Below are 57,671 nucleotides of genomic sequence, written 5' to 3' on the forward strand. Positions count from 1 at the left end.
GGATGCGTGTTAGTTTCAAAAAGTTATTCCTTACTATTCACTAATTCTTTAACTTTTTCTTTGTATTTTCTTAATCCATAAAGTCGAGAAGAAAAACAATGAATAATCGCTAACAGGTCTTGAGTTACTTCTTCCGTTGGGGAAAGAGATTCTTGATTCATAATAATAATTTTACAACCATGTCTTTCAGCAAAAGATTCAAACCACTCAAAACCAAAACGCACCAAACGGTCTTTGTGAGCGATGACAAGCATTGAAACTTTACCCATTTCAATATCAAGAAAAAGCTGATTGAATTTCTTTCTTTTATAATTCAAACCACTTCCAATCTCTGACACCCAATCATCAACAGCATAGCCATTTACAGTACAAAAAGTTTCTAAAGCTGACACCTGATTAGCTAAATCGGGCTTTTGAGCAACACTAGATACCCTTGAATAAACAATTACTGACGATTTAGCTTCCGTTGCTTTTATACCGATATATTCAAGGTATTGATCGTGCGTGTAGTATCTGCGATTTTTAGGATTTCGACATGCAACCAAAATACCTTCGGCATCCCATCTTTGTAGAGTTTTAACCGACTTCCCAATCATTTCACCGAATTTAGCAGGAGAATACATTAATCAATCTCCGCTAACTTCTTGAAATCCTCAAGTGTATAGTCTTTAAATATGGATTCATCACAATATATGGCTAGATCATTGTCTTCATCCCATCCACAGATAGGGCATGTATAAGGGGATGATGCGACTCCTAGCTGATTATATTTTAATAAAATATCGTCACAAACCTCATAAAGTTCTGAATCCTCATGATGATCAACAACTTCAAGGAAAATTAGTTCACTAATATTTTCTGCAAATTTTTTGTATTTTTCAGGCACTTCTAGTTGATATAGCTCTACTAAATCATCTAGTTTTTTAGCGCAAGCATCACCAAAAATCTCTAATAATTTTTCCTCATATTCTTGACAGCGCATACCTTGTCCTGAAACGTGAGTACATTCAGAAAAGCCTGTATTTGCATTAATAAAATCAGCATAGGTGGGGCATTTATCGGAGAGTGATTGATTCGTTTTTTCAGGGTACGAAGAACAATCATAGCCTAAATCTACAATATCGGTTTCATAGAAATCATTCTTTGACCACTCACCATAGACCCATGATGCAAATTCCTTAATAAACCCATCTTTATTTTCAGGGGATACAAAATAAGCAAGGTCTTGCTCTACTTTCTTTAAGCTTTCAGTCAAGTATTTCATTGCAAGTTTTTTTAAAATTTAATACCTAAATTGTATATGTTTGACTATATTTGTCAATATAATTATTTGCTATCAATCACTCTTTGAATATTTTCATTGATTTTTATGCAATGCATCTTAGTGTTATTCCGCAGTTTTGTTATAGTAAGAGCAATTTTGGATCAACATCAGGACTATGTTATGTCAGCTACACCACGCATTGGGATCTTGGGTGCAGGCGGTCGTATGGGGCGTATCCTTATTCAGGCTGTGTATGAAGCAGGTTATCAATTGGCGGCTGCGGTAGAACGCCCTGAAAGTACACTATTAGGCGCAGATGCTGGTGAACTTGCCGGAATTGGCGCAACAGGTGTTAAGGTCGTGGGTAGCCTTACCGATGTAGTCAAAGACTGTGATGTCGTGATTGATTTCACTGCGCCAGCAGCGACCGTCAATCATCTGAAAATCTGCCGTGAAGCAGGTGTTGCCATCGTAATTGGTACCACGGGTATGAATGACGAGCAAAAAGCCTATCTGGATGAATCTGCGACGGAAACTCCTGTAGTGTATGCAGCGAATTATTCAGTAGGTGTGAACGTATCGATTAAACTGCTTGAACTGGCATCGAAAGTCTTTGGCGATACGGTGGATATCGAAGTGATTGAGGCACATCACCGTCATAAAGTGGATGCGCCATCGGGGACTGCACTTATGTGGGGTGAAGCGATTGCGGATGCTTTAGGTCGTGACCTGAAAGAAGACGCTGTGTACTGCCGCGAAGGTCATACCGGTCCGCGTGAGCGTCAAAGCATTGGTTTCCAGACCATTCGTGGTGGTGATATCGTCGGTGAACATACCGCCATGTTTATTGCTGATGGTGAACGTGTGGAAATTACCCATAAAGCCACCAACCGCATGAACTTTGCCAGCGGTGCAGTACGTGCTGCTGCCTGGGTGGTCGGCCGTGATGCACGTAAATATGACATGAAAGATGTGCTGGGTTTTAACGATATTCAGGTTTAAAACCCAGTCAAAATCATTTATAAAAAAGATCTAAAACTAAAATAAGACGAATAATAAAATGCAAAAAATGATCTTCCTGCTCTGTGCAGTGGTGCTTGGCACCATTGCGCAGGCAAAGCCGCTACATACGCCCAAACTGAGTATTGATAAAAATAATATCAAGGTCTGGACCTATCAGGATCAGCAGAATCCGGTCTTTCTATATAAGGCAGAAACTACCTACCATGCACCAATTGAAAATGCCGTGTCGCTGATTCTGGATATCGAGCATGCCGTGCAATGGGTGCCTTATATGGGCAGCATCAAGGTCTTATCACGTGATGATAAAAAAGGCGAATTTACCTTGTATATGGTGCTGGATTTTCCATTTCCGTTAAAAGACCGCGACCTGATTGTACAGGGCAAGATGATCAAGCAACCTAATGGACAGATTAGTATCAAGAATAAAGCCATTCAGACCGGTTATCCCTTAAATCCGAATTATGTGCGTTTGACCGATTATCAGGGGGATTGGACTTTTCAAAAGCTGGCCAATAATCAGGTCAAGGTTGCAACTTATGGTTATGCCAATCCGGAAGGCTCGATTCCCTTAACTTTTGTAAATATGTTCGTGCAGCAACAGCCTTATCAGATGCTACAAAAGATGAAAGCAGAGCTGGCCAAGCCTGCAGGCCTTGCAGTTTTGCCGGAAGTATTGCAATAAAAAAAAGACCCAATTGCTGTAATGCTGATCAGTTAAGGAGTTTATAAGTAAAATCTTTAATTTTTTAGTCATTCACGACGGAGTCTTAACGTTCTAAATCAAATACTTGTAAATCATTTGTTACTTTGGTTTCGCCCAAATGAGAAGCGAAGCTTCGCAAGGAAGGCATCTTGTGGAGCAACACTCCTCATCCGCAAAACTCGTCAGCCACCATCGACTAGTAAATTTGTCGCAGAAATAATCATTTTTTAATCTTGCGGTGCAATACACCTCATGTCTCAAACAGTTGCGGATGACTTTTCTACCTATCAAGTATAATCATGAATTTAAAAAATAAAATGCCAGTCAATTGCTTAATTGACTGGCATTACCCAATTGCTGGGTCTTTTTGCCAGATTGAAACAGTCAGAGTTTAAGCTTGGAAATCTGCCTTTAATACAATCCGGTAGCGGGCTTTACCGGAATGCAGATGTTCAATGGCCTGATTCAGCTGTGACATCGGGAAGACTTCAATTTGTGGCGCAATGTTTTTACGTGCGGCAAATTGGAGTAACTGACGCAGTGCCGCAGGTGAACCGGTCGGTGAGCCGGTGACCGATTTAGCGCCGCCAATCAGCATGCCCGCCGGAATTTGCATCGGTTCTAAAGGGAGACCGAGCATATGTACTGTACCGTTCGGTGCCAGAGTGGCCAGATAAGCCTGCCAGTTCAAGGTGACATTGACCGTACTCAGCAATAAATCGAACTTGCCACGCTGTGCCTTTAGGGCAGCAACATCACGACTATTCACCACATGATCTGCGCCCATGGCTTTCAGCTCATCGGTCTTGTCCAGATTTGATGTGAAAGCCGTAATCTCACAGCCCCAAGCTTTGAGCAGTTTAATTGCGATATGACCCAGACCCCCAATCCCGATCACGCCAACATGATGAATAGCCTGAATCTGGTGTTTCAGAATCGGATCGAATACGGTAATCCCGCCACAGAGCAGAGGGCCGGCACTTTCAGGATCCAGATCTTCAGGCAGGGGAATGACCCATTGCCAGCCAGCACGGACCTTGTCGGCAAAACCACCGGCATGTCCGACAATAGTCGCCACTTGGCCGCCAGTACAGAGTACCTGCTGACCTGAAATACACGGATCGCAATACTGGCAGCTTTCCGCAGTCCAGCCAATGCCAACCCGTTGTCCCACTTTCAGGCCTTTGGCTTCGCCACCCAGTTGCGTGATGATGCCGATAATCTCGTGTCCAGCCACGACCGGATAAACGGATGAACCCCAGTCATTATTGAGGACTGAAATATCAGAATGACACAGGCCACAGTATTCTACTTTGACTTCGACCTGATGTGGCTGTAGTTCACCAGCATCGAATTGATAGGGTTCGAGTGCAGCACCTGCTGACATTGCAGCATAAGCGTGGATAATATTATTCGACATAAATTCAGCTCTTCTTTGAATGGGAATATATTGTTTTAAAGTGACAATGATTTTCGTGATCATCGACCATACCGACGGCCTGCATAAAGGCATAGCAAATGGTGGGTCCAACAAATTTAAAACCGGCCTTTTTTAAGGCTTTTGACATGATCTGGCTCTCAATGGTTTGTGCGGGTGCCTGACGATAATCCGCAACATCATTATTCAGTCGTGGTTGCTGGGCAAAAGACCAGAGCCATTGCCCTAAATTGATGTCTTGCTGTTGCAGCCTGAGCCATGCTTGGGCATTCTCGCGAATGGCATGCAGCTTGCCACGATGACGGATCAGGCGAGCATCCTTAAGCTTGAGTTCGAGTTGTTGATCTGTAAGTGCTGCAATCGACTGAATGGAATATTGAAAAAAATGTTCACGATACGCTTCACGTTTTCTGAGTACGGTAATCCAGGCTAGACCGGCCTGCTGTCCTTCCAGACACAGCATTTCAAACAGGCGATTTTCATCCAGCAGGGCTTGTCCCCATTCCTGATCATGATAGGTGATATACAGCGGATCATTGGAGCACCAGCCACAGCGTTGCAGAGTCATGCCATGCTCCTTATTTTTATAGTTTTATAATTTAAACACAGCCCATTGATCTTGCTGATTATCCCAGTAAGACAGTTCAGCCTGATCCAGATCGCTAAATTGAATCCACATGTCTTTACCACTTTTGTCGGCATAACCGGTACTGATCAGCAGCGCATCTTCGGTAATTTCCATCACCCAGCCCTGATAGCTTTGACCATTCAGTACGATTTTTTGTTGATTGCCTGATTCAGCAAATTCTACCAGACGGTTGATCAACGTTTCTGACATGTAAATATCCTAAAATTAACGTAAATAGGGGTAGGGGTTGACCACACCGCGCCCCTTGCCCTGTAAATAAATACCATAATGCAGATGTGGTGCAGTATGTCGGGCATTACCGCTATTGCCGACATAGCCGATGAGTTGGCCTTTTTTGACAGCATCACCTACTTTCAGGCCGCGTTTATGTCCATCCAGATGCGCATAATAATGCCAGGAGCCGCCCGGACCCAGAATCCAGACTACTTTACCACCCAAATTGTTATTGCGTAAATCTGCAATCAGACCTTCTGTGGCACTAAAGACTTTGGTTCCACGTGGAGCCATGATATCAATGCCCTCATGCAAACGTCCGTGACTGCGCGAAGCACCCCAGGTATCCTGTAATTCACGTGCTTGTACACGTGCCACCGGGATGGGCAGTGAAGAAGGCATTCGCTTATTTTGCAGTTTTTGTACCAGTAGCGGATTTAACTGTGCAGAAGAAGGTTGTTTCGGCGTACTGCTACAGGCGGTCAGTAATATGGCAATCAAAGCCACCCAGGTCAAAGCAAGGTATTGGCGCACGTTATTCATCCTTAAATATTGGCAATGCTCATTCTGAGCTGATCGATATGATGCTTTGTCCAGACTATGTCATAGGTTAACGGCAGAGATCAATTTTTTCATTGCTGTCGGCAGACCGCAATCAATGGCTGTCTCTGGACGCATCCAGTTGCCTTGCAGTTCAATTGCCAGATGTTCCTGCTGATCCTGATCCACTGCGAAAACGGTTGCTTCAAGCTGCCAGGTGAAGTGGGTGAAACTGTGGCTGATCTGGACTTTTTTGAGGATATTTTTTAGGCCAAGCTGCTGACATTGCTGTTCGAATTCATGGGCATTTTCAATAATTGGCAAGCACCAGAGTCCGCCCCACAGGCCACTGTTCGGTCGTTGTTGCCAGAGCCATTCTTCACCGGACTGAATTAATAATACTTGTGCTGAGCACACTGGCACCGGTTTTTTGGCTTTCTTGAATGGTAATTCATTTTCCAGACCTTGCTGATGCGCTTTGCAATGTTGCTGCATCGGACAATATAGGCACAGTGGTTTTTTCGGGGTACAGACTGTAGCCCCGAGATCCATAATCGCCTGGGTATAATCATGATTACGTTCGACCGGACATAATTCTTCAGCCAGTTGCCATAAAGCACGTTCATGCACCGGTTTGGACAGATCATCTTCAATTGCGAAGAAACGCGACAACACCCGTTTGACATTGCCATCCATGATCACGCCGTATTGGCGTAAACCCAGTGACATTAAGGCACCAGCGGTGGAACGGCCGATCCCCGGCAAGGCAATCCATTGTTCCAGGGTTTGAGGAAACTGCTGCTGTGCTGTCACCATGCCGGCAGCTTTGTGCAGGTTACGGGCACGGGCATAATAACCCAGTCCTGCCCAGTAAGGTGCAACCTCATCCCAAGAGGCTTGACCTAAGTCCTGAACGGTCGGAAAACGCTGAATAAAGCGTTCATAATATTGCAGCACAGTTTTGACCTGGGTTTGTTGCAACATGATTTCAGAGACCCAGACTTTGTAGGGATCACCTGTCACCTGCCAGGGCAAGTCATGACGACCATGCACATCAAACCATTCTAACAGGGCATCTGAAAATACAAACATGGATAAATAGCAACTGAATAAGCAGCAGCCATTATAGCGGAATCGGCAGGCCTGAAATGTGAAAAGTAGATAAAAACTGCGGAGTAGTGTGTATGGATATCGGCTTAATAACACAAATAATAAATGCTCCGAAGAGCATTTATTTTAAAACAGCAAAGATTTAGTCGCTAATCCCCCAACGTTCATCCAGCTTCAATACTTTGTCTTTATAGCGCGGAATAATATGAATATGCAGATGTTCGACCTTTTCCTGAAACACTTCGCCATCAATAAAACCGACATGGAAACCGGTGGGCTGGTAACGTAAATTGAGCTCATTACGTGCCTGTTCCAGCAAAGACATCAGGCTTTTACGTTCTTTGTCCGTCACTTCAAAAAATGAAGCCACATGCCGGAGTGGAATCACTACACAGTGACCTTCGGATAATGAATTCGGTTCAGGCAGCACCACACCATAATCATTTTTAGCAATGACATCATATTCGTCATAGTTACAGTAAAGGCAGTTGGTTTCAGCCATAGTCAGCATTCTCCTCTGGTAGGATTTATCGTTCTTTTCTTCAATAATTCTTTAAAGTGCTCAACTTGATTTCAAGTCGAGCACTTATATCTATTTAAGCCAAATGACGTTCCAATAAGGCATACATCGCCGCCAAGCTTTTTTGTTCCGCTTCAGCATTGTAACCAAGATCCACGCCATTGGCTTTGGCCCGTTCGTCGGCGAGCGGGTTGCTAAAGCCATGTTTGGCATCTTCAAAGACAATCACCTCATGCTCGACGTTGGCCGCATGCATTTCTTCACGGAAACTGGCGACATCATCTAAGGTGACCATGCTGTCTAGCTCACCGTGCAAGACTAGAATTTCGGCCTGAACCTGACCTTCTTGAGCCGGTGCTTTGGCAGCAAGTGTCCCGTGGAAGGTGGTCACTGCTTTTAAAGGGGCATTGGCACGCGCCAGATCCAGCACCACTTTACCGCCGTAACAAAAACCGATGGCAGCAAGTTTCTCTGCATTGACTTCATCCTGTGCTGCCAAGGTATTTAAAGCTGCTGTCGCACGATCAACGATGGTGTCCGGATCTTCAAAGGTCTGCATCATCCACTGGTAGGCCTGATCAGAATGGGTGGTCACTTTTTTGTCACCATACATGTCAATCGCCAAGGCCGCATAGCCATGTTCTGCAAGTTCGCGAGCGCGCTGTTCGGTATATTCATTACGACCCCACCATTCTGGTGCGACCAGCACACCTGCAAGGGGTGCATCTGTTTCTGGAGCGGCAAAATAGCCAATCAATACGCTACCATCCGGCGCAGTATAATGAATTTCACGGGTCTTGATTGCTGCCATGCTGACGTCCTCTATTCTTGTTGAACCGTTTAATTAACATATAACATAGCAAAACTGATCTGAATGTGACATGAAAACATTCGATTAATTATGCTTCATCCATATAAAAAAGAGAGGCCGCTATCGCGCCTCTCTGATTGAGTATTTAAAAAAACAGTATTGATTACTTCATAATTTCCAGTAATTCCACATCAAAAATTAAGGTACTGTTTGGCTCAATCACATCACCTGAACCAATTTGTCCATAGGCCAGTTCTGCAGGAATGAAGAAGCGGTATTTGGCACCTTCTTTCATCAGTTGCAGGCCTTCAGTCCAACCGGTAATCACTTGGGTGGTACGGAAGACCACAGGCTGATTGCGGGCAATTGAACTATCAAAAACCGTACCATCAATCAAACGGCCTTCATAATGTACGCGGACATTGCTATCGGCTTTTGGCGATTTGCCTTTGCCTTGCTGAAGAATCTGATATTGCAGGCCAGATTTAGTCGTTTTTATCCCTGCTTTTTTGGCATTTTCTGTCAGAAAAGCCTGACCGATTTTGGTGTTTTCTTCAGCTTTTTGTTTTAATTCAATCAGCTCTTTGGCTTCACTTTGACGTTTAAACTGGGTCAGCACTCGAGCCATGTCTTCTTCAGTTAAAGTGGATTGCTTTCCGGCAGCAGCAGCTTTTAAACCGGCACTGAAAGCATCCAGATCAATCCCTTGCAAAGAGTCGGCATTACTTTTCCCCATCAGATAACCAAAGCTATAACCGACCTGTTCAGCTTCCGGGCTTTTATTGGTCACATCTTTGGCAAGCAGATTGCCAGAACTTAGCAGTAAAACCATCAAGCTTATTTGTATTTTCATATTTATTCTCAAAATAAAGGAGAGCGCATTGCTCTCCTTATTTATAGATTATTTGACTTCAATGAGTTCCACATCAAAAATCAAAGTACTGTGTGGAGGAATCGTCCCTGGCACGCCTTGTTCACCATAACCAAGTTGAGATGGGATATACAGGGTCGCTTTACCGCCTTCTTTCATCAGTTGCAGACCTTCAGTCCAGCCTGGAATCACTTGATTGAGTGGAAACTCAATCGGCTCGCCACGTTCAACCGAACTGTCAAATACAGTACCATCCACCAGTTTGCCGGTGTAATGGACTTTCACGATTGAAGAAGCAGCTGGCTGTTTGCCCGTGCCTTCTTTGGTCACTAGGTATTGCAAACCGGAAGCTGTGGTTTTTACACCCGCTTTTTTGGCATTTTCGGTCAGGAAACTGTCACTTGATGCTTGTGCTTGTTTAGTGCTATCGAGTTGCTTTTGCTGCATTTCTTTCTGGAACTGTTCGTAAGCTGCCTGTAATTCTTCTTCAGTATACGCCGGTTCAGTACGCGCATGTCCTTCACGTACGCCTGTCACAAAGCTATTAATATCCAGCTCAGGTGGGGTTTGATGAGCCACTTCATAACCGAGAGCATAGCTGATTTTAGAAACAGCAGAGGCATCTTTAGATGCTTTAGTCGTTTGAGCAGCTGGGTTTTGAGTTGCATAGTAAACAGGTACTAGCGCGGCACCGCCTAGAAGAACAGCGACAGCAATCGGTAAGGCCTTGCTCATGTATTATTCCAATCTAATGTTATCGTTGAGGTTCATTCCATCTTAGCAGAAAATTTTGAGAAATCTTGCAGAATGGGTGGTTTTTTAGCAAGCAAATATCGCAGTTTGGTAGAGCTTTAAAAAAATAAAAAAACCAGCAATGGCTGGTTTTTTAATTTTTCAGAATTTAATCATTATTAGAGAATGTCTAGGAACAATGCTTGCTCCAACCGACATTCTATTTTACAAAGAACTTAGTAGGAAAATAAGCCCTTTTCTAAGGGGAATTCGATACCAATTGATACACCGCCATCGTTACCGTGTACATCAGAGTCACCCACCCACCCATTCAGTTTAAGTGGAATATCTGGGCGTAGATAATGTGTCCAGGTTAGATCTAGCACTTTTAATTCATCCTGCGCTGGAAAAGCTAAATTAGTAATGCCTCTATCACGTCGATTAGCTGCTTGATCAAATTTCGCAAATAGGATGCGTGTATTAATACGATTGAGATGATCCAAACGAATATCGCCACCTACAGACAGCATTTGACCATCACCACCTATGGCATGCGCCAAGGGATAACCATGCTGGTAAAAACCATCGGTGTAGTTGGTGTGATTATAGGAAATGCCTTGTGCTTTACCATTGGTACGGGTATCTGCCCATTCGGTATACAGTTGGAAAGGCATATTGTTATAACTTGATGAATAATCGATTCCAGCCAAATACATTTTTTTGGCCGGCAAGCCGCCTGCTTCATCTTCACCGACATATTGCGCATAGATACCCATCGGGACTTGCACGAGGGGATGTAGATTTAAGCGTGCATCAAAACCGGCAATTTGATTTGATGGATCAGGTTCACCTGTACCACCATTGTCTTTATTGCCAACAAAAGCATCCCAAAGTGAGCTCAGGCTTTCAGGCCGACCTTCACCACCCCATTGCATAGCACGCGATGCACCCAGTTCTAAATAAGGCAAGGGTTGTGCAGTGACACGTAAGCCAATCAGTTTGGCATCAGGCACAGCATCATAATCCTGCAACTGCCCTGCAAAAGCTTGATATTGCCAAGGTCCAATCCAAGCCAACCATTTGTTTGCAAAAGCATTCTGTTCGGCACGCTGCATCGTCACGCCATAGACAGGGCGGCTGGCATCACCACGAATTAAACTGCCATCATGTGCAGGACCCCAGTAGGTCGGGATCTGTCCAGCAATCAACCATTGATTCCATAATTTTCCAGCGATATATGAGCCTTCAAGATTCAAATCTTGATCATTGTCAATCTGTAGATCTTTTTCTGCATTCACACGAATTCTGGCATCCCAGTTCTCGTTACCCGCATTTAGCTCGATACCTGCCTGATATTGCGTTTTTTGCTGATCGCCAAAGGCTTGAGGAATATTCTTTTGATCAGTTTCTGCAAATAAGGATGCTTTGAGCGACTGGTTATTGGCATTCAAATGTGCCCATACAGTATCAATGACTTTTTGCTGAGTATTATTGTTGATTTTAGCTTGAGCAAGAGCACGTTGGATTTCATCACCACTGATGGGCCAAGTCGACGTGCTTATTTGAATAACACCCTGCTGATTGAGCCAGTTTAAATCGGTACGTAAGTTTTGGTCATTTAAAACGATGCCTTGTGCAAAGGCGAGGGAAGAACTTAATGCCAAGGTAGCGAGCAGTGTTTTGGATAACATTCTTGTATATTCTCAGGACTTTTAAACTATAACCACGATAGGTTTTTTAGTTGATTTTTTCAACAACAATCATTTGCAATAAATGTAAGGAAGGATAATTTCACACCCTGCTCAGACAGAGTGTGAAAGTCGAGTTTAGAATAGATTAGTCATTATCTTTATGTGCAGTATAGGCATAGGCATAATTATAACCATAGCTACCCGCTGCACCTTTTTGTACATCATTCAGAATCACGCCATTGACTTTTACATTGGCCTGTTCAAAACGATTCACCGTAATTTCAAGCTCTTTGATTTGCGTCTGAGCATGACGGGCAATCAATAAATTGACCCCTGCATATTGCGCAATAATAATACCATCAGTCACAGCAAGTACTGGCGGAGTATCAATTAAGATGTGATCAAAATGAGCAGATGCCTGATCCAGGAAAGCCTTGAATTTATCGGTACTTAACAGTTCAGACGGATTGACTGGACTCTTGCCGCGAGTAACAAAGAACAGGTTTTCTACAGTCGAGTTTTGGACAATATCTTCATAGCTATTTTGAAGATTTAACAGTTCTGCTAAGCCAGGGCTTAGCTCTGCATTGAAATATTTATGCAAATAACCACGACGCATATCACCATCAATGACGAGTACCCGTTTTCCACCTTGCGCCAAAATGGTTGCAAGGTTAACAGTAATAAAAGATTTCCCAATCTCAGGGGCAGGGCCTGACAATGCAATCACATTATTGCTGACATTCATTAAGGCAAAGTGAATTGCGGTGCGCATACTGCGCAGGCTTTCAATCGCAATATCACCGCTGTCTTTAACCGCAAGAATAGGAATATTCTTTTTCTTTTTCAGCAGGTTGATATAACTTTCTTGAATTAAAGAACGCGGTACGGTGGCATACACTGGCAGATCCAGCTCATTTTCAATCTGAGCAGCATCTTTAATGCCTGAACGCATCATATTACGTAACAGTGCTAATAATGTACCGAGGAATCCTCCCAGAAAAATCGATAAAATCAGAATTTGTAATTTTTTGGGTGCAATCGGTTTAATCGGCTCAACTGCTGTATCGACGATACGAACATTGCCAATTTCACCGGCTTTGGCAATACGAAGTTGCTGGTATGAATTGAGTAAGCCTGTATACAGCTGCTGTTTTACTTCAACCTCACGGAACAATTGTAAGTACTGGCGCTGTAGTTCAGGTAAACGTTTTAATGTTCCATCTAGCTCTGCAATTTTTTTATTGATTGCAGCGAGTTGTGCATTCATTTGCTGCATCATCGGATGTTCATCCATATATTTGGATGAAGCTTCTACAACCTGCTGCTCTAGCTGGATTTTTTGTGTCTCTAAAGTAATGCTTTGGGTTAAATATAATTCCGATTCTTTGGTAACATCCACTGTATTTGCTTGTTGGCGGAAGCGGTTGAATTCACGCTCTGCAACATCAAGTTGTTGTTTTAATTCCGGTAATTGATTTTCAAGGAATTTAAGTGTCTGCGCAGTTTCTGCAGATCGACGTTCAATATTCTGTTGGCTATAAGCAGCTAGAATGGCATTCAGGACTTGAGTAATGTGCTGTTTATCTTCGCCTTGATAGTTAAGACCTAATACACCGGTCATCTTGCCTTTTTCAGCCACTGAGTAGTTACTGGTCAAAGACTGCATGGCAGCAGGCAAGCTTTGCTTTCGGATATTATACGTGGCATCGAAACTGTCTTGACTAAAGACACCTACTTTCCAAAGACCGTATTCAGATGAGGATTGACTGATCTGGTTTAAAGGCGCAGAAAAAACCACCTGTTCAGTTTTTTCATCCGTCAGGCTATATTTGCCTTCTTTAAAACTTAAAATTAAGTTTTTATCCTGGAAATATTGTGGGATATCAAACTGGCGAACATCAAAACTATTCTGATTATCTTTAAATAATACTGATTTTTTTGAGTATTCGGTGCTGTACTTATGTTTGGCCATTAACCGGTTCCAGAAACTGTCTTCTGTACCAGATATGCGAATATTTAAATTTAAATGATTGATGACTTCGCCGAGCACCAAACGTGATTTTAAAATCTCAATTTCAGCTTGAGCAGGGGATTTTTGCTCAATCATACTGGATAAATCACCCAATAGTGCAGCTGAAGTACCTTTACTATCTTCGACTTGTACCAAGGCATCTACTGTATATGTATCTGGTGTGGTTCTCAAGTAGAGTAAGGCACAGATCAAGCTTAAAATAATGCACAGGGCAATCAGTTTCCATTGCGCAATTAAGGAAAAAAACAATTCCTTGAGGTCAATGGTATCTTCGGTGTTGGCGGTTTGGCTCATAATTTAAATATCAAAAAGTGAAAATATTAAAAAAATTAAATATATTTTTTCCAGTCAGCAATACAGTCTTGAATTAATTGACAGGTGTCATCAAAAAATGTTTGATCATGCTGATAAGGATCGGCAATATTTTTACTTTGCCAATGCCCCAGTCTAAAGGTTTTACCTTTAGCAAATGGCCAGGTCTGTTCTATATGTTTTTGCTGATTCTGACTCATCACAAGAACTAGGTCAGCTTTTTTAATCAGCTCAGCATTGAGTTTTTTTGCAACATGTGGACTCATGTCGATCCCAAAACGTTGCATGCATAGACTAGCCTTTTCATCTGCTGCATGTCCGACGACGCCAGCAATACCTGCAGACTCAATCTTTAAGTGCGGATATTGCTGTTTTAAAAAGTATTCTGCCATGGGGCTACGGCAAATATTGCCAATGCAGACCACTAAAATATTATTAATTTTCATTAATTCCCCAAACGATCTAAATTATACAACGCATTTGAGAATGGAATAACCTGGTTTACGACACGCTGCCAGCGCGCTAGGCCGGATGCATCGACATAGACAATATCATTGCTGTGCATTTTAAACTGGTTGGCCAGACCAAAATCAGCAATGCTGGTCAAGTCCATCTGATAGACTTCAGTGTGGGCAGTATTTGGTTGGCTACGCACCACATACACCTTACTACGACTGGCAGAAAGTGGATTTAAGCCCAGACTTTCGCCTAATACATCACTGAGGCTCATGCCTTGGTCACGTAATGGTAAAGATTGGTTTTTACCTGACTCACCCATGACATAGATCTTCTGGTTTTCGCGGTTGTTTACATATAATGTGTCATTTGGCTGAATCAATAAGTTATGCAGCGAAAAACCTGCTTTTTCTAGTTCTACGGTATTTAGGCTATATGATCGTCCCTGACGTACTAGAGTAATAGAGGTGTTGTCACCTTGCTGTGCATTTACACCACCTGCCATGCTCAAAGCAGTATAAACACTGACAGGTTGGTCGCTTAAGTAAAACTGACCTCCATTCATCACATTACCTTGCACTGAATAACGCTGGCCTTGATACGATACTATTCGTGCGATTACATCTGGATTTTTTAGGTAACGTGATAGCTGATTACGTAATTCACGATTGACTTGCGCTAGTGATTTTCCTGCAGCTTTATAACGCCCAATAATCGGAAACTGGATATAGCCTTCCGAATCGATTTGGAAACCATTTGCTTGTGCAGACTGATCACTACTAATATTAGGTGGAGATGTGAGTTCTGGATAAGCCCATAAATAAATTGATAAAATATCACCTGGGCTCAGGCTGTAGTTACGGTGCTGTGTTTTGAACAGGTGAGCATATTGTTGTTGAATATTATATTCAGCAGGCCGGGCAGCCATAATGGAATCTTGAGTGATTTTTATGACATTTACTGTAGTACCCAGGTCAGTTTGAAAAACGCCTTCGCTAGGTAAGTCATATGTTTGTAAACCAGAGGTGACTGCACACCCTGTAGTAGCAATGCCACATGCCAATAAAGCAGCTAGTTGAAAGTGTCGCACATGTTTTCCCAAAGATTATTTTTAAATTTTAAAATTGAAGCTATTCTACCCATGTATATTGAACATATACATAGCAATTTGTAACTATCTTCTGGTTTATGATAAAGCTGAATGGTATTGAAAATGTAAATGATTTTAATAGTTATAAATAAAATAAGTAATTCTTACAAAAAATATACACTATGCTATTTTTTAATAGGATTTGAGCACAAATCATAATAGAAATTTCATGGTTTTCTGCTAGTATGCCTGCCGAAAGATTTAATCTTCATAAGTACAGTACATAAATAAGGCGTTGAAATGCTATCTATTGCAGATTTAAAAATTGCGGTGATTGGGTTAGGTTATGTAGGCTTACCACTTGCGGTTGAATTTGGGAAAAAAGTACCTGTAATTGGTTTTGATATCTATCAGAAAAGAATTGATGAGCTTAAAAGTGGCCAAGACCATACCTTAGAAGTTTCTCCAGAAGAACTCAAACAGGCAAATCAGCTGAGTTATTCAGCAAATTTAGAAGATTTAAAAAGCTGTAACTTTTTTATTGTCACTGTACCTACGCCAATTGATGAATTTAAACAGCCAGATTTAACTCCGCTTGTTAAGGCCTCGACCAGTATTGGTCAGGTGTTAAAAAAAGGCGATGTAGTGGTGTATGAATCTACTGTATACCCAGGCGCAACTGAAGAAGACTGTATTCCGGTATTAGAAAAGGTTTCAGGTTTGAAATTTAATCAGGACTTCTTCGCCGGTTATAGCCCAGAACGGATTAATCCGGGCGATAAGTTGCACCGTGTCACCAATATTCTAAAAATTACTTCAGGATCTACTCCAGAAGTTGCAGACTTTGTTGATCAGGTCTATAACCTGATTATTGAAGCCGGCACCCATAAAGCAACCAGTATTAAAGTCGCTGAAGCAGCAAAAGTCATTGAAAATACCCAACGTGATGTAAATATTGCCTTAATTAATGAACTCGCCGTTATTTTTAATAAGATGGGTATTGATACCGAAGCGGTTCTGAAAGCCGCGGGCACAAAGTGGAACTTTTTACCATTTCGCCCAGGTTTGGTCGGTGGTCATTGTATTGGGGTAGACCCGTATTATTTAACCCATAAAGCGCAGTCTATTGGTTACCATCCTGAAATTATTTTAGCCGGCCGTCGTTTAAATGATGGTATGGGGGCTTATGTGGTTACCCAGCTGGTAAAAGCAATGATTAAGAAAAAGATTCAGGTGGAAGGTGCCAAAGTTTTAGTGTTGGGTTTAAGCTTTAAAGAGAATTGCCCAGATATTCGCAACACCAAAATTATTGATATTGTGAATGAGCTACAGGAATATAATATTCAGGCAGATGTTTATGATCCTTGGGTTAATACCCAAGAAGCACAACATGAATACGGTATTAGCCCAATTGCAAGCCTAGAACAAGGCCAGTACGATGCCGTCATTTTAGCAGTTGCGCATGAGCAGTTTAAAGCAATGGGGGCTACAGATATTCGCGCTTTAGCCAAACCAGAACATATTTTATATGACTTAAAATATGTATTAGAACCATCTGAATCTGACCTCCGTTTATAATATTTAGGGACCTATATAAGAATGAGCCAATATCAGACTGTATATGAGCAATTAAAACAAAATCCTAAAACCTGGTTGGTAACAGGGGTGGCAGGTTTTATTGGCTCTAACCTTTTAGAAACTTTATTAAAATTGGATCAGACTGTGGTGGGGCTAGATAACTTTGCTACAGGTCATCAACATAATTTAGATGAAGTTCAAAGCTTGGTATCTGCTGAGCAGTGGGCAAAATTTAGCTTTATTGAAGGTGATATTCGTGACTTAGAAGACTGTCAAAAAGCCTGTTCTGGTGTGAACTATGTATTGCACCAAGCGGCTTTAGGCTCTGTACCACGTTCTATTGCTGACCCGATTACCACCAATGCTGCGAATATTACAGGCTTTTTAAATATGTTGGTGGCTGCTCGTGATGCTAAAGTAGCTAGTTTTACTTATGCCGCCAGTAGTTCTACCTATGGTGATCACCCGGCATTGCCAAAAGTGGAAGAAAATATTGGTAACCCACTTTCGCCTTATGCGGTGACTAAATATGTAAATGAACTGTATGCCGATGTGTTTGCACGAACTTATGGTTTTAAGTCAATTGGGTTGCGTTACTTTAATGTGTTTGGAAAACGCCAAGACCCGGACGGTGCTTATGCTGCAGTAATTCCTAAATGGACTGCTGCCATGATTGCAGGTGATGATGTGTTTATTAATGGTGATGGTGAAACCAGTCGAGATTTTTGTTTTATTGAAAATACGGTACAAGCCAATATTTTAGCTGCTACCACACAAAATGAAGAAGCGAAAAACCAAGTTTATAATGTGGCTGTAGGTGACCGTACCACACTCAATAATTTGTTTAATGCGATAAAAGCAGCGCTCAATGAAAATGGTGTGACTTATACTAAAGCGCCTATTTATAGAGAGTTTCGTGTGGGTGATGTAAGACACTCACAGGCAAGTATTGGGAAAATTAAAAAATTATTGGGTTATGAGCCACAATTTGTGATTTCACGAGGTATTGAAAGCGCTATGCCTTGGTATATAAAATTTTTAGGTAATAAATAAATGAAAATTTTAATTACAGGCGGTGCAGGATTTATTGGTTCAGCTGTCATCCGTCATATTATTCAAAATACCAATAATGAAGTTCTGAATATCGATAAACTAACTTATGCGGGAAATTTAGAATCATTAAAAGAAATTGATCAACACCCGAACTATCAGTTCGAACAAATTGATATTTGTGATACAGAACAAATTGCAGCTGCAATAGAAGCGTTTCGACCGAATGCAATTATGCATTTGGCAGCAGAGTCACATGTAGATCGCTCGATTGATGGTCCTGCAGCATTTATTCAAACCAATATTGTGGGAACTTATACTTTATTAGAAGTTGCTCGAAAGTATTGGATGGGGCTTGACGCCGAAGCTCAACAAAACTTTCGCTTTCATCATATTTCAACTGATGAAGTTTATGGTGACTTAGAGGGTACAACTGATCTGTTTACGGAAACAACTTCATACGCGCCAAGTTCTCCATATTCTGCCTCTAAAGCCAGTTCAGATCATTTGGTACGTGCATGGCACAGAACTTATGGTCTACCTGTCATTGTAACCAATTGCTCAAATAATTATGGACCTTATCATTTCCCAGAAAAACTAATTCCATTGGTGATTCTAAATGCATTGGATGCTAAACCTTTGCCTGTATATGGTAATGGTCAGCAAATTCGGGATTGGTTATTTGTAGAAGATCATGCGCGTGCTTTATATAAAGTGGTGACCGAAGGTGTAGTGGGTGAAACCTATAATATTGGTGGTCATAATGAAAAGCAGAATATAGAAGTGGTCAAAACCATTTGTAAAATTTTGGATGAGCTAAAACCACAAGCCAACGGTCAAGCGTATGAGTCATTGATTACGTTTGTAAAAGACCGCCCTGGGCATGACTTACGCTATGCAATTGATGCTACAAAAATTCAAGAAGAATTGGGCTGGACACCCACAGAAACTTTTGAAACTGGAATCCGTAAAACGGTGCAATGGTATTTAAATAATTTAGATTGGTGTCATCGAGTGCAAGATGGCAGTTACCAACGTGAAAGATTAGGTGTAAATTCATAATGTCAAATACAACAAAAGGTATTATTTTAGCAGGCGGTTCAGGTACACGTTTATATCCGATTACCAAAGGGGTATCAAAACAATTATTGCCTATTTATGACAAGCCAATGGTGTATTACCCGCTTTCAGTATTAATGCTTGCAGGTATTCGAGAAGTATTAATAATTAGCACGCCTGAAGATATTGATGGTTTTAAGCGTTTATTGGGTGATGGTGCTCAATTTGGTATTCAGCTTGAATATGCCGTCCAGCCTAGTCCAGACGGTTTAGCACAAGCATTTATTATTGGTGAAGACTTTATTGGAAACAGTAATGTTTGTTTAGTGCTTGGCGATAATATTTTTTACGGTCAAGGTTTTACCCCAATGTTGCGTCAGGCTGTGTCACGTCAAAAAGGTGCGACTGTATTTGGCTATCAGGTGAAAGACCCTGAGCGTTTTGGTGTAGTTGAGTTTGATGAGCAGAAACGCGCAATTTCTTTAGAAGAAAAGCCAAAACAACCTAAATCCCACTTTGCGGTCACAGGTCTATATTTTTATGACAATGATGTGATTCAAATTGCGAAACAAGTGAAGCCTTCTGAACGTGGAGAGTTGGAAATTACCACAGTTAATCAAATGTATTTAGAGCGTGGTGATCTAAATGTGGAATTGCTTGGACGTGGTTTTGCATGGTTGGATACAGGTACACATGCGAGCTTACTTGAGGCAGCGCAGTTTGTAGAAACCATTGAAAAACGTCAGGGTTATAAAGTGGCGTGTTTGGAAGAAATTGCCTTGAATAATGGCTGGCTCAGTAAAGAACAGGTTTTAGAAATTGGTCAGAGCATGAGTAAAAATGATTATGGGCAATATCTCATTTCCTTGGTGAATGAGATATGAGTCAAGAGCCAATTTATGTAACACAACCTGTTTTACCTGAGCTTGCAGAGTTTATTCCTTATTTAGAGGAAATTTGGAAAAATAAAATTTTAACTAACTGTGGACCTTTGCATCAGCAGTTGGAAAAAGAGCTTTGTGAGTATTTAGGGGTTGATTATATTTCATTATTTAATAATGGAACGATTGCATTAGTAACAGCATTGCAGGCACTTGGGCTTGAACAAGGTGAAGTAATTACGACACCATATACTTTTGTTGCTACGGCTCATTCGATAGTTTGGAATAAACTCACGCCAGTCTTTGTTGATATTGATCCACAAACATCCAATATTGACCCAGTAAAAATTGAGCAAGCGATAACGGATAAGACGGTTGCGATTTTACCTGTGCATTGTTATGGCATTCCTTGTGATGTGGAAGCGCTAAAAAATATTGCTACCAAGCATAATTTAAAATTAATCTATGATGCTGCACATGCCTTTGGTGTAAAGCATCATGGGAAAAGCTTACTCAATTATGGTGACTTAAGTGTAATGAGCTTTCATGCTACAAAAGTATTTAATACTTTTGAGGGTGGAGCTATTGTTTGTCATAGTGCTGAAATGAAGCAACGTATTGATCGTTTAAAGAATTTTGGGATTGTGAATGAAAGTACAATAGATGATATTTCTTTAAATGGTAAGTTGAGTGAAGTACATGCGGCACTTGGCTTATTGCAATTAAAATCTATTGACCACACCTTGTTAATGCGTAAAAAAATAGATGCTTATTATCGTAAATTATTAGATGGTGTTGAGGGAATTAGCTGTATTCAACGTACAGCAACGGATGTTGATAATTATTCATATTTCCCAATTATTGTTTCTGATTCATTTCGGCTAAGTCGTGATGAATTGTTTGAAGAACTTAAAAAGCAGCATATTTTTGCACGTAAATATTTTTATCCAATTATGACTGATCTAACAGTTTATCATTCGTATAAGGCGGAAACTCCTCAAGCTAAGTTTTTGTCTGAGCACGTTTTATGTTTGCCTATTTATCCTGAGATGAACATGAGAGTTGTTAGAGAAATTACTAAGTTAATTAAGGGGGTGAAAAAATGAAAGTAGCAATTATGCAGCCATATTTGTTCCCTTATATTGGCTATTTCCAATTAATAATGTCATCAGATATTTTTGTCATTTATGATGATGTTAACTATATAAAGAAAGGTTTTATTAATAGGAATAGTATCCTGCTAGATGGTACTCCTTATCGTTTTACTATTTCTGTACCATCAGCCTCACAAAATAAACTAATTAATGAACTTCAGTATTCTCAAGAAATAGAGAAATTATTAAAAACTATTGAGTCTGCTTATATTAAAGCTCCATTTTTTAAACAAGTTTTTCCTATCATCGAAGATATCTTAAATTATCAATCAAGAGGTATTGCTGAATTGTGCAAATTCTCTTATCAAAAAATATTTGACTATTTGGGGTTAGAAAAGAAAATTATACTATCTAGTATTCTAGATTATAATCGTATACAATCCGCTAGTAATAAATTGCTTGAGATTACAAAAAAACTAAATGGGCAGGTTTATATTAATAGTCCAGGAGGTAGGATGTTGTACGATAAAACAATGTTTGAACCATTTGGGGTGAAGCTTAAGTTTATTGAGCCCATTGTAAAGCCATATATACAGTTAAACACTGAAAACTTTATTCCTTATTTGTCGATAATAGATATCTTAATGAATAATGATAAAAAAACAGTTGTTGACTATATGTTTGATTTTTCATTATTGGATTGATTGTATGATTTTTGATCAAATTGAGCACATGATTAAAACAGAGTATTCCCTTAGTGGCAGAGATTTTATTGATGTTGATAATGTAGATAACTATGTTAATAAAATAAAAAATAAAGCAGAGTTGATCCCTCATATTATTGAAGGGGTATGTGTTGGATTTATTGCATTTTATGCAAATGATGAAACTCAAGAGAATGCTTTTATTACTATGGTGATGATAAGAAGTGATATGCGCGGGAGGAAAATAGCAGGTTCACTTTTAACTGCAGTTTTAGAAAACTTAAAGAGTCGAGGATTTAAATTTTGTAATCTTGAGGTTAGGACTAATAATACTAATGCAATTAAGCTTTATGAAAATTTAGGATTTAAAATAAAGAATATAAATTCTAATAGTATTTTTATGTTTAAAGAACTTTTTTAATGTCTCTAAAAAAAAATATTATTGCTAACTATGCCAGTCAACTTTATGTAACTGGTGTAGGTATTTTAATTTTGCCTTTATATATTAAATATATGGGGGCAGAAGCCTACGGTTTAGTTGGCTTTTTTACTATGCTACAAGCATGGTTTGCTGTTTTGGATTTGGGTTTAACTCCGACTATAGGGCGTGAAACGGCTCGATATTTTGGTGGTTCTATGTCTGCCCTTGCATATAGACAGCTATTTCGAGCGTTAAGTGTAATTTTTGTCTTTGTTGCTGTGCTGGGTGGTGGTGTATTATTTGTTTTTGCTGAGCAAATTGCATCACATTGGTTGCAGATAACAGCGCTTGATCTTGGAGAAGTACTGATTGCTGTACAAATCATGGCAATTAGTGTGGCATTGCGTTGGTTAGGTGGATTATACCGTGGCGTTATTACGGGGGCTGAGCAACTTGTTTGGCTGAGTAGTTTTAATGCCATTATTGCTACATTTCGGTTTATTGCTGTTTTTGCAACGATGAATATTTTTGGTTACACACCATTAGTATTTTTTCTGCATCAACTTATTGTGGTCTTGATTGAAATTATTGGGCTTTATTGGAAAGCTATTTCATTGCTGCCTAAAAAAAATGACCTAATCCAAGCTATAGGCTGGTCCATTAAGCCTATTACCCCAATTTTAAAGTTTGCATTAACTATTGCCTTCACTTCATCTGTATGGGTATTTGTAACACAAACGGATAAGTTAATCCTCTCTGGAATCTTACCTTTAGCAGAATATGGTTATTTTACCTTAGCTGTGTTGGTGGCTAGTGCTATTATGATCATTAGTGGGCCTGTAAGCAGTGCGATTATGCCACGTATGGCGAATTTACATGCCCAGGCAAAGCGAGAGGAGATGTTGCAGGTCTATCGTAATGGTACACAAATTGTTAGTGTATTGGCTGGAACAGCATCATTAGTTATTGCTTTTTATCCAAAACAATTACTTTTTGCTTGGACAGGTGATTTGCTCTTGGCGGAGGCAGTTGCTCCTATTTTACGTTTATATGCGCTTGGAAATGCCTTATTGGCTGTTGGTGCATTTCCATATTATTTACAATATGCATTGGGTAATTTACGTTTTCACCTAATTGGTAATGTCATTATGGTGGTGCTGTTGATACCATCTATTATTTGGGCGGCAACGCACTTTGGTGGTGTTGGAGCAGGCTATGCATGGTTTGGCATGAATCTGTTTTACTTTATAGTTTGGGTGGCTTATGTACATCATAACCTTGCTCCAGAACTACATACAAAATGGCTCTTTAAAGATTGTTTATCAATATATTTTCCTGTGATATTTTTCCTTTTATTTATAAGTCAATTTTCTTATGATACAGAAAATAGATGGGTGATTTTATCTTATCTTTTATTTATTAGTATGATTAGTTTAATTATAGCAGGATTCTCATCAAAGTTGGGAAGAAAAAAATTTATTCAAAAATTTAGGTATGGAACTAATAAATGATTAAAACTAATAGTAAGGTTAAACTTAATATTGATGATGGCCCTATTGTTTTTTTGGGGGGAATGAATGCTATGCCCATGATGTATGCATGGGAGTTAAAAAAAATGGGCTATGAAGTTATCTATTTTGTAGACAGACCTCAGAATGATACATTAAGTCGTCCCGAAAATCATTTTCCTAATATTATATATCCATACCCTGAATGGATTATTGAAGTAAATTTAAAAACTCAAATTCTATTACCATTTTTTGTGCAGATGTGGGGAAGTTTTTTTTTAAAAAAAACAGAAAAAAAATCTCAAAAAAAACCACAGTTATTTGTATTAAATGGTTTTTTTATTTCACTTAGTCCTTTTTTTGTTTCAAAAGGAAGTCAAGTAATAGCTTTGAGTCATGGTTCTGATCTGGATACTTGGGCTGATGTAGAAAGTATTGACATATTAAAAAAAACTTTTTCTAAAAAATCCTTCTTTAAGTATTTTCCAAGTTTCTTATCTAGTCATTTAATTTCTTATATTGTGAAAAAGCAATTTAATTCTCTTTTATGTGCTTGTGCTGTTATATATTTTCCAAAAGGCTTTAACTCTAATGGCGATAGAGTTATTCAAAAGTTGCAAGAGCAGAATGTAAGTGTTTTTGAACGGTATGATATATCATTTGAGCCTTTAGAAGGTCAGAATAGAGATTTCAAAAAAAGAAATGGAAAGTTAGTTATATTTTCTGGCGTCAGATTTTTGTATCAAACATTTCCTAATGGAAATGAAGAGTATTCAAAAGGAAATGATATAATTATAAAAGGCTTAGCAAAATTTTATAAACATTATCCTGAGATCGAGATACACTTTGTAGAAAAAGGTGAGGATGTTGAAGCAGCTAAACAGCTTTGCAAAGAGTTAGGCTTAAGCAGTGTTGTAGTATGGCATAAAGAAATGAAGTTTTATGAGTTATTAGAGTTATATCAACAGTCTGATATTTGTTTTGATCAAGTTGGAAAACATTGGGTTGGTGCCATTGGTGGGTATGCACTTTGGTTGGGGAAACCATTAATAGCAAATGATGAACGTCCAAAAAGAGTTGACTTTTGGCCTGATGAAACACCTATTTGTTCCGCAAAGAATGATGAAGAAGTATATCAATGGCTGTGCAAGTTAAGAGATGATAGTTTTAGAGAGTTAATATCTAATCAATCTAAGGACTTTGTAGAAAAATTTATGCAACCTAAAAAACTTTTAAATGATATTTTTGATTTGAAAATGTAAAACTATGGAAATATACTGAAAATTTAAGATATAAAATAGTGTTTTTTCTTCTTTGTATTACATATGCATTTCTATCTCATCTTAAAATTGATGTTTTTAAAGATAGGGAGAATTATTCTATCTATGCTTCAAGTTCATGGGATATTTTGAGTGTTAATCTTTTTCAAAGTATTATTGGTACTTTGACTAATGAACCCTTATGGTTGTTGAGTTTGCTTGGCAATTACCCTTGGATTTAAAGATAAAAAGTGGTGTTGGGAAAAGTATTCTGAGAGATGTGTTATATAAATATGTGCCACGTGAGATGATAGAGCGACCTAAAAGAGGATTTTCTATTCCACTTGCACAGTGGTTACGTGGGCCTTTAAGAGACTGGGCTGAAGATTTATTAAATGAACAACGGTTACAAACAGAAGGTTATTTTTATGTCAAACCAATTAGAAAAATATGGTATGAACATTTATCAGGTAAACGAGATCATGCCACACGCTTATGGAGTATTTTGATGTTTCAGGCTTGGATAGTTGAAAATATATAAATTGACTAATTAAAAATTAATTTATTAATAGTCGTGATAGTAAAAAATATTTTTGAGTAAAATTTGATGAAAATAGCAGTTGCAGGTACTGGCTACGTTGGTTTATCCAATGCAATGATCTTCTCACAACATCATGATGTGGTTGCCCTGGATATTATTGAATCTAAAGTCGAAATGTTAAATAACAAAATTTCACCAATTCAAGATACAGATATTTCAAACTTTTTAAAGAAGAAACAGCTAAATTTCCGTGCAACAACTGACAAATATGAAGCTTATCAGAATGCTGATTTTGTCATTATTGCGACACCGACGGATTATGATACCAAAACCAATTATTTTAACACCCAAAGCGTCGAAAGCGTCATTGGTGATGTGACCGAGATTAACCCTCAAGCGGTCATGATTATTAAATCTACGGTTCCGGTAGGCTTCACCAAAACGGTTAAAGAGAAATTTCATACAGACAATATTATGTTCTCTCCAGAATTCTTGCGTGAAGGTAAAGCTTTACATGACAACCTTTATCCATCACGTATTATTGTTGGAGAGAAGTCAGCGCGTGCTCAACAATTCGTAGATATGCTGATTGAAGGTGCAATCAAAAAAGACAGTCCTGTTCTGTTCACTGACTCAACCGAAGCAGAAGCAATCAAGTTATTTGCCAATACCTATCTGGCTATGCGCGTAGCTTTCTTCAATGAACTGGATACCTATGCACAAACGTTCGGTTTAGATACTCAGCAAATTATTGAAGGTGTCTGTCTGGACCAACGAATTGGCAATCACTATAACAACCCTTCCTTTGGTTACGGCGGTTATTGCCTGCCAAAAGATACCAAACAGTTATTGGCGAACTACAGTCAGGTACCTAGCAATCTGATTCAAGCTATTGTGGATTCTAACCGCACTCGTAAAGACTTTATTGCCGATTCTATTTTGGCAAGGAATCCGTCGGTGGTCGGTATTTATCGACTGGTTATGAAAAGTGGCTCAGATAATTTCCGTGCCTCTGCCATTCAGGGGGTAATGAAACGCCTTAAAGCCAAGGGAGTTGAAGTCATTGTTTATGAACCGGCATTAAAAGAAACCGAGTTCTTTAAATCTGAAGTGATTAGTGATTTAAAAGCCTTTAAACAGCGGGCAGATGTGATTATCACTAATCGTCAATCCAAAGATCTGAGTGACGTTGAAGATAAAGTGTATACCCGTGATATTTTTGGAGGCGATGAATGAAAATTCTGGTAACAGGTGCAGCAGGTTTTATTGGATTCCATGTTTCCAAAAAGCTTTTAGAACGTGGTGATGATGTGGTCGGTTTTGACAACATGAATGATTATTATGATCCGGCTCTAAAACAGGCTCGTGTAGATCTGTTGCTTAAAACTGCTGAACAGCATACAGGGCAATTTCACTTTATTCATGCCAATCTTGCAGATAAAGTTGCTGTAGATCGGTGTTTTCAAGAACATCAATTTGATCGCGTAATCCATCTAGCTGCGCAGGCCGGTGTACGTTATTCGCTTGAAAATCCGATGAGCTATGTGGAAAGTAATATTGTTGGTTTTACCAATATTATTGAAGCCTGCCGATATGCCAAGACACCACACCTGACTTATGCTAGCACGAGTAGTGTATATGGCGCTAATACTACTATGCCTTTTAGTGAAAAGCATGGTGTCGATCACCCAATTCAGTTTTATGCAGCGACTAAACGCGCCAATGAATTGATGGCACATAGCTATAGTCACTTATTTAAATTACCCACCACAGGCCTGCGCTTCTTTACTGTATATGGTCCTTGGGGTCGTCCGGATATGGCGCTGTTCAAGTTCACCAAAAATATTATTGAAGGTAAATCCATTCCGGTCTTTAACCATGGTAACCATACCCGTGACTTTACCTTTGTTGGCGATATTGCTGAAGGTGTGATTCGTTCTAGCGATCAGATTGCTGCACCGAATAAAGATTGGGATAGCAATAACCCGGATCCCTCTACTAGCAATGTACCATTTAGGATCTTTAATATTGGTAATAACTCGCCAGTAAAACTGATTGAATATATCCGTTCCATAGAAAAAGCTGTTGGTAAAGACGCGATTTTGGAGCTGCTACCACTGCAACCAGGTGATGTGCCTGATACTTTTGCCGATAGTTCTGCTTTAGAACAAAGTGTAGGTTATAAGCCTACAATTTCTGTTGAAGATGGCGTGAAGCAATTTGTAGATTGGTATCAAGAATTCTACAAATCTAATACATTTTAAGATAGTTTGAGTAATTTAAAAGTCTGAGGTGGTTGTGAAAATAGTTCATATAATAACTGGGTTAAATAATGGAGGAGCGGAAGGTGTACTTTATCGTTTAGTAACGAATGATAAGAAAAATGAGCATATTGTTATCTCTATGATGGATGCAGGAAAATATGGACCTCTTTTAATTAAAAATGGTATTCAAGTAATATGCTTAGAAATGGATGGAGGAAAATTTTCACTATCATCTATTATTCTACTTTATAAGAAACTAAAATCAATTAAGCCTGATTTGGTGCAAACTTGGATGTATCACGCAGACTTAATCGGTGGGATAGTTGCACGCTTAGCTGGAGTTAAGAGAGTTATTTGGAATATCAGACATAGTAACTTCGATGAAAAAAATACAAAAAAAATGACAATATTAATAGCAAGTTTATGTGGAAAGTTAAGTCCATTTATACCAGAAAAAATTATTTGCTGTGCTGAAAGTGCAGTTAAATATCATACAGATATAGGTTATACTAAAGAAAAAATAATAATCATAGGTAATGGATATGATTTAGATAAATTTTTATTCAATAGAGAATTAGGGGTGACTGTAAAGGATGAATGGGACTTAGACAATACTCCTGTAATTGGTATGATAGGAAGGTATGATCCACAAAAAGATCACAAGAATTTATTAGAATCTTTAAGTAAAGTAAAGCAAAAAGACTATAAATTTAAATTAATTTTGGTTGGCCGTGGTTTAAATATAAAAAATGATGCTCTTGTTTCATATATTAGAAAATATAATTTAAGTGAGAATACATATTTATTAGATCAAAGATCAGATATTCCGAATATTTTAAATGCAATAGACATCCATGTATTAAGTTCAGCATATGGTGAGGGTTTTCCTAATGTGGTTGCTGAAGCAATGGTATGTGGCGTTCCTTGTGTAGTGACAGATGTGGGTGACTCTAAATTTATAGTAGGTCAGTTTGGAGAGGTGGTGCCTCCAAGTGATAGCGGAATGTTAGCGGAAGCTATAATAAGAATGCTTCAATTGAGTGAAAATAAGGAAGAGTGGGAAAATTTAAAAGAAAGATCATCTTTTTATGCTAAAAATAATTTTGATTTAAAGCTAATGATAAGTAAATATAATACAGTATGGCATATTGGTTAAGTAGGTTTTGAATGAGTAGTCTGGTTGATTTTAGTGTCTATCAAAACTTAATATCTTTATTGATAATTTTATTAACATTTTTTATTTCACTCCTAGTTGGGTGTAGATATAAAAAAGATATAATAATTGTTAGTCTGATTTTTCTTTGGCATACTTTTTTCTCTTTACTATATTTTTATTATACGCTCGGTAACCCAGCTGATGCAAAAGGTTATTTTTTGAGATCTTTATTAAGTGATGGTGAATTTTATCCTGGTACTAAATTTGTAATATATTTAACAGAAATTTTTTCTATTAATTTGGGTTTTAATTATTTAAATGCTACGCTAATATTTAATATTTTGGGTGTGATAGGGCTCATTATTTTTTATCTTTTATTAAAGAGATATTTTGAAAAACTATCTTTTTATTGGTTTTTTATATTATTTTTACCTTCTATGAGTTTTTGGAGTTCAGGGTTAGGTAAAGATTCTATTTCATTTTTTGCTGTCTGTTTGTTTTTATACACAATCACAACTAATAAAAAGCTATGTATTTTCCTACCATTATCTTTTTTTACAATGTTTATGGTGCGCCCTCATATTGCGCTGATGATGATAGTCTCATTTGTAATTTATTTTATTATTCGTTCTAGGGTCCATTTATTAGTAAAGTTAATAACATTGCCAATTATTTTTTCTGTTCTTATATTTTCTTCTAGTTTTGTTCAGCAATATGTAGGTTTAGAAGAAGCTTCTGTTAATGCGGTTAGTGGTTATGTTGATCAGCGCCAAGGCTACAATCAAGGTGGTGGCTCTTCTATAGATCTACAGTCTATGAGTTACCCTATGCAAATGTTTACTTATATATTTAGACCTTTACCTTTCGATGCCCATAGTGCTTTGGCCTTATTTACCAGTATAGAGAATACAATATTATTAATACTATTTTTATACGTCTTATTTAAAAATAAATTTAAACTCTATGCATTTGTGGAGGGTAAACATGCTTGGTTATTAATATATGTATTCTTAACTTGTAGTATGTTAGCAATTACAACAGCAAATTTAGGCATTGCAACACGACAAAAATGGATGTTTATGCCAATTTTAATTTATTTACTGGTATATACTTTTTATCAATATAAGCAATCTCAATATATGGCGGGAGTTAAAAAATGAAATTTTTAATCATTTCCAGCTTCCTCCCCTCAGTGCTTAACTTTCGCGGAAAACTACTGGAAGCTATTCAGCGACAAGGTTTAGAAATACATATTATTGCCCCTGACTTGGCATTATTTAAAACTGAACAGCAAAAACTTGAAGCTTCGGGCTATTATGTACATGAAGTACCTATGCAACGTACAGGTACAAACCCGATTGCAGACCTGAAAACTCTTAGGACAACGTATGGTCTTATAAAAAAAATAAAACCAGACTATGTACTGTCTTATACCATTAAACCTGTGATTTATGGCACATTAGCCGCGTGGTTAGCCAAAGTACCATATCGTTTTGCACTTATTACTGGTTTAGGCTATGCCTTTCAAAATGTAGAATACGGCAGTAAGCGCAGTTTTTTTCAAAAAATAGTACATGGTTTATATCAACAAGCCCTTTCACATAGTCATAAGGCATTTTTCCAAAATCCGGATGACTTAAAACTTTTTCAGGATTTAAAGCTTTTAACCGTTCAAACGCCTACAGTGGTAGTGAACGGTTCTGGGGTTAATGTTGCCGACTTCAATGTATTGCCTTTGCCTGTAACTGCTGATCAAAAAATTAAAATATCCTTCTTGCTGATTGCACGTTTACTGGGAGATAAAGGTGTCCGTGAATATGCCGAAGCAGCAAAAATCATCAAACATAAATATCCGCATGTAGAATTTAATCTGGTGGGCTGGATTGATGACAATCCTTCGGCCATTCGCCAGCAAGAATTGGATCAATGGATGGCCAGTAACACATTAAACTACTGGGGGAAACTATCCGATGTTCGCCCTGCAATTGCAGAAAGCTCGGTTTATGTCTTGCCGTCGTATCGTGAAGGCACCCCCCGTACAGTTTTAGAAGCTATGGCAATGGGTCGGGCAATTATTACTACAGATGCACCTGGTTGTCGTGAAACTGTTACCGATGGCGATAATGGCTTTCTGGTTGAAGTAAAATCTGTAGAAAGTTTAGTAAAAGCAATGGAGAAACTGATTCTTCAGCCAGAGCTCATTACTCAAATGGGGCGTCGCTCCCGGGAAATCGCACTTCATAAATACGATGTACATCAGGTAAACGCACATATGATGCAAGAAATGGGTTTAATCTAAATGTTAAAACGCTTACTCGATATTATCATTGCCTCCATCGCCCTGATCCTGCTTTCACCACTTTATGCATTTGTTGCTTATAAAGTGAAAAAGAACTTAGGTTCACCAGTTTTGTTCCGTCAGGTTCGTCCAGGTTTGCATGGTAAACCTTTTGAAATGATTAAATTTCGCACCATGAAAGACGCACTGGATGAACAGGGCAATCCATTACCAGATAGTGAGCGTTTAACGCCATTTGGTAAAATGCTGCGTTCCAGTAGTCTGGATGAAATGCCAGAACTTTGGAATGTGCTCAAAGGAGATATGAGTTTGGTTGGTCCTAGACCTTTACTTATGGAGTATTTACCTTTATACAATGCCGAACAAGCTAAACGTCATAACGTGCGTCCAGGGGTGACAGGTTATGCGCAGGTTAACGGACGTAATTCCCTATCTTGGAAAGAAAGGTTTGAAATGGATGTGTGGTATGTTAATAATCACTCTTTATTGTTGGATATTAGAATATTACTTTCAACAATAAGCAAAGTTATTACTAAGGATAGTGTAGAACACTTGGACTCTGAGGAGAATTCTAGATTCAAAGGTGACGCATGAAATTTATTATTATTAATGATATCCATTCGAATAGTGTAGCATTATCTGCATTTACTAAATCTATATCATTTTTATCTTTTGATAAGATAATATTCTTAGGTGATGCTTTAACCTATGGAGTCAATGTTGCTGAAACAATTACTCTATTGAAGGACTTAGAAAAAAACTATGATTGTGAGTTTATAAAGGGTAATCATGAGCAAATATATTTTGATTTTCAAAATAATAAAAATTTCGAATACAAAAAGTTTCCAGAATTTCTGTTAGAATCTATTTATCAAACAGGCAATAATTTATCTTCTATATTTGAAAATGAGTTTAATTGGAAAGAAAGCTACCTCTATGGAGATATCATCTTTACCCATGCAAACTTACTAGGATACGGAAACTGGTCCTACTTAAATACTGAAGGTGATTTTTCCGTAAATTATGAAGTATTAAAACTTAATAATCTGAAAGGTGCTATTTTGGGGCATACTCATAGAGCTAAACACTGCATTTATTCCAAAAATCAAAGTGTTTCAAATATTTGTGATAGTTCATTCAATAAGCCTATCTATATTAATCAAGATGAAAAATTCTTAGTTACTAATGGTAGTTTAGGTCAACCAAGAGGTTCGTGTTCATCATATTTAATTTGCACTATTGAATCTAATTCTATTTGTTTGGAGAACATTCCGCTAATCTATGATGTTATTTTGCACTGTAAATCTATACTAGGGTCAAACCTTTCGTTACAAACCAAAAATAAACTACTTAATTTTTATAGATAAGGCAATATTATGATAAATGTTTTAGTAACTGGAGCTGGTGGTGGTGTAGGCCAAGGAATAATCAAGTCACTTAAGCTGATTAATGATTTAAAAATTTCAATAATTACAGCAGATATGAGCGAGTTAGCTGCAGGTCTTTATGGAGGTGATTATAGTTATATTGTTCCTGCGGCTAACCATCCAAATTATTTTGATAGAATTAAAGAAATATGTATAAATGAAAATATTAGTTTTTACTTTCCTGGAACTGATGTTGAACTAATACAGTGTGCGAATAATTATGAATCATTGAAAAACTCTTTAGGCGTAACGACCTTTGTTTCACCATTTAACGTTATTGAAATAGCAGACGATAAATATAAAACAATTAAATTTCTTGAAGAAAATGGTTTTAATTTTCCTAAAACATTTCTACCGCATCAAATTGATTTAGAAAGTTTAGAATTTCCTTTAATTATTAAGCCAAAAATTGGATATCGTTCAATTGGGGTACATTTAGTAAAAAATATTCAAGAAGCACTAAGTGCTATTAATTCATTAAAAGATCCAATTATTCAAGAGTATATAGATGGTCCAGAATACACATGCACAATTGCTATATTTGGTGATAATCAATCTGAGGTATTATGCTTACAAAGAGATTTAAGAGCTGGTGATACATTTAAAGCTTTCCCTTTTAAATCTGAAAAAATTGAAAACTATGTTAGAGATATTGCCTTGAAAATTGGAATCCAAGGATCTTGTAACTTTCAACTGAGAACTAATAGCGTAGGTGAGCCTTACCTCTTTGAAATAAATAGCCGATTTTCAGGGACGACACCATTTTGTTCATATTTAGGATTTAATCCAGTTGAGTTCTGTCTGAAATCAGCATTAAATTTACAATACTCATCTGAAATAGATTATGAAAAAATTATTTTACGCCATTGGACTGAAGTATTAGTTAGCAAACAAAATATTAATGATTTGAGAAATAACTTAAATGGCAAAATTATAGCAAAAAATGTGTCGAGTTTATTATGACTGTATTAGTTACTGGCTCTAATGGAAACCTTGGAAGAGCGATTATCAATTGCTTTGAAAAATATAATATAAGATACATTCCCTATAGCCATTCTATGTCTTTATCTGACATTGATTGGTCTTCTATCAAATGTATAGTTAACTGTGCAGGTGTTATTCCTAGCAGTAAGGCTAGCAATGATGATTACCTATCAGGGAATGTAATTTATTTACAAAAATTATTAGAGTATTCGAAAGACAAGCAGTTTATACATTTTTCAACCTTTAGTGAAATATACAAAGCGGATTTTTATCAAAAATCAAAAATGTTGGCTAATAGTCTATTATTAATAAATTCTAATATTTTTGAAAATTTACACATTTTACCTCTGCCAACCTTAGATGACATAAACATTATTAATTCAATTGTTAGCAAAGCTATGAAAGGAGAAAAACCTGTCGTTGATGAATTAATTTACAATTATATGAGCTTTAATGAAGTAGCAGAACTAACAAAGAATCTAGTCTCGAATACGTCTAGTTACATACCTATATCAAACTACTATACCAAAAAAAATCTCTATGATGAAGTTATCAAAATAGTAGAGCCAAATCTTATTATTAAAGGTAAATATATTGATAGGGCTTTATTTAACAATGGTATTTACTATGTGATGCCTTCTCTAATAAATAGTCTAGCTAAAGAAGATTAACGTTTGATATTCGAAATGTCATTAATATTAGGAAAAATTTTGAGGATTATTAGATGCTAAACACCCAATTTTCACCCTGGCCTAGCTTTACCCAAGAAGAAGCCGATGCCGTCTCGCAAGTCTTACTGTCCAATAAAGTCAACTACTGGACAGGACAAGAGTGCCGCGAGTTTGAAAAAGAATTTGCCCAATTTGCGCAAACCCAATATGCCGTAGCACTTACCAACGGTACTGTCGCTTTAGATGTTGCACTCAAAGCCTTGAACATTGGCACGGGTGATGACGTGATTGTCACTTCACGCACCTTTTTAGCTTCGGCTAGCTCGATTGTGACTGCTGGGGCAAATCCGATTTTCGCCGATGTTGAACTGGATTCACAGAATATTTCTGCTCAAACTATTGAAGCGGTACTGACCCCAAATACCAAAGCGATTATCTGTGTGCATCTGGCAGGCTGGATGTGCGACATGGACCCGATCATGCAGCTGGCTTCCGATAAAGGCCTGTATGTGATCGAAGACTGTGCACAGGCGCATGGCGCGAAATATAAAGGTAAATCGGCCGGCTCAATTGGTCATATCGCAGCCTGGTCCTTCTGTCAGGACAAAATCATGACCACAGGTGGTGAAGGCGGTATGGTCACCACCAATGATGAAGAGCTGTGGAAAAAAATGTGGTCCTATAAAGATCATGGCAAGAACTTTGACAGTATTTATAACAAGCAGCATCCACCGGGTTTCCGCTGGCTGCATGACTCCTTTGGCACCAACTGGCGCATGATGGAAATGCAGGGTGTGATCGGACGTCTCCAGCTGAAAAAAATGCCGGAATGGACTGCAAAACGCCTTGCCAATATGGAAAAGATTTATGCGGCATTTGCAGACAGTCCATATTTTAGCATCCATCGTCCATCCGATGATTATGTGCATGCTGCCTATAAATGTTATGTGCAGGTCAATATCGATGCTTTGCCTGAAGGCTGGTCACGTGACCGGATTATGCAGGAAATCGGTGCGCAGAATGTGCCTTGTTTCAGTGGCTCCTGTTCAGAAGTTTATCTCGAGCATGCTTTTGATGATACGCCCTGGCGTCCAGCACAGCGTTTGCAAAATGCGCAGCAATTGGGTGAAACCAGTCTGATGTTTTTAGTTCATCCTACATTAAGTGATGAAAGTATTCACAAAACAGTCACCGCAATTCAACAAGTTATTAATAGAATAGTTGCTTAAACTTTAAGAATATAAGTGCACCGTGTTCGGTGCATTTAACTTATATAGAATATGTTTTTAAGTTACTCATCGCATTGTGACTTATTAAAAATTTATTAGAATTGAGACAACGCATCCAGTGAAATCGATCATTACGCCTTTCGTAGAATCACCACGAGCCGCCAAACTTGCATTTTTAATTATTCTAGATTTTTGTGCTTTTCCTGTCTTGATCTGGCTATGTTATGCCATTCGCCGATTCGATTTAGGGGCAGAAGTGGTGCCGAATCTGGCCTTTGGTACGCTCTGGGTCAGCGTGATTGCAGTTGCATCACTGTTTATCTGTGGGGTCTATCGCTTTATTGTCCGTACGTATAATGAAGTGTTTATGATTAAAATGGGGCTGGCGACGGCATTGACTGTCGCTGGTCTTTATGCCCTGGCTTATTTTACCCCGGCATTTATTCCGACCTCTATTCCTCTGATGTTCGGCTTTATGATGTTTGCCTGGATCTGGTTTAGCCGGGGCATCATCCGTTTTATTATCCGTTCCTACTTGCAGGCCGGAGTGCCTAAAAAACGTATTGCGATTTATGGCGCGGGTAATGCAGGCCAACAGGTCGCTGCTGCACTATATCGTTCCAATGAGCATTTACCCGTTATGTTTATTGATGACAAGCGCTCCCTGACCGGACAGCAGTTGGGTCGACTCAAGGTTTATGATGCCCAGACTGCCTTAAAACTCATGCGCAAGCAAAAAATTGATGAAATCCTGATTGCCTTGCCTTCGGTAGGGCGGGTCCGTAAAAGTGAAATCATCAAGTTTTTAGAACCGGCACATTTAAAAATTACCGAGATTCCAGGGCTGACCAAACTGGTGGATGGTGAAATTCGAATTTCTGATATTCAGGAAGTGGATATTATCGACTTGCTGGGGCGTGATCCGGTGCCGCCGGTGCCGGAGCTGCTGGCCAGAAACATTAAAGATAAAGTGGTGATGGTTACAGGCGCGGGTGGTTCGATTGGTTCAGAACTCTGCCGCCAGATCATTAAAAACCAGCCGGCCAAACTGGTTATTTATGAACTGACTGAATTCGCACTGTATAGTATTGAAAAAGAGTTACGCCTTAGCGCTAGCTGTGAAATTATTCCGATTCTGGGCTCTGTACTGGATGAATCCAAGCTGGAGCGGGTGATTGAACAATATGGCGTACAGACTGTTTACCATGCTGCCGCCTATAAGCATGTCCCACTAGTGGAGTGTAATCCTCTGGCAGGTCTGAAAAACAATGCCGTCGGAACTGCCTTTAGTGTGAATGCTGCGGTGAAAAAAGGCGTCGAAACCTTTGTATTAATTTCAACCGATAAGGCGGTACGTCCAACCAACGTGATGGGGGCGACCAAACGTATGGCAGAGCTGTACTGTCAGGCCATGGCAGAGGCTCAGGATCAGACTCAGATCAGTATTGTGCGCTTTGGTAATGTGCTCGGTTCTTCGGGCTCGGTCGTGCCGCTGTTTAAACAGCAGATTGCCAAAGGCGGTCCGATTACTGTAACTGACCCGGAAGTGACCCGGTTCTTTATGACCATTCCGGAAGCCTCGCAGCTGGTGATTCAGGCCGGTGCCTTGGGTACAGGGGGCGATGTGTTCCTGCTGGATATGGGCGAGCCGGTACGGATTCAGGATCTGGCACGACAAATGATTGCGCTGAGCGGACTCAAAGTCACAGATAATAAAAACCCGAATGGTGATATTGAAATTCAATATACTGGGCTACGTCCAGGCGAAAAACTCTATGAAGAACTGCTGATTGACGAAGAAAATACAGAAATTACTGCACATACGCGTATTCTACGATCTGTCGAAAAACATTATCCATTGGCAGAAATTCTGGCAGTATTTAACCGTATGCATGAACTTACCGCGACTCAGGCCGATATTGAATGGGCACTGGCACAACTGGAACATTATGTGGACGGTTATGTACGCGGTAACGAAATTAAAGTGAACTAGGTTTTTATAGATATGATTAAGAAAGCAATTCTTCCTGTGGCCGGCCTTGGTACGCGTTTTTTACCTGCCAGCAAATCGATTCCCAAAGAAATGGTCACTGTGGTCGACCGTCCGGCGATTGAATATGTGGTCCGTGAAGCGGTAGCCGCCGGGATTGAACAAATTATTTTGGTGACTCATTCTTCAAAAGCATCGATTGAAAATTACTTCGATCGTAATTTTGAACTTGAAACCACGCTTGAGCAAAAAAACAAAACCGATTTACTCAAAGAAATTACTGAAATTCTGCCTAGCGGTGTAAGTATTATTAGTGTACGTCAACCGCAGCCTTTGGGCTTAGGTCATGCAGTACTGTGTGCCAAAGCCGTGATTGGCGATGAAGATTTTGCGGTATTATTACCAGATGTGCTGGTCAAGGATCAGGATCCGGAAAATGATTTGTCTCGCATGATTCAGCGTTATGACGCGTCTCAAGCAGCACAAATCATGGTTGAAGCGGTGCCTGAACATCTGGTGGACCAATATGGCATTGTTGATGTTGCAGCATCGCCTGAGGAAGGTGAAAGCATCGTCATGCAAGGCATTGTCGAGAAACCGGCCGTCGGTACTGCACCTTCAAATCTGTCTGTGGTCGGGCGTTATATCCTGCCGGCAAAAATCATGCAGCTTCTGGAACAGACACCACGCGGGGCAGGCAATGAAATTCAGCTCACCGATGCGATTGCCATGTTACAGCAGACTGAAGCAGTGGAAGCTTATCGCATGAAAGGTCAAACTTTTGACTGTGGCAACAAGCTCGGCTATCTTAAAGCTGTATTACATTATGGGGTTGATCATCCCAAGCTCGGTCGCGAGTTTAAAGCGTTGATCCAAGAACTCGCTTTATAATAAAAAATAATAACCAAGGAATACTATGAAAGTCGCAGTACTGGGAAAAACCTTATTTTCTGGGGTCATTTCGGCCCTTTTGTCTGAATGTGGTCATCAGGTGGTGTGGTGTAACAGCTTCAGTGCAGATGAGCCGGCCCGGACTTATTTTCAGGATGAATCCTTGCAGTCATTGCTGCAAAAACAGGAAAAATCCGGTTTTTTAAACTGTTGTGATTTTCAGCATCTGGATTTTAATCAGGATGTTTTTTTCTTTAGTTTTAACGCCACCGAAGAGCAGCAGGCATTTCAGATGCTGGATACCATTCGGCATGCCTGTTTTGCTCATCCGAAGCTGATGATTAATGCTTCGACCTTTGGCTTGCATGGCACCCAACGTTTTCAACAACTGCTGCCGAATGATGACTGGATTTATCTGCCCGATATTATTCAGGAAGGTAATGCCCTGCGTAGTTTTGTTCAGGCCAGCCAGCTGATCGTGGGCTGTGATCATGCAGATGCACAGGCTAAAATCAGAGAGCTGTTACGCCCCTTGTTTCCGCGTGCGCAGCAGTATCTGTTTATGCCGGTACTGGATGCCGAATTTACCAAACTCAGTATTTCCGGCATGCTGGCCACCCGGATCAGTTATATGAATGATCTGGCCAGCGTGGCAGAAAAACTCGGGATCGATATTGAACAGGTGCGCCAAGGCATGGCGGCGGATAACCGCATCGGTTCCGCCTACTTGTTCCCTGGGGTCGGTTTTGGTGGAGAGAACTTCTCGCATGATATCCGTACCTTAACGCATGCAGTAGCAGATTCAGGGGTGAAAAACCAGTTGCTGGAACAGGTCTGGGAGATTAACGAACAACAAAAAGAATTACTGTTCCGCAAACTATGGAATTATTTCCGTGGCGATTTACAGGGAAAAGTGGTGGCGATTTGGGGCGCAGCCTTTAAAGAAAATACCCCGAGCATCCAGCAATCTCCAGTGCATGCCATGCTCACTGCATTATGGGCGCAAGGGGTGACGGTCAAACTGCATGATCCGCAAGCATTGGCCAATATTAAAAAAGTCTATGGGACACGGCAGGATCTAATCCTGTGTGAAGATCAATATCAGGCCGTCGAAGGTGCGGATGCCTTATGTTTGATGACTGCCTGGAAGCAGTATGGTAGTCCAGATTATCCACACCTCATTAAACTGATGCAGCATCCCCTGATTTTGGATGGGCGTAATCTGTATGATCCGGCCTATATCAAGGCGCGTGGTTTTAATTATATTGGGGTGGGACGTTAATGTTAAGTCAGCTTAAACCAGATCTAAATACTGAAACTGTGTGTCAAAAACTCGCCTCGAGCAAAGAACAACTTGATGCGGTGCATCTACGAGAACTGTTTGCCGCAGACCCCCAGCGTTTTAACAAATATTCAATTCAGTTTGAACAGCTGGTCTTCGATTATAGTAAACACAGAATTGATAACACGGTGATGGAGGACCTGATTGAATGGGCAGATGCACAAAACCTAAGATCCTGTATTGGGTCTTTATTTTCAAATCAGGATATTAATTATACCGAGCAACGTGCTGCCATGCATTGGGCATTACGCTTGCCAGCACAGGATCAGCAGCATGCGGATCTGGCCGCTGATGTGCATGCTCAACTTGAGCGCATGTATGCCTTGGTCGAGCAAATCCATGCCGGGCAGCGTCGTGGTGCCACCGGGGAAGTGATTCAGGATGTGGTCAATATTGGCGTGGGCGGATCAGATCTTGGCCCTCTAATGGTCACCCATGCCTTATCGGATTTTAAATACCAGTCTGCCCAGCCACTCAATGTGCATTTCGTCTCGACCATGGATGGCAGTCAGCTGTCCGAGTTGTTGCATCAGCTGCGTCCGGAAACCACGCTATTTATCATTTCGTCCAAATCATTTGGTACGATTGATACCCTGACCAATGCCCAGACAGTACGCTTGTGGTTAGAAAAGGCCTTGGGTCAGCATCCCTATATTCTGAAGCATCATTTTATTGGAGTTTCTACCAAGCCGGAGAAAATGACGGCCTGGGGAATCGCTCCGGAAAACCAGCTACTGTTGTGGGACTGGGTCGGTGGTCGCTATTCACTGTGGTCCTGTATCGGATTGCCGATTGCACTGAGTATCGGGATTGAAGGTTTTAAGCAGCTGCTGGCCGGTGCCTATGCGGTCGATCAGCATTTTCAGTATCAGCCTTTTGAGCGCAATATTCCGGTGTTGATGGGGCTCTTGGGTGCATGGAATAACAATTTTCTGGATATTCAGACCCATGCCATCCTGCCTTATGATGGACGACTGAAATACTTTGCTTCTTATTTGCAACAGCTGGAAATGGAATCTAACGGTAAATCGATTCAACGTGATGGTGAAAAAGTCCAACTGGATACCTGTCCGATTATTTGGGGCGAAGTGGGACCGAATGCACAACATGCCTTTTATCAGCTCCTCCATCAAGGTACGCAGTCAGTGAGTTGTGACTTTATTGCGCCAGTCAAGCGCTATAACAGTCAACAATATACCTATGCAGACAGTGCCGAAGCGCTGGTGGAACAGCATCATTTGGCCCTGTCTAACTGCTTGGCGCAATCACGTTTACTGGCCTTTGGTAATGAGGCTTTGGACCAAAAAGAATTAGAGAGCTTGCCGGCCTATAAACAGTATGAAGGCAACCAACCGAGCACTACCTTGTTACTGCAAGAGCTGAATCCCTATAGTCTGGGGATGCTGATTGCATTGTATGAGCATAAGGTGTTTGTTCAGTCGGTGCTGTGGAACATCAACCCATTTGACCAGTGGGGCGTGGAAAAAGGCAAGGAAATTGCCAACCAGTTGCTGCCTATTTTGAATGGTGAACAGTCTGAGCTAGGTGGTCTGGATGGTTCAACTCAAGGTTTAATTAACATTTTATTAGGGAAGCAGCATGGCTAAAATTCTGGTAACGGGCGGGGCAGGCTATATTGGTTCGCATACTTGTGTTGAGTTATTAAATGCCGGCCATGAGGTGGTGGTTTTAGATAATCTGTGCAATAGCGCTGCTGAGTCTTTAAATCGGGTGCAACAGTTGACCCAAAAAAGCCTGACATTTATACAAGGTGATATCCGTGATGCTCAATTATTAGATCAGGTATTTCAGCAACACTCGATTGAGGCCGTGATTCATTTTGCCGGTCTGAAAGCGGTCGGAGAAAGCCAGCAAATACCATTGGCTTATTTTGACAATAATATTGCCGGTTCAATCAGCCTGGTTCAGGCCATGCAACGCGCACAGGTTTTTAAACTGGTGTTTAGTTCGTCGGCTACTGTGTATGGTGATAATAATCCTTCACCTTTAAACGAAGAAATGCCGACTGGCATGCCAACCAATAACTATGGTTATACCAAGCTGATTGTGGAGCAGCTCTTGGAAAAAATGGCTGTGGCAGATCAGCGCTGGTCGATTGCCTTATTACGTTATTTCAATCCGGTCGGTGCACATAAAAGCGGGCAGATCGGTGAAGATCCACAAGGTATTCCGAATAATTTAATGCCTTATGTAACTCAGGTGGCAGTAGGGCGACGTGAAAAACTGTCGATCTTTGGTCATGATTATGACACTGTCGATGGCACGGGTGTACGGGATTATATTCATGTGGTAGATCTGGCCAATGCACATTTATGTGCCCTCAATAATCGTTTAACTGCACAAGGGTGTCGGGCCTGGAATATTGGTACTGGCAATGGCATTTCAGTGCTACAAGTTAAAGATACTTTTGAACGGGTCAATGGTGTTGCAATTCCATTTGAATTAGCACCACGTCGTGAAGGTGATGTGGCGACCTGTTTTGCAAATAATAGCCGTGCAGTACAAGAGTTGGACTGGGCAGCACAATATGGTTTGGAGGATATGCTGGCAGATAGCTGGAACTGGCAGAAGCAGAATCCGAATGGCTATCGTTAAAATTTTTATAAGAATATAAATATAAAACGGGAGCAAAATTGCTCCCGTTTTATTGTACTTAATACAGCAGCCTTAACTCTGGATCAGCTGGGTCAACTCATCGACATAGTCCTGCATCGGTCGTGGATTGCGGTCACGACGGCTTTCAATATTCAGACGCAATAAAGGTTCAGTATTGGATGCACGCACATTAAAACGCCAGGTGCCAAAGTCCAGACTGACACCATCGGTCTGATCAATTGCAGGATTTTGATCGGCATAGTGATCAAAGAGTTTTTGAATCGTGGTTTGGGTATCGGCGACTTTAAAGTTGATCTCACCACTACACGGGAACTTGGCAATCATCTCTTCCACTAGCGAAGATAGAGATTGCTGTGTTTCAGACAGTACTGCAATCGCTAGTAACCATGGAATCATGCCACTATCACAGTAGGCAAAGTCACGGAAATAGTGATGGGCACTCATTTCTCCGCCATAAGCCGCATTATGTTCACGCATCACATCTTTAATAAAGGCATGCCCTGATTTCGACTGCACCGTAATCCCTTGGTATTGTTCCACGATATCCAGGGTATTCCAGACCAGACGCGGGTCATGCACAATTTTCTCACCCGATTGTTTTAGCAAGAAGGCTTGAGCCAAAAGACCAACAATATAATAGCCTTCAATAAACTGGCCTTTTTCATCGAACAGGAAGCATCGGTCAAAGTCACCATCCCAGGCAATGCCCATATCTGCGCCATGCTCAATCACAGCATCGCGAGTACTAGCACGGTTTTCAACCAGAATCGGGTTGGGAATCCCATTCGGGAAGTTGCCATCGGCTTCATGATGAATTTTGATAAATTCAACCGGAATATTGAGTTCTTTAAATTTTACTTCGATTGCATCAATGACATGACCTGCTGCACCATTACCCGCATTCACCACCAGTTTCATCGGGCGGATTTTTGCCGGATCAATATAGCTCATCAGATGATTTACAAATTCAGGCAGAATATTATATTTCTCAGTACGGCCTTTATTGCTGACGTCAATAAATTCATCTGATTCTGCTAAAGCCTGAATCTCTTTAAGACCAGTATCGGCACTGATTGGACGGGCATTTTCACGTACCAGTTTCATGCCATTATAGTCCATCGGATTATGGCTGGCTGTGACTTCAATCCCTCCTTGAACATCGAGATGAAATGCGCCGAAATAAACTTCTTCAGTGCCGGTCATCCCCAAATCCAGTACATTGACACCGGCATCATTCAAACCACGAATCGTGGCCTGTTTTAAGCCTTCACTGCTGAGTCGAATATCACAGCCAATCACCACTGTTTTTGGTTGGTGGATCTGTCCGTAAGCACGACCAATTTTATAGGCAATTTCTTCGTTCAGCTCGGTGCCGAGTTTGCCGCGAATATCATAGGCTTTAAAACAAGTTAGTTCTGTCATCTGAATTCTCTAAATAATTCCTGAGAAGTGAGGAAGTATCATTATAGGAGGAAAATAGTTCCTATATGCCAAGTTACTGTCTAACTTTTATATCTTCTTTAAAAATAGATGTTTAAGTGTATAAAGTCCTTATTCATCTAATTTTTAAAGTTTAGTACTTCAGCATGTTATTTTATATGTTAGCTCTTAGTGAAATTTATATCGATTTTACCTTTGCCAAGATCCGTTCCGCCCAGTCAGCGTAATAATTTACATCTTCTACCTCTTCCTTTTTTGAAGGATGATTAATTGTAGTTATTGCAGTAATACCTCTCATTTCAGATAGAAACTTTTTAGGCCAACTGAGTGATTGAAACAGTATTGAATTATTTAATATTTCTAAATCTGTCTCAATTAATCGTTGAGTTTTTTCTTCATATGGGAGTAATAAGGTAGAGATATTTTTTTTACCATCTGAAGTATCAATTTCACACAAGTAAAATTGATGATTATTTTCTATGTTTAAAATTTTATAGACATAAAAGTAGCGTAATTGATTGTTTGCAAACTTATGCCCTCTGAAACGTTTATATTTTTTAAAAGGTGAATTCTTTATTTCTTTGATTTTATATCCTTTTTTCTCAATTTGTTCCAGTAGTTTAATCAAGTCTTTATGAGTGACTCGCTCTAGTTGAATTTCTGATTCAGTTGTAAATCCAGGCACTGTACCCTCTATATCTCCTTCTCCACCAGCAAATCCTTCTTGATTTTGATCTTTATCCATTTGCTTTCGTTTTTTACGTATTACAGTTTTAGCAGGGGGTGTTTCTAAAGAAATTTTTAATTCTTCTGTTGTATAAATTTCTCCAGATAGGTTTCTTAGCTTGGCCAGTAGCTTATCGGGATTTGCCTCAGCATTTTTCTTCAATTTCTCTTTAGGTTGACTCGCTGGTTTTGGTTTATTTGAACCTTTCCCTTGAGCATTTTTGACCCGTTGTATTATTTTTTTTGAAGTGAAATGAAATTGAATTGGGCGGTTGATAGATGTATCCAGATTTTTGAAAGATGTGATGCGCTCAATTCTGTAAATACCTGTTTCTTTATCATAAATTCCATCTACTGTTAGATCAATATTTCTGATATTAGGAGCTTCCATGTCAAAATTAAAACTTTTAGCGTTTTTTTGATCAATAATTGTTTTCTGATAAATGCTAAGGAAGGCTTTATTTAAATCAGGTTGTAATAGAATTAAAGCCAGTTTTTTCAAAAAATGAGGATCGGAGAGATCTTGTTTTAAAATTTTTTTATTTTGTGCAATAAAAATGTGGATTGCATCAGGATCCTTCATGTCTACTAAAATATCTGTTGAATAGTTTTCTGCAAAAAGTGCTGCACGTAAAAGATAAGGGTGTGAAAAAAATAGATCTCTAGCAAGAATGAGCTTAGGTAAAAGAATCGTAATACTTTTATCTGATAGAGATGAATCGTAATTAAATTCAAAACATAACCGACCAGTATGAATTTTTTGATTATAGTTCCCTGATGAATCCAAAGCGTTGAACGCTGAAAAATCTACTGCTTTAAGTATATGGTCAAATAACTTCTTTGGATAGTGATCAGCAATTGGAGTATTATAGTAATAAAGAAGAATACTTTCTATCGGTAATTTAAGTTGAAGGGATTGGTTAATAATAGGATTAAACAAGCGCGTATCAATATCAAATCGAGTTTCACCACGTCGACTAATTTTTGTCGCAGTAGAGTAAATCATATCATTCGGTAAAAAGTCGGTTGAAAAATTACTCATATTTTATTTCTTCCCAAATATTATTAAAAAATCGACGGGCTTCTGGGGTTAATCGCTGCTCACTTAATCCGGATTGACGTAAAAAAACACTCGGTGGATAATATTTATCTTCAATGTTTTGGCGAATAAATGTTCGAGTCATGCGACGTATTTGATAGCAATCTATGGACTCAGCGTAGCGATCTAGAAATGCGGCAGTCAATGGGAAAAAATTCCAGTTTTTTTCAATCATACTCACTGAACCAAGTTGTCTAATAAAAAACTTTTTTGTCCATTGAGGTGATTCGAGATCTTCTAATAATTCATTCCGTATTTTGATGAGTTGTTTAACAAACTTTCGATCTCGAGCTGTCCAGTCAATACGTGGTTTAGGAACAGAAGGAGGGGGATTTAAAGCTGATTTATTGATAAATAATAGCCAATCTTTATGACTGCGATATAAGCGAGCATACAGTGAGCCATTTTGTTGCCGAGCTTGTTTTACTGGTCGTTCTAGGATTAATTTTGTCCATTGTTTTTGGTCCTCAGATAACGTTCGATCTACTTTATTATCAATACATATTGTTGCTGTTTCGGTGGCTTCTTCTAGATCCATTGATGCTAGGTGAATATATTGCTTATATGTTTCAATCGGATTTTTCTCTGGAACAAGAGCTTTTAATACGATGAGATGCTCAAGATAAGAAAATGCTTTACGATGTTTTCTTAATATATTTTTCAGCCAGCAGTTTTCACTATCTAAATCTGCTAATTGATAATATGCAAGAAAACTTTCGCCCCAATATTCAATGACTAATTGACGGACTTTTTCGTAATTGATATTTTTACGGCCTGATAGTAATTTGCTATCTTTTAAAATCAGAAAATAAGCATCTGATATAGTCGAAAAATCTGGAATACTAATGGATGTTGAATGAGCAAGTAGCTCTTCGATTAGTTCCGCAAGCTCGATATGGTGACGTGAGTCCTGAGGATTAAATGCAAGTTGTGAAGAGTCTTTCAGCGCATTCAAATGAGCAAAATAGAATTTTCGGTCTATCCCATTGCAAGGGATAGAACTCATAAAGAGCGGTTGCTTATGCTTTGTACAATACTCGTATCCAGTAATCTGCCAGCTACGTTTCCAGTAAACTTCTCCATATTGCTCCATCTGATCTTTCCAGCAACCTGGACAGAATCTGAAAAAACTCACAGCTTTGATCCGCGATGCATTTTTTCCTAATTTGGTATGCAGGGATTGATACTGCTCACCTCGCAATGCCTGCACAGCATAACGCATTACTGTATCAGGTTGAAATGGTTGGTAAATTGGTAACAGGGTGTGTTGGTTGATTAAAATAAGCGCATCATAGTGATCTGGTAAGTAACTGGCCACCCTGTCTAGATGAGAAGGTAAATCGTAAGTTGGTGTCAAGTTCCTATTATTGAATAATTCTTCAGTGAGATATTTTGGACTCAGAATCCCATTGTGAACAGCATAACGAGCAATCACACTGTAAATCAATTCATTTGGATATGGTGCTGGAAAATTTGAAATCATGATACCTTACCCTCCATTTTTTCTGCTTAATGCAAAATGGGACGGGTAGGATCAAACAAATAGTGAGATGATTTTAATAACTCATAAACATCTACTTCCTGTTCTTGTGCCTGACTGAAAAAAACTCGTAAGTCATTGGCTTCAGTACTTTTCCATTCCTCCGGCTTCATGACTTTACGAGATGTCCGTGGCTTCCTTGCCGGAGTCGTGGTTTGATGCTGTTTAAACTTATCTTCTGCTACAGGGCTGTCTAATACTTCCAGAATATGCTGGAGGAGTACCTGTAAGTTTTCGTTTGGATATTTTTTTAATGCAGAAGTGACATGCGGTTCTATTGTAGCGGCGGGATGACCTAATACTGTCAGCATACCTATTAAAGTAGAATAATGCGGTCCCAGATCTTTATGCTGTTTTTCTGTTTTTAATGCGGCTTTAAAACGGTGTTGTTCAACATACTCCTCAATTTGAACTTGAGGGATAGTGAGGTCAGAATACCGTGCAATACGTGCAGGATTGCCTGAACGCAGTGCATCTAGAATATCGTGGACTGGCTGCAATTGTTCTTCGTAGACTTTTTTAAATAATTCTGAGGTGATTTTTTCCAGACCGATGGTGATTGCATGAATTTGTACCAGACAGAACAACTTAACCACTAGATCCGGAATACCTTGCGTATAATAATACCAAGTGGCTCTTAATTCATCGGTCAGTTCAGCTGGTTGTTGAACCCACTGATACTGCCATAGCTTATTTGTAAAAGCATGCCATTCAGAAATAATCATTTGATCGGGAGTACTAGGATCGGGGGTAGGGGCTTCATTACGCATAGGTTCCCAGATTAAAGAGCCTAATCCTGCACTGCGTCTAGCTGATCTCAAGTCTTCTTGCAAAATTTCATTGGCTTTGGGTGTCCCAATCATCACGATCGGAATGGATGCGACATTCACCAAGGTTACAAAGAAATTAAGAATAATCTCGGCCCCACCAGATTTTTTTGTATTCAAATGCTGGATTTCATCAATGATTAAAAGTCCAATTGAATAGTTATTTGCGATGATTTTCATCTGCTGCAGCATGGCATTTACATTTAAGCGGCTTCTGGTAAAACGATGCTCGAAGTTAGTATCTCCTAATGCTAAATCTACTGCTCTAAAAAAGTTTGAGCATAAGTTTTTTAAAGAGCTGTCATGCGGGCAATCAATTTTAAGATAAACAATTTGCTTTAACCCCAGTTCTTTATGCTCAATCACTTGCGGATAATAACGCAAAATCTTGTTCATCGTGGTCGTTTTCCCACTCCCAGAACATCCTATAATAGACATACTAGTGGCTGTCGATTCTGGAGGAGCGTAGCGGTAAGAGCTTTCGTTTGAAGGTTCTAGTTGTTGAAAAGCCGCGTGCAAATGCCTGTGTCGATCACCATTATTGATGTTTCTACTCACATAACCTTGCCGGATCATGATAGAAATTTTTTGTTCAAGGGATAGATGTTTGGTGAGTGGTTGGAAAAAATCATGAGGCAGTTGAGCAATTAGATGAATTCTTTCTGGTTGAGGCAAAAAACGCTGCTCTGGAATAAATTTTAGTTTCCCTCGTAGGTGTTTAATAACCGACTTCGTGTCAAGAATGGGCGGTAATTGAGTAATGAGAGGATTATTCCCATAGATGTCTTCTATCGATGTGTTGACCGCGAGTTCATTATTATTCATTCTTCATCGTCCTCTTCAAATAATTGTCTCATTAAGTCTGGTTGACTGGTCAAATCCAGATTGCTGCTGTGAGATGGGGGTGTTGGAGGATTGTCTTGGTTGGGATGGATAGTCCGGATAGAATTGACGGACCTATTTTGGAGATGTTCCTCACGTTCCACCTGAATTGCTTCTTGTTTGTTCTGACGAATATCCCGAGTACGTTGTGCTTTAGAAAGTTGGTGAACTCCTGCTTGAGCCTGCCGGCTCTGTGCTGTGTGGATGATTTTGTCAGTAAAATCCTGCAATTCACTGATGGCTACGGACTTTAGTTGTGAATGTTGTTTTTCAACAGTTTTGATTGCTTTTTGAATTTGTTCAGCTTCCCACCAGGTCAGATGCTGATATTGACGTGAGGCATCACTTAAGTGCGCTTCCCAGTATTCCAACTTATTTTCATCAAAGAAAACATAAATGGTATTTACTGAGTATGGGTCAAAACCAATCCGCAACTTTTTCGGGCGGGATTTGGTCGTGTTACGAATAAACCAGCCTTGTTGATGCATTTCCAGACATTGATAGAGTAAGCCTTTGACTTTAAGTCCCTTGTCACTTAAGGAGGCGTCGGTCCTAGGTAACAAGCCAACATATAGTGATTTGTTATCCACTTGTCTTAACATCCCAGTACGGTGCTGTAGACCCCACTGCCAGAGCTTAAGGGGGATAGAAGGCAGGTCAGTCGGCATATCGGCACTACGATCATATTTCGTCAAAATATCAAAATTATTGCGTAAAAAGACGCAGCTTAAGATGATTTTTCTGAACTCTTCCAGAGTTAGACAAGCTTCTAGTCGATAATCATGTCCGCCTTTCTTTTTTTCCTTGAATCCAGAAACAACACCAATATTCTCGTAGGATTTAAAGCGTGACTGAATGATTCCAAAAGCCCTCTCCACAATACCTTTGGCATCGCTTCGATACGGTGGCGCATTTTCAATACGAACAGAAAAGTTTTTTTCAAGAAGTTCAATTTGATAGCCAATTAGTTCACCGCGGTCTGCAAGTATGGCACCAGGTAAACCATAAATAGGCCAGTCTTCTGGTTGTATTTGCAAGCCATAACTCTGACAGAATGTCACTTTATCTTGGATTGCAACGCTGAGGCATTGTATGGCTGTATTAAAGGAACTGTTTTCCATGCCGACATAAAGCCCAGTAATCATCCGGCTGAATACATCGATAACAATATATACGGTAGGTCGGCCAATAATCTGTGATGGATCCCGTGATGATACAAGGTAGATGTCAGCGATTGTTGAATCTATCTCATAACGTGCACCAGGACCATTTGCTTGCTTGGTCGCTGTTGAAGTCAGAGGTTTGTGATCTTTCAGAGTTTTCTGATTCTTCAGAATTTCCTTGGAATTGTTCTTATTTCTATATCGCTTATTATAAAAATAATAGAATTGGGCATAGGTTGGAATATCTGCGGCTTGCACTTGATGAAAGTGCTTAGAAAATAAATTTTTAAACCGAAGATAAGTTTCGTTAATGGATTGTTTTTTGACAGGAACTAAATACTCTTCGATGGCTTTCTTAAAATATAATTCAACCTGTTCAGTGATATTCTTACCTTCATTCGATTCATAGATGCGTGGTCTGCCAATTTTTTTATCACCTATAGCTCTTTTTTGGCCTTTTCCACCTGAGTTTTCATAGTCCGGTACCAAAGCATTTATCGTTTGACCACGCTGCCAGTAGCGTCTTAGGAGTCGTAGAATTTTATTAATTGATACCTCTTTCTCTAGATGTATAGTTTTAATTTTTGCAGTCCTGATTTTTGTATTGATAAGAACTTGTTCATCATTAATTAAATCTTGAATAATTAAAAAGTTTTCATCTCTTTTTTTGAGTTGAATAGAATCTTCACTCAAGTTTAATCGTTTTAAGTATTCATAAGGATCTTGCGCTGGTATCAGGCTTTGATCATCTGAGAGAGTTTGAAGTTCCTTAGACAAAATGAGTTCAGGAAAAGCATTTTTATTATCAATCGCAATCCATACCGTATACTGCGGTAAGAATTTGAGTATTCGGTATTGTGTTGAATTCAAGATGTAAACTGAATTAATTAGTTGCATGGACTGTATTCTCATTCTGGAGCAAATTACTTGCATGAATATCAGAGAGTTTAAGCTCCAAATACGAAATTTCTAGATTAAATTGAAGTATTCGCAGTGCAAATAATTTTCTAAACAATGCGAGCGTCGCTCCGATACCCATTTTTTGAGTCTGGTCAGAATGCTTACAAAATTGGATTAATGAGCTTTGAGGGTACTGGCTAATTTCTTCCATAAAATAAACTGCTTGATCAATCATGTGATTTGTTATTTCAAGGTCATTTTTTTCTACATACAGCCATTTAATGTTCTCTAGTACCGTAGCAGGAATGTCTTTTTCAGTAATCAGTTTGAACGGCGTATTGTGCTCTTCTTCCCAGTAACGACGTTTAATTTCTAATGACTCAATAATATGAGCTTTATTCAGATCCTTGCTGTAAAGAGTGTCAAGGGCTATAGAAAACTTACCAAAATCAACTAAAAAATCTGAAGATAGGGTAAAAGGTATATAGTCAACCGATACTTTTTTCATTCGGAAACGAGAACAGATGGAGTTAAGATCATAGATATCCAAAGGATAATGTTCGCGAATATCTGTAACGTTCTGATTCCAGTCAAGCAGTAAAAAGGTAGATAGCTCTAGATCAGAAAATAAGTGATGAAGACGTTTACTCACGCGGCCTTGTACTCTGTGAGAGCGACCAATTGAACTGAAGTTTTGAACAGTTTTACAAGGTTTATAATCGCGTCCATGGCCCTGGCCATACCCTTCTGTTACTAATTCCTCATAGTTTTTTATAATTTTTGCCATACAGAAGACCTGTGGATTTTGGTGGATAATTAATCATATCTGAAGGAGGTTAATTTTGTATTTGGCAAAAAAATACAAACTTAAATATATTTACATACAAACAAAATTTTATAATTTTTATTTAATTATTTATTTAATTCAGTAACTTAATAATTAATATGGTATTTTAATACTCAATTGATGAGTTTAAAAAACGTTGATGATAGGCAAAAGTATTCAAATTACATCTTAGTAAACATCGTTGCATATTCTTATGTAAACCAACTGCATATTCAGACTCAAACCCGACCATTCATTCTGGTTCATAGTAAAATGCTTATTTTCTATTCCAAATATTTTAGAACAAAATATGTAAATTTGGATCTTAAAGTACTACCTTAATCTGCTATAATTTGTACATCATTATGATGTACAAATTGGTGGAAAATATGGCTAACTTAGCAACAGAACGAATCAATGTTCGTTCAACCGTAGATGCAAAGAATGTAATTGAGCAAGCTGCGAATTTATTGGGTCTTAGTGTGAGTTCCTTTATGATCCAATCCTCATTTGAACGAGCAAAAGAATTACTTAAATCTAATCACGAGTTAAAAGTAAATAATGCTGATCGTGATATGTTAATGAATTTGCTTGAAAATCCGCGCCCTGCAAATGATGAGATGAAAAATTTAATGAGTTTATTGGATGAAAATTGAGGTTTTACAAGCCCATCATCAGAAAAAATCATTTAATTGTGGGCAAGATGATTTAAATAAGTTCATAAAACAATACGCATCCCAACATCAGAAATCAGGAACAAGTAAAACCTATGTTGCTATTGATGATGATGCACAGGTGAGGGGGTTTTATTGTCTATCAAGTACCTCTATAGGATTTGAGGGGGTTGATGCTGTTCTCATTAAACGATTACCTCGTTATCCCTTACCTTGTGTGGTTGTGGGGCGCTTTGCCGTTGATCAAGCTGCACAGGGGCAAGGAGTTGGAAAAGTACTTTTGGCACATGCTCTTAAACAAGTTTCAAAAGTTGCTCAAATTATTGGTGTTAATTTTGTTGTAATACATGCTAAGGATCAAAAAGCTATGGAGTTTTATCAGCGGTTTGGCTTTATCTCATTAACATCAAATCCATTAACATTAATATATCCAGTGAATGAAATACCTCATTTTAAATAAGGTGGGTTGCTAGTAACAGGAATAGCTAATAGACTTATTCAGAGTTTGCACATAGTTCCTTATCCCTTATTTTGCTTTATGACCAAATACTGCGTCTAATTATGGTAATTTAATTAAGTTTGTTTTATTTTTGATCATAAGTTGTTGATATATATTATTCATTGTTTTCCAATTTTAAAATTAAGTTTGTATTAGAGTTTGGTATCCTGAATTTTAGATGAAATTAAGTTTGTATTAAGTATTGGATTCTTCCACTTTAAAATACGAATTCTTGCTCAGAAAGGCGAAGCATACTTTAAATAAAAATGAAATGTTTTCAAGATGAGGTCAAAAAGGGATGCTTTTTGAATCTAGGGTGAGATTTTTATATATCTATATCATTGAATATATTAGTAATAATTTTATATTTCTGGTGTGATTCTAATTTGAATTTATTTATATTAAAAACCCTGTAGACTTGGTGAAGAATCACTGGGTCTACAGGGTAGGGTTTTGTTCGTTTACTTCATTAATATCCAAACTTAAATAATTAAATCTAAACTTAATTATTTGGTACAAACTTAATTATACGAACACAGTTCCCCAGCCCTGATTCAATTTTAATTATTCTACCGTAACCGATTTTGCCAGATTACGTGGCTGATCGACATCTGTACCACGCAGCACTGCCACATGATAAGACAGTAACTGCACCGGGATGCTATATACAATCGGTGCCAGCACTGCATTAACTGCCGGAATATGTACCACATGCTGGCGTTCTTTGGCTTTAATGCCGCTGTTTTCATCAGCAAACACAAATAGCTCGCCACCACGTGCCTGAACTTCTTCCATATTGGATTTCAGTTTATCCAGCATGTCATCTTGCGGTGCCAGAATCACCACTGGCATGTCATTGTCGACCAGTGCCAATGGGCCATGTTTCAACTCACCTGCAGCATAGCCTTCAGCATGAATATAGGAAATTTCTTTCAGCTTGAGTGCACCTTCCAGTGCGATCGGGAAGTGCGTACCACGGCCCAGGAACAGGCAATGCTGCTTTTCAACAAACAGCTCAGACAGACCTAAAATTTCATTATCATGACGTAAAGTGTCCAGAATCACTTTAGGCAAATGCCAGAGTTCTGTGCTGATCTTCGTCATCTGTTCTGTAGAAATGCTATTTTTGACCGAACCAATTTTTAATACCAACAGCATTACAGCAGCAAGCTGGGTGGTAAAGGCTTTGGTAGACGCCACACCAATTTCAGGGCCTGCCAATGTCAACAGACTATGCTGGGTCTCACGTACCATCGATGATGTAGCGACATTACAGATGGTCATCGTAGTGATGTCTAGCCCTTTGGCCGCCGCACGTTTCTGTGTATCACGTAATGCAGCCAAGGTATCGGCAGTTTCACCGGATTGGGAAATACACACATAGAGTGTGTGATTCACAATGACTGGCGTACGATAACGGAATTCGCTGGCAATCTCGACCTGACACGGCAGATCAATCAGCTGTTCAAACCAGTATTTCGCAATCATGCCGGCATGATAGCTGGTACCACAGGCAATAATCTGGATTTGCTGGATTTTTGCGAAGTCCTGTTCCGCACTGGCAAGAAAGTCTTTGCGCAGGTCATTGCCATTTAAAGCCTGGGAAATGGTCTGTTTGATCGCTTCAGGCTGCTCATAAATTTCTTTGAGCATGTAGTGCTTATATTCACCTTTAGAGGCATTGCTGACCGCAGCATCCAGTTCCTTGACCGGACGATCGACCAGTTGACCATCGACAAAAACTTCAATCGTGGTGCGGGTCAAACGGGCAATATCACCTTCTTCCAGGTAGATAAAACGGTTGGTAATCGGGAGCAGCGCCAGCTGGTCAGAACTGATAAAGTTCTCGCCAATCCCCACACCAATGACGAGTGGCGAACCTTCACGTACGGTAATCAGTTCATCCGGATGATCTGTATGCACGATACCTAGGGCATAAGCACCTTTGAGTTGTGGTACCACCTGGCGCACAGCTTCCATTAAGCTGGGGGTGGATTTCAGGGCGTCATTGATCAGATGTGCAACCACTTCTGTATCGGTCTGTGAAGTAAAGACATAACCCAAAGCTTCAAGATCATCTTTGAGTTCTTGATAGTTCTCAATGATCCCGTTATGAACCACTGCCACATTTTCAGAAATATGCGGATGGGCATTTTCTTCAGTCGGTTTGCCATGGGTTGCCCAGCGTGTATGTGCAATGCCAAGTGAGCCGCTGATCTGTGATTCATTTACGGCCTGTTCAAGGTTCGCGACCTTGCCGACACGACGTTCACGCAGGACCTGGCTATTGTTGATGAGTGCCAAACCTGCTGAATCATAACCCCGGTATTCCAGGCGTTTTAAGCCTTCAATCAAAATATTGGTAATGCTACGTTCTGCAATGCCACCGACGATACCACACATATTTATTCCCCCTTATTTCTTGATTTTTTGCGGACGTGGATAGTTTTCTTTGGCAAATTGCTTAGAACGTTCTACCGCCAAACTGTTGTCTTCCACATCACGAGTAATCGTCGAGCCTGCACCCACTGTAGCCCCATTGCCAATTTTCACAGGTGCAACCAATGAACTGTTCGAACCAATGAAAGCCTGATCACCAATGATGGTTTTAAATTTATTCGCACCATCATAATTGCAGGTAATGGTACCTGCACCAATATTAGAACCGGCACCGATTTCAGCATCACCGAGATAGGTGAAGTGGTTGGCTTTAGAGCCTACGCCAATCGTGGTATTTTTCACTTCTACAAAGTTACCGATATGCACCTCGGCAGCAAGCTTCGCACCCGGACGCAGTCGTGCAAAAGGGCCAATCTGGGTATCTTCACCAACGATAGCATTGTCAAAAATGCTATAAGGTTGTACTTTAGTCCCAGCTGCAATTTTGGTATTTTTGATGATACAGCCGGCGCCAATTTCAACATGGTCGCCCAGCTCGCAATCACCTTCGATGATGACATTGATATCAATCTGTACATCTTGACCGACAGTTAAATTACCACGCAAATCAAAACGGCTCGGATCAATCAGATGTACACCTTGTTGCATCAGCTGTTTGGCCTGACATGCCTGAAACTGACGTTCTAATGCTGCCAGTTGCACACGGTCATTTACGCCTTCAACCTCAAAGGCCATTTCCGGTTCTACTGAAGCAACCTGCATACCATCGGCCAGAGCCATCGCCACAATATCGGTCAGATAGTATTCACCCTGAACATTCTCATTGCTTAAATTTGGCAGCCATTGATGCAACTTGGCATTGCTGACCGCATAAATGCCAGTATTAATTTCTTGGATCTGACGTTGCTCGTTCGTTGCATCTTTATGTTCAACAATGGCCTGAATCTGACCATTTTTACGCACGATGCGACCATAACCATTGGCATCTGGCAAGGTGAGCGTGACCAGACCAATGCCAGTTTCTGCAGTGGCATCGAGTAATTTTTGCAAGGTGAACGGGTTAATACAGGGTACATCACCAGAAAGAATCAACGATACGCCGTCTTGGGGCAGGACAGGTAAAGTCATTTGTACGGCATGACCGGTCCCCAGCTGTTCGCTCTGTTCAACCCATTTAATTTTTTGCGCTGTAAAAGCAGCTTGAACCTGCTCGCCACCGTGCCCGTAAATGGTAATAATATTATCTGCGTTTAATTTTTTTGCTGTGTCAATGACATGACCCAGTAAAGGACGTCCTGCAAGCGGTTGTAATACTTTCGGTAAGCTTGAACGCATGCGCGTGCCTTTACCTGCAGCAAGAATAATAACAGTCGTTGACATGTTCTAATCCTAAATATGGCTTATGCCACGGTGAAGTAAAAATAAATCAAAATACAAAGAGCCGCCCACAGGCCAGCAATGATGTCATCCAGCATGATGCCAAAACCGCCGTCGACCTGACGGTCAATGACCCGAATCGGCCACGGTTTCCAGATATCAAATAATCTGAATAGCGCAAAACCGACCAACAGCCAGAGCCAGTTCATCTGGCCGAGATAGATCAGGGGTAAAAATGTGATGGATTGTCCGGCGAATTCATCCCAGACAATACGGCCATCATCATGAACGCCCATGACCTTGGCAGTATGCCCGCAGATATATATGCCAATCAGGGACATGATGGCAATGGCAAAAAGACTGTTTAGAAAATCAAGATGCAGCCAAATCGGGATAAATAAAAGTGCAAAAGCCGAACCAAAGGTCCCTGGTGCTTTAGGCATCAGTCCTGAGCCGAAGCCAACGCCACTAAACACAATCAGTCGGTCGGTCCATGACATGGCTTTAAAATTGATCGCAGGTTTATGCAAAATGTTGATACCCATTAAATTGAAGCAAATGATCTACGCCATCTTTTTCAAAAGTTAAGCCGTGCTGCTGCTGAATTGTGCCGACTATACTAATCGAAACATCAAGTTGTTTTTGCAATAATTTTTCGTAATTTTGCGGGCTTATTGTAAAACATAATTCATAATCGTCGCCACCGGCCAGTGCATATTGCCATTTTTGTGCTTCACTTAAAGCTTGCAGGGCAGGATTGATCGGTAAGTGTTCCAGTTGTAGCTTGGCACCGACTTGCGAGGCTTTGAGAATATGTCCAAGATCTTGGGCCAAACCATCCGAGACATCAATCATGCTATGTGCCAGACCTTTTA

The 57,671-nt window shown here is 39.6% G+C and carries 54 protein-coding genes (1 of these 54 running past the window's edge); 29 read left to right on the forward strand and 25 right to left on the reverse strand.

Features of this window, described 5'->3' with window-relative positions; all coding sequences use genetic code 11:
- Positions 1 to 23 precede the first annotated feature (23 nt).
- A complete protein-coding gene (locus FTU82_RS04925; protein ID WP_004280831.1) occupies positions 24 to 623 on the reverse strand; it encodes an IS607 family transposase in 600 nt (199 codons plus the stop codon).
- Entirely contained in the window at positions 623 to 1,264 is a 642-nt protein-coding gene (locus FTU82_RS04930; RefSeq protein ID WP_160242677.1) for a hypothetical protein, read from the reverse strand. Before FTU82_RS04930 ends, FTU82_RS04925 begins: the two co-directional genes overlap by 1 nt.
- Before the next feature lie 180 nt (positions 1,265 to 1,444).
- Between FTU82_RS04930 and dapB the strand changes: the two genes are divergently transcribed.
- Positions 1,445 to 2,266, forward strand: a complete 822-nt coding sequence (dapB, locus tag FTU82_RS04935) for a 4-hydroxy-tetrahydrodipicolinate reductase (protein ID WP_180101071.1) — start codon at positions 1,445 to 1,447, stop codon at positions 2,264 to 2,266.
- Between the two features lie 58 nt (positions 2,267 to 2,324).
- Entirely contained in the window at positions 2,325 to 2,969 is a 645-nt protein-coding gene (locus FTU82_RS04940) for an START domain-containing protein (protein ID WP_180101072.1), read from the forward strand.
- A 412-nt stretch (positions 2,970 to 3,381) separates the two neighbouring features.
- Here FTU82_RS04940 and FTU82_RS04945 read toward each other — a convergent pair whose 3' ends face one another.
- The 13 genes from FTU82_RS04945 to FTU82_RS05005 form a co-directional block, all read right to left on the reverse strand.
- On the reverse strand, positions 3,382 to 4,410 hold the full coding sequence (locus FTU82_RS04945; RefSeq protein WP_100535477.1) for an NAD(P)-dependent alcohol dehydrogenase: 1,029 nt from the start codon (positions 4,408 to 4,410) through the stop codon (positions 3,382 to 3,384).
- 4 nt (positions 4,411 to 4,414) lie between these two features.
- Positions 4,415 to 4,996 (reverse strand): DNA-3-methyladenine glycosylase I, encoded by a 582-nt coding sequence (locus FTU82_RS04950; RefSeq protein WP_148334908.1) that lies wholly within the window; start codon positions 4,994 to 4,996, stop codon positions 4,415 to 4,417.
- Positions 4,997 to 5,020: 24 nt separating this feature from the next.
- Positions 5,021 to 5,266 carry a hypothetical protein gene (locus FTU82_RS04955; protein WP_074383759.1) on the reverse strand — a complete coding sequence of 82 codons (246 nt, stop codon included), beginning with the start codon at positions 5,264 to 5,266 and terminating at the stop codon, positions 5,021 to 5,023.
- A gap of 15 nt (positions 5,267 to 5,281) precedes the next feature.
- A complete protein-coding gene (locus FTU82_RS04960) occupies positions 5,282 to 5,824 on the reverse strand; it encodes a M23 family metallopeptidase (RefSeq protein ID WP_005094765.1) in 543 nt (180 codons plus the stop codon).
- Positions 5,825 to 5,893: 69 nt separating this feature from the next.
- Positions 5,894 to 6,922 (reverse strand): A/G-specific adenine glycosylase, encoded by a 1,029-nt coding sequence (gene mutY, locus FTU82_RS04965; protein WP_180101073.1) that lies wholly within the window; start codon positions 6,920 to 6,922, stop codon positions 5,894 to 5,896.
- 160 nt (positions 6,923 to 7,082) lie between these two features.
- Positions 7,083 to 7,442, reverse strand: a complete 360-nt coding sequence (locus FTU82_RS04970) for an HIT family protein (RefSeq protein ID WP_148334906.1) — start codon at positions 7,440 to 7,442, stop codon at positions 7,083 to 7,085.
- A gap of 94 nt (positions 7,443 to 7,536) precedes the next feature.
- Entirely contained in the window at positions 7,537 to 8,271 is a 735-nt protein-coding gene (locus tag FTU82_RS04975) for a dienelactone hydrolase family protein (protein ID WP_180001679.1), read from the reverse strand.
- Between the two features lie 163 nt (positions 8,272 to 8,434).
- On the reverse strand, positions 8,435 to 9,124 hold the full coding sequence (locus FTU82_RS04980) for an FKBP-type peptidyl-prolyl cis-trans isomerase (protein WP_005268184.1): 690 nt from the start codon (positions 9,122 to 9,124) through the stop codon (positions 8,435 to 8,437).
- A gap of 48 nt (positions 9,125 to 9,172) precedes the next feature.
- The gene (locus tag FTU82_RS04985) at positions 9,173 to 9,877 is read right to left on the reverse strand and encodes an FKBP-type peptidyl-prolyl cis-trans isomerase (protein WP_005094756.1); all 705 of its coding nucleotides are present in this window, start codon (positions 9,875 to 9,877) and stop codon (positions 9,173 to 9,175) included.
- 233 nt (positions 9,878 to 10,110) lie between these two features.
- The gene (locus tag FTU82_RS04990; RefSeq protein ID WP_180101074.1) at positions 10,111 to 11,565 is read right to left on the reverse strand and encodes a capsule assembly Wzi family protein; all 1,455 of its coding nucleotides are present in this window, start codon (positions 11,563 to 11,565) and stop codon (positions 10,111 to 10,113) included.
- Between the two features lie 145 nt (positions 11,566 to 11,710).
- Positions 11,711 to 13,894 (reverse strand): polysaccharide biosynthesis tyrosine autokinase, encoded by a 2,184-nt coding sequence (locus tag FTU82_RS04995; protein WP_180101075.1) that lies wholly within the window; start codon positions 13,892 to 13,894, stop codon positions 11,711 to 11,713.
- Positions 13,895 to 13,929: 35 nt separating this feature from the next.
- Positions 13,930 to 14,358: a low molecular weight protein-tyrosine-phosphatase gene (locus FTU82_RS05000; protein WP_129717794.1), complete on the reverse strand. Its 429-nt coding sequence runs from the start codon at positions 14,356 to 14,358 to the stop codon at positions 13,930 to 13,932.
- Positions 14,358 to 15,458, reverse strand: a complete 1,101-nt coding sequence (locus FTU82_RS05005; protein ID WP_180101076.1) for a polysaccharide biosynthesis/export family protein — start codon at positions 15,456 to 15,458, stop codon at positions 14,358 to 14,360. The genes FTU82_RS05000 and FTU82_RS05005 overlap by 1 nt, the downstream gene beginning before the upstream one ends.
- Before the next feature lie 300 nt (positions 15,459 to 15,758).
- On the opposite strand from FTU82_RS05005, the gene tviB reads away from it, so the two are divergent.
- The 25 genes from tviB to galE all read left to right on the forward strand — a co-directional run bounded on the left by tviB (position 15,759) and on the right by galE (position 42,422).
- Positions 15,759 to 17,036 (forward strand): Vi polysaccharide biosynthesis UDP-N-acetylglucosamine C-6 dehydrogenase TviB, encoded by a 1,278-nt coding sequence (tviB, locus tag FTU82_RS05010; protein WP_180101077.1) that lies wholly within the window; start codon positions 15,759 to 15,761, stop codon positions 17,034 to 17,036.
- A gap of 21 nt (positions 17,037 to 17,057) precedes the next feature.
- Positions 17,058 to 18,089 (forward strand): NAD-dependent epimerase/dehydratase family protein, encoded by a 1,032-nt coding sequence (locus FTU82_RS05015; protein WP_180101078.1) that lies wholly within the window; start codon positions 17,058 to 17,060, stop codon positions 18,087 to 18,089.
- On the forward strand, positions 18,090 to 19,148 hold the full coding sequence (rfbB, locus tag FTU82_RS05020) for a dTDP-glucose 4,6-dehydratase (RefSeq protein ID WP_180101079.1): 1,059 nt from the start codon (positions 18,090 to 18,092) through the stop codon (positions 19,146 to 19,148).
- Positions 19,148 to 20,029, forward strand: a complete 882-nt coding sequence (rfbA, locus tag FTU82_RS05025) for a glucose-1-phosphate thymidylyltransferase RfbA (RefSeq protein WP_180101080.1) — start codon at positions 19,148 to 19,150, stop codon at positions 20,027 to 20,029. The genes rfbB and rfbA overlap by 1 nt, the downstream gene beginning before the upstream one ends.
- The gene (locus FTU82_RS05030; protein ID WP_180101081.1) at positions 20,026 to 21,132 is read left to right on the forward strand and encodes a DegT/DnrJ/EryC1/StrS aminotransferase family protein; all 1,107 of its coding nucleotides are present in this window, start codon (positions 20,026 to 20,028) and stop codon (positions 21,130 to 21,132) included. The genes rfbA and FTU82_RS05030 overlap by 4 nt, the downstream gene beginning before the upstream one ends.
- Entirely contained in the window at positions 21,129 to 21,824 is a 696-nt protein-coding gene (locus tag FTU82_RS05035) for a WbqC family protein (RefSeq protein ID WP_180101082.1), read from the forward strand. Before FTU82_RS05030 ends, FTU82_RS05035 begins: the two co-directional genes overlap by 4 nt.
- A gap of 4 nt (positions 21,825 to 21,828) precedes the next feature.
- Positions 21,829 to 22,245 (forward strand): N-acetyltransferase, encoded by a 417-nt coding sequence (locus tag FTU82_RS05040; RefSeq protein ID WP_180101083.1) that lies wholly within the window; start codon positions 21,829 to 21,831, stop codon positions 22,243 to 22,245.
- Positions 22,245 to 23,756: an oligosaccharide flippase family protein gene (locus FTU82_RS05045; RefSeq protein ID WP_180101084.1), complete on the forward strand. Its 1,512-nt coding sequence runs from the start codon at positions 22,245 to 22,247 to the stop codon at positions 23,754 to 23,756. Before FTU82_RS05040 ends, FTU82_RS05045 begins: the two co-directional genes overlap by 1 nt.
- Positions 23,753 to 25,015, forward strand: a complete 1,263-nt coding sequence (locus FTU82_RS05050) for a glycosyltransferase (protein WP_180101085.1) — start codon at positions 23,753 to 23,755, stop codon at positions 25,013 to 25,015. The genes FTU82_RS05045 and FTU82_RS05050 overlap by 4 nt, the downstream gene beginning before the upstream one ends.
- Positions 25,016 to 25,214: 199 nt before the next feature.
- Positions 25,215 to 25,553, forward strand: coding sequence for an asparagine synthase-related protein (locus FTU82_RS05055; protein WP_180101086.1), 339 nt, complete (start codon positions 25,215 to 25,217; stop codon positions 25,551 to 25,553).
- Between the two features lie 66 nt (positions 25,554 to 25,619).
- Complete coding sequence (locus FTU82_RS05060) at positions 25,620 to 26,789, forward strand: nucleotide sugar dehydrogenase (protein ID WP_180101087.1); 1,170 nt, start codon at positions 25,620 to 25,622, stop codon at positions 26,787 to 26,789.
- Complete coding sequence (locus FTU82_RS05065; protein WP_180101088.1) at positions 26,786 to 27,817, forward strand: NAD-dependent epimerase; 1,032 nt, start codon at positions 26,786 to 26,788, stop codon at positions 27,815 to 27,817. The genes FTU82_RS05060 and FTU82_RS05065 overlap by 4 nt, the downstream gene beginning before the upstream one ends.
- Positions 27,818 to 27,851: 34 nt before the next feature.
- Entirely contained in the window at positions 27,852 to 28,973 is a 1,122-nt protein-coding gene (locus FTU82_RS05070) for a glycosyltransferase (RefSeq protein WP_180101089.1), read from the forward strand.
- 11 nt (positions 28,974 to 28,984) lie between these two features.
- Complete coding sequence (locus FTU82_RS05075) at positions 28,985 to 30,133, forward strand: hypothetical protein (protein ID WP_257221910.1); 1,149 nt, start codon at positions 28,985 to 28,987, stop codon at positions 30,131 to 30,133.
- Positions 30,130 to 31,272, forward strand: a complete 1,143-nt coding sequence (locus tag FTU82_RS05080; RefSeq protein WP_180101090.1) for a glycosyltransferase family 4 protein — start codon at positions 30,130 to 30,132, stop codon at positions 31,270 to 31,272. The genes FTU82_RS05075 and FTU82_RS05080 overlap by 4 nt, the downstream gene beginning before the upstream one ends.
- Positions 31,273 to 31,866 (forward strand): sugar transferase, encoded by a 594-nt coding sequence (locus FTU82_RS05085; protein ID WP_180101091.1) that lies wholly within the window; start codon positions 31,273 to 31,275, stop codon positions 31,864 to 31,866.
- Positions 31,863 to 32,639 carry a metallophosphoesterase gene (locus FTU82_RS05090; RefSeq protein WP_180101092.1) on the forward strand — a complete coding sequence of 259 codons (777 nt, stop codon included), beginning with the start codon at positions 31,863 to 31,865 and terminating at the stop codon, positions 32,637 to 32,639. The genes FTU82_RS05085 and FTU82_RS05090 overlap by 4 nt, the downstream gene beginning before the upstream one ends.
- 9 nt (positions 32,640 to 32,648) lie before the next feature.
- The gene (locus FTU82_RS05095) at positions 32,649 to 33,662 is read left to right on the forward strand and encodes an ATP-grasp domain-containing protein (protein ID WP_180101093.1); all 1,014 of its coding nucleotides are present in this window, start codon (positions 32,649 to 32,651) and stop codon (positions 33,660 to 33,662) included.
- Positions 33,659 to 34,354, forward strand: a complete 696-nt coding sequence (locus FTU82_RS05100) for an NAD(P)-dependent oxidoreductase (protein WP_180101094.1) — start codon at positions 33,659 to 33,661, stop codon at positions 34,352 to 34,354. The genes FTU82_RS05095 and FTU82_RS05100 overlap by 4 nt, the downstream gene beginning before the upstream one ends.
- Before the next feature lie 53 nt (positions 34,355 to 34,407).
- Entirely contained in the window at positions 34,408 to 35,583 is a 1,176-nt protein-coding gene (locus FTU82_RS05105; protein ID WP_180101095.1) for a DegT/DnrJ/EryC1/StrS aminotransferase family protein, read from the forward strand.
- Positions 35,584 to 35,701: 118 nt separating this feature from the next.
- Entirely contained in the window at positions 35,702 to 37,576 is a 1,875-nt protein-coding gene (locus FTU82_RS05110) for a nucleoside-diphosphate sugar epimerase/dehydratase (protein ID WP_180101096.1), read from the forward strand.
- Positions 37,577 to 37,588: 12 nt separating this feature from the next.
- The gene (galU, locus tag FTU82_RS05115; protein WP_180101097.1) at positions 37,589 to 38,464 is read left to right on the forward strand and encodes a UTP--glucose-1-phosphate uridylyltransferase GalU; all 876 of its coding nucleotides are present in this window, start codon (positions 37,589 to 37,591) and stop codon (positions 38,462 to 38,464) included.
- A gap of 25 nt (positions 38,465 to 38,489) precedes the next feature.
- A complete protein-coding gene (locus FTU82_RS05120) occupies positions 38,490 to 39,746 on the forward strand; it encodes a nucleotide sugar dehydrogenase (RefSeq protein ID WP_180101098.1) in 1,257 nt (418 codons plus the stop codon).
- Positions 39,746 to 41,413 carry a glucose-6-phosphate isomerase gene (pgi, locus tag FTU82_RS05125; RefSeq protein ID WP_180101099.1) on the forward strand — a complete coding sequence of 556 codons (1,668 nt, stop codon included), beginning with the start codon at positions 39,746 to 39,748 and terminating at the stop codon, positions 41,411 to 41,413. Before FTU82_RS05120 ends, pgi begins: the two co-directional genes overlap by 1 nt.
- A complete protein-coding gene (galE, locus tag FTU82_RS05130; RefSeq protein WP_180101100.1) occupies positions 41,406 to 42,422 on the forward strand; it encodes a UDP-glucose 4-epimerase GalE in 1,017 nt (338 codons plus the stop codon). Before pgi ends, galE begins: the two co-directional genes overlap by 8 nt.
- 72 nt (positions 42,423 to 42,494) lie before the next feature.
- Here galE and FTU82_RS05135 read toward each other — a convergent pair whose 3' ends face one another.
- The 6 genes from FTU82_RS05135 to FTU82_RS05160 all read right to left on the reverse strand — a co-directional run bounded on the left by FTU82_RS05135 (position 42,495) and on the right by FTU82_RS05160 (position 51,807).
- On the reverse strand, positions 42,495 to 43,865 hold the full coding sequence (locus FTU82_RS05135) for a phosphomannomutase CpsG (protein ID WP_180101101.1): 1,371 nt from the start codon (positions 43,863 to 43,865) through the stop codon (positions 42,495 to 42,497).
- 196 nt (positions 43,866 to 44,061) lie between these two features.
- Positions 44,062 to 45,651: a Tn7-like element transposition protein TnsE gene (locus FTU82_RS05140; protein WP_180101102.1), complete on the reverse strand. Its 1,590-nt coding sequence runs from the start codon at positions 45,649 to 45,651 to the stop codon at positions 44,062 to 44,064.
- Positions 45,644 to 47,191, reverse strand: coding sequence for a TnsD family Tn7-like transposition protein (locus FTU82_RS05145; protein ID WP_180101103.1), 1,548 nt, complete (start codon positions 47,189 to 47,191; stop codon positions 45,644 to 45,646). The genes FTU82_RS05140 and FTU82_RS05145 overlap by 8 nt, the downstream gene beginning before the upstream one ends.
- Positions 47,192 to 47,217: 26 nt before the next feature.
- On the reverse strand, positions 47,218 to 48,900 hold the full coding sequence (locus FTU82_RS05150) for an AAA family ATPase (RefSeq protein WP_180101104.1): 1,683 nt from the start codon (positions 48,898 to 48,900) through the stop codon (positions 47,218 to 47,220).
- Positions 48,897 to 51,017, reverse strand: coding sequence for a Mu transposase C-terminal domain-containing protein (locus tag FTU82_RS05155; protein WP_005268145.1), 2,121 nt, complete (start codon positions 51,015 to 51,017; stop codon positions 48,897 to 48,899). The genes FTU82_RS05150 and FTU82_RS05155 overlap by 4 nt, the downstream gene beginning before the upstream one ends.
- Entirely contained in the window at positions 51,004 to 51,807 is an 804-nt protein-coding gene (locus FTU82_RS05160) for a TnsA endonuclease C-terminal domain-containing protein (RefSeq protein WP_180101105.1), read from the reverse strand. The genes FTU82_RS05155 and FTU82_RS05160 overlap by 14 nt, the downstream gene beginning before the upstream one ends.
- A gap of 428 nt (positions 51,808 to 52,235) precedes the next feature.
- Here FTU82_RS05160 and FTU82_RS05165 point away from each other — a divergent pair, with 428 nt between their 5' ends.
- Both FTU82_RS05165 and FTU82_RS05170 read left to right on the forward strand, forming a co-directional pair.
- Positions 52,236 to 52,502 (forward strand): DUF1778 domain-containing protein, encoded by a 267-nt coding sequence (locus FTU82_RS05165; RefSeq protein WP_039890759.1) that lies wholly within the window; start codon positions 52,236 to 52,238, stop codon positions 52,500 to 52,502.
- A complete protein-coding gene (locus tag FTU82_RS05170; RefSeq protein ID WP_180101106.1) occupies positions 52,492 to 52,980 on the forward strand; it encodes a GNAT family N-acetyltransferase in 489 nt (162 codons plus the stop codon). The genes FTU82_RS05165 and FTU82_RS05170 overlap by 11 nt, the downstream gene beginning before the upstream one ends.
- A 603-nt stretch (positions 52,981 to 53,583) precedes the next feature.
- Here the strand turns inward: FTU82_RS05170 and glmS are convergent.
- The 4 genes in view from glmS to thiL are tightly spaced (at most 20 nt apart) and all read right to left on the reverse strand, a layout consistent with a single transcriptional unit that may run on beyond the window.
- The gene (gene glmS, locus FTU82_RS05175) at positions 53,584 to 55,422 is read right to left on the reverse strand and encodes a glutamine--fructose-6-phosphate transaminase (isomerizing) (protein WP_180101107.1); all 1,839 of its coding nucleotides are present in this window, start codon (positions 55,420 to 55,422) and stop codon (positions 53,584 to 53,586) included.
- A 12-nt stretch (positions 55,423 to 55,434) separates the two neighbouring features.
- Positions 55,435 to 56,799, reverse strand: coding sequence for a bifunctional UDP-N-acetylglucosamine diphosphorylase/glucosamine-1-phosphate N-acetyltransferase GlmU (gene glmU, locus FTU82_RS05180; protein ID WP_180101108.1), 1,365 nt, complete (start codon positions 56,797 to 56,799; stop codon positions 55,435 to 55,437).
- A gap of 20 nt (positions 56,800 to 56,819) precedes the next feature.
- The gene (locus FTU82_RS05185; protein WP_180072474.1) at positions 56,820 to 57,341 is read right to left on the reverse strand and encodes a phosphatidylglycerophosphatase A; all 522 of its coding nucleotides are present in this window, start codon (positions 57,339 to 57,341) and stop codon (positions 56,820 to 56,822) included.
- Positions 57,319 to 57,671 carry the 3' portion of a thiamine-phosphate kinase gene (thiL, locus tag FTU82_RS05190; protein WP_180101109.1) on the reverse strand. The gene runs 565 nt beyond the window's last position, so 353 of the gene's 918 nt are visible here — the last part of the coding sequence; the start codon falls outside the window, past its right edge — the gene reads right to left on this strand; it ends in the stop codon at positions 57,319 to 57,321. Before thiL ends, FTU82_RS05185 begins: the two co-directional genes overlap by 23 nt.

Origin of the sequence: Acinetobacter sp. YH12151 (genome assembly GCF_013418355.1) — a bacterium.
Classification (GTDB): Bacteria; Pseudomonadota; Gammaproteobacteria; order Pseudomonadales; family Moraxellaceae; genus Acinetobacter; species Acinetobacter pseudolwoffii.

What these genes read in the sequence shown, in the direction of transcription:
- FTU82_RS05105 (WP_180101095.1), top strand. Translation starts at nt 34,408, where the DNA reads ATGCTAAACACCCAATTTTCACCCTGGCCTAGCTTTACCCAAGAAGAA.
- FTU82_RS04975 (WP_180001679.1), bottom strand. Translation starts at nt 8,271, where the DNA reads ATGGCAGCAATCAAGACCCGTGAAATTCATTATACTGCGCCGGATGGT.
- FTU82_RS05145 (WP_180101103.1), bottom strand. Translation starts at nt 47,191, where the DNA reads ATGATTTCAAATTTTCCAGCACCATATCCAAATGAATTGATTTACAGT.
- FTU82_RS05015 (WP_180101078.1), top strand. Translation starts at nt 17,058, where the DNA reads ATGAGCCAATATCAGACTGTATATGAGCAATTAAAACAAAATCCTAAA.
- FTU82_RS05030 (WP_180101081.1), top strand. Translation starts at nt 20,026, where the DNA reads ATGAGTCAAGAGCCAATTTATGTAACACAACCTGTTTTACCTGAGCTT.
- rfbB (WP_180101079.1), top strand. Translation starts at nt 18,090, where the DNA reads ATGAAAATTTTAATTACAGGCGGTGCAGGATTTATTGGTTCAGCTGTC.
- dapB (WP_180101071.1), top strand. Translation starts at nt 1,445, where the DNA reads ATGTCAGCTACACCACGCATTGGGATCTTGGGTGCAGGCGGTCGTATG.
- FTU82_RS04955 (WP_074383759.1), bottom strand. Translation starts at nt 5,266, where the DNA reads ATGTCAGAAACGTTGATCAACCGTCTGGTAGAATTTGCTGAATCAGGC.
- FTU82_RS05085 (WP_180101091.1), top strand. Translation starts at nt 31,273, where the DNA reads ATGTTAAAACGCTTACTCGATATTATCATTGCCTCCATCGCCCTGATC.
- FTU82_RS05060 (WP_180101087.1), top strand. Translation starts at nt 25,620, where the DNA reads ATGAAAATAGCAGTTGCAGGTACTGGCTACGTTGGTTTATCCAATGCA.
- FTU82_RS05135 (WP_180101101.1), bottom strand. Translation starts at nt 43,865, where the DNA reads ATGACAGAACTAACTTGTTTTAAAGCCTATGATATTCGCGGCAAACTC.
- FTU82_RS04970 (WP_148334906.1), bottom strand. Translation starts at nt 7,442, where the DNA reads ATGGCTGAAACCAACTGCCTTTACTGTAACTATGACGAATATGATGTC.
- FTU82_RS05140 (WP_180101102.1), bottom strand. Translation starts at nt 45,651, where the DNA reads ATGAGTAATTTTTCAACCGACTTTTTACCGAATGATATGATTTACTCT.
- pgi (WP_180101099.1), top strand. Translation starts at nt 39,746, where the DNA reads ATGTTAAGTCAGCTTAAACCAGATCTAAATACTGAAACTGTGTGTCAA.
- FTU82_RS05185 (WP_180072474.1), bottom strand. Translation starts at nt 57,341, where the DNA reads ATGGGTATCAACATTTTGCATAAACCTGCGATCAATTTTAAAGCCATG.
- FTU82_RS05165 (WP_039890759.1), top strand. Translation starts at nt 52,236, where the DNA reads ATGGCTAACTTAGCAACAGAACGAATCAATGTTCGTTCAACCGTAGAT.
- FTU82_RS05045 (WP_180101084.1), top strand. Translation starts at nt 22,245, where the DNA reads ATGTCTCTAAAAAAAAATATTATTGCTAACTATGCCAGTCAACTTTAT.
- rfbA (WP_180101080.1), top strand. Translation starts at nt 19,148, where the DNA reads ATGTCAAATACAACAAAAGGTATTATTTTAGCAGGCGGTTCAGGTACA.
- FTU82_RS05160 (WP_180101105.1), bottom strand. Translation starts at nt 51,807, where the DNA reads ATGGCAAAAATTATAAAAAACTATGAGGAATTAGTAACAGAAGGGTAT.
- FTU82_RS05055 (WP_180101086.1), top strand. Translation starts at nt 25,215, where the DNA reads ATGGTTGTTGAGTTTGCTTGGCAATTACCCTTGGATTTAAAGATAAAA.
- FTU82_RS05035 (WP_180101082.1), top strand. Translation starts at nt 21,129, where the DNA reads ATGAAAGTAGCAATTATGCAGCCATATTTGTTCCCTTATATTGGCTAT.
- FTU82_RS04945 (WP_100535477.1), bottom strand. Translation starts at nt 4,410, where the DNA reads ATGTCGAATAATATTATCCACGCTTATGCTGCAATGTCAGCAGGTGCT.
- FTU82_RS04990 (WP_180101074.1), bottom strand. Translation starts at nt 11,565, where the DNA reads ATGTTATCCAAAACACTGCTCGCTACCTTGGCATTAAGTTCTTCCCTC.
- FTU82_RS05080 (WP_180101090.1), top strand. Translation starts at nt 30,130, where the DNA reads ATGAAATTTTTAATCATTTCCAGCTTCCTCCCCTCAGTGCTTAACTTT.
- tviB (WP_180101077.1), top strand. Translation starts at nt 15,759, where the DNA reads ATGCTATCTATTGCAGATTTAAAAATTGCGGTGATTGGGTTAGGTTAT.
- FTU82_RS05170 (WP_180101106.1), top strand. Translation starts at nt 52,492, where the DNA reads ATGAAAATTGAGGTTTTACAAGCCCATCATCAGAAAAAATCATTTAAT.
- FTU82_RS05155 (WP_005268145.1), bottom strand. Translation starts at nt 51,017, where the DNA reads ATGCAACTAATTAATTCAGTTTACATCTTGAATTCAACACAATACCGA.
- FTU82_RS04930 (WP_160242677.1), bottom strand. Translation starts at nt 1,264, where the DNA reads ATGAAATACTTGACTGAAAGCTTAAAGAAAGTAGAGCAAGACCTTGCT.
- FTU82_RS05075 (WP_257221910.1), top strand. Translation starts at nt 28,985, where the DNA reads ATGAGTAGTCTGGTTGATTTTAGTGTCTATCAAAACTTAATATCTTTA.
- FTU82_RS05100 (WP_180101094.1), top strand. Translation starts at nt 33,659, where the DNA reads ATGACTGTATTAGTTACTGGCTCTAATGGAAACCTTGGAAGAGCGATT.
- glmS (WP_180101107.1), bottom strand. Translation starts at nt 55,422, where the DNA reads ATGTGTGGTATCGTCGGTGGCATTGCAGAACGTAGCATTACCAATATT.
- FTU82_RS04985 (WP_005094756.1), bottom strand. Translation starts at nt 9,877, where the DNA reads ATGAGCAAGGCCTTACCGATTGCTGTCGCTGTTCTTCTAGGCGGTGCC.
- FTU82_RS05095 (WP_180101093.1), top strand. Translation starts at nt 32,649, where the DNA reads ATGATAAATGTTTTAGTAACTGGAGCTGGTGGTGGTGTAGGCCAAGGA.
- FTU82_RS04925 (WP_004280831.1), bottom strand. Translation starts at nt 623, where the DNA reads ATGTATTCTCCTGCTAAATTCGGTGAAATGATTGGGAAGTCGGTTAAA.
- galU (WP_180101097.1), top strand. Translation starts at nt 37,589, where the DNA reads ATGATTAAGAAAGCAATTCTTCCTGTGGCCGGCCTTGGTACGCGTTTT.
- FTU82_RS04950 (WP_148334908.1), bottom strand. Translation starts at nt 4,996, where the DNA reads ATGACTCTGCAACGCTGTGGCTGGTGCTCCAATGATCCGCTGTATATC.
- glmU (WP_180101108.1), bottom strand. Translation starts at nt 56,799, where the DNA reads ATGTCAACGACTGTTATTATTCTTGCTGCAGGTAAAGGCACGCGCATG.
- FTU82_RS05000 (WP_129717794.1), bottom strand. Translation starts at nt 14,358, where the DNA reads ATGAAAATTAATAATATTTTAGTGGTCTGCATTGGCAATATTTGCCGT.
- FTU82_RS04980 (WP_005268184.1), bottom strand. Translation starts at nt 9,124, where the DNA reads ATGAAAATACAAATAAGCTTGATGGTTTTACTGCTAAGTTCTGGCAAT.
- galE (WP_180101100.1), top strand. Translation starts at nt 41,406, where the DNA reads ATGGCTAAAATTCTGGTAACGGGCGGGGCAGGCTATATTGGTTCGCAT.
- FTU82_RS05050 (WP_180101085.1), top strand. Translation starts at nt 23,753, where the DNA reads ATGATTAAAACTAATAGTAAGGTTAAACTTAATATTGATGATGGCCCT.
- FTU82_RS04940 (WP_180101072.1), top strand. Translation starts at nt 2,325, where the DNA reads ATGCAAAAAATGATCTTCCTGCTCTGTGCAGTGGTGCTTGGCACCATT.
- FTU82_RS05090 (WP_180101092.1), top strand. Translation starts at nt 31,863, where the DNA reads ATGAAATTTATTATTATTAATGATATCCATTCGAATAGTGTAGCATTA.
- FTU82_RS05120 (WP_180101098.1), top strand. Translation starts at nt 38,490, where the DNA reads ATGAAAGTCGCAGTACTGGGAAAAACCTTATTTTCTGGGGTCATTTCG.
- FTU82_RS04995 (WP_180101075.1), bottom strand. Translation starts at nt 13,894, where the DNA reads ATGAGCCAAACCGCCAACACCGAAGATACCATTGACCTCAAGGAATTG.
- FTU82_RS05040 (WP_180101083.1), top strand. Translation starts at nt 21,829, where the DNA reads ATGATTTTTGATCAAATTGAGCACATGATTAAAACAGAGTATTCCCTT.
- FTU82_RS05150 (WP_180101104.1), bottom strand. Translation starts at nt 48,900, where the DNA reads ATGAATAATAATGAACTCGCGGTCAACACATCGATAGAAGACATCTAT.
- mutY (WP_180101073.1), bottom strand. Translation starts at nt 6,922, where the DNA reads ATGTTTGTATTTTCAGATGCCCTGTTAGAATGGTTTGATGTGCATGGT.
- FTU82_RS05065 (WP_180101088.1), top strand. Translation starts at nt 26,786, where the DNA reads ATGAAAATTCTGGTAACAGGTGCAGCAGGTTTTATTGGATTCCATGTT.